The organism is Nonomuraea sp. WAC 01424, from assembly GCF_003947315.1.
Classification (GTDB): Bacteria; Actinomycetota; Actinomycetes; order Streptosporangiales; family Streptosporangiaceae; genus Nonomuraea; species Nonomuraea spiralis.
On sequence record NZ_QHHZ01000002.1, the window covers coordinates 393,875 to 449,806 of the forward strand.

The window sequence follows — 55,932 nt, forward strand, 5'->3', positions numbered from 1 at the left end:
GCGGCCTGAACAGGAGCATCATGCGTACCGCCATCAGCCTGTCCTTCGGCGCGCTCGCCCTCGCGAGCCTGACCGCGTGCGGCGCGGGCACCACCGCCGGAGAGGCCTCCAAGGGGACCGCCGCCGCGCCCGGCAAGATCACCGTGGCCGCGTCGGACACCGAGTGCAAGGTCGCGACCGCCGAGATCGCCGCGGGCACGAGCACGTTCACGATCACCAACGGCGGGTCGAAGGTGACCGAGTTCTACGTGTACGCCCCCGGTGACCGGGTCATGGCCGAGGTCGAGAACATCGTGCCCGGCCTGACCAGGGAGCTGGTCGCCGAGCTGCCGGCCGGCGCGTACGAGGCGGTGTGCAAGCCCGGCATGGTTGGCAAGGGCATCCGTAACGCGCTGAAGGTGACCGGCGAGCACAAGGCGCTCAACTCCGACGCCCAGCTCGCGGACGCGGTCGCCAGCTACAAGCGCTACATCAAGTCGCAGAGCGACACGCTGCTGGTCAAGACCCAGGAGTTCGTGGACGCCGTCAAGGGCGGCCAGATCGACAAGGCCAAGGAGCTGTACCCGGTCTCGCGGACGTACTGGGAGCGCATCGAGCCGGTCGCCGAGATCTTCGGCGACCTCGACCCGGCCATCGACGCCCGCGAGGCCGACCTCGCCGACGGCGAGGAGTGGACCGGTTTCCACCGGATCGAGAAGGATCTGTGGATCAAGAAGGACATCAGCAAGGACGGCCCGGTCGCCGACAAGCTGATCGCCGACGTCAAGACGATCGTCCAGAAGTCCAACGCCGCCGAGCTGACCCCGCTCAACCTGGCCAACGGCGCCAAGGAGCTGCTCGACGAGGTGGCCTCCGGGAAGATCACCGGCGAGGAGGACATCTGGTCGCACACCGACCTGTGGGACTTCGACGCCAACCTCCAGGGTTCCAAGGCCGCCGTGCAGGCCCTGCGCCCGGTGCTGGAGGAGCGCGCTCCCGACCTGGTCAAGACGCTGGACGAGAAGTTCGCCGCGGCCGAGTCCGCGCTGGGCGCGCACCAGAAGGGCGACGGCTGGAAGCTGCACGACGAGCTGTCCAAGGCCGAGCTGAAGGCGCTGTCCGACGCGATCAACGCGCTGGCCGAGCCGATCAGCAAGATCGCACCGGTCATCGCCAAGTAGCGGCCAGATAGCGGGAGGTGGGGGCGATGTCGCAGGCAGGCGGGCGGATGAGCCGCCGCAAGCTGTTCGGGCTCGGGGCCGCGGGGGCGGCGGTGATCGGGGCGGGGGCGGTGACGACCAGGTCGCTGCTTGAGGAGCCGCCGGTCGCGCACGCGGCCTCGACGTCCGACCCGTACCCGTTCTACGGCGGGCATCAGGCGGGCGTCGTCACGCCGGCGCAGGATCGGCTGCACTTCGTGGCCTTCGATGTCATCACCGACAAGAAGGCCGAACTGGTCGACCTGCTCCAGGAGTGGACCGCCGCGGCGGCCCGGCTGACGCAGGGCAAGGAGGCCGGGGCGTTCGGCGCGGTCGGCGGGGCCGCCGAGGCCGCGCCCGACGACACGGGCGAGGCGCTCGTGCTGCCCGCCTCGGGGCTCACGCTGACGATCGGGTTCGGCGCGTCGCTGTTCGACGACCGGTTCGGCCTGGCCGGCAAACGCCCGGCCCCCCTCGCCGACCTGCCGAAGTTCCCGGGCGAGCAGCTGATCCCGGAGATCTCGGGCGGGGACATCTGCGTGCAGGCCTGCGCCCACGACCCCCAGGTCGCCGTGCACGCCATCCGCAACCTGGCCAGGATCGGGTTCGGCAAGGTCTCCGTGCGCTGGTCGCAGCTCGGCTTCGGCCGTACGTCCTCCACGTCCCGCGCCCAGGCCACCCCGCGCAACCTGCTGGGCTTCAAGGACGGCACCAACAACATGAAGCTGGAGGACGCCGACCTGCTGCGCGACCACCTGTGGGCGGCCGTCGCGGACGGCACCGCCTGGATGGCGGGCGGCACGTACATGGTCACCAGGAAGATCCGCATGACGATCGAGACCTGGGACCGCGCCTCGCTCGCCGAGCAGGAGCAGATCTTCGGCAGGGACAAGGGCGAGGGCGCGCCGCTGGGCGGGAAGGCCGAGTTCGACGCGGTGGACTTCGCCGCCAAGGGCCCCGACGGCCAGCCGATGATCAAGGACGACTCGCACGTCAAGCTGGCGCACCCGAGCAACAACGGCAACGCCCACCTGCTGCGCCGCGGCTACAACTTCGTGGACGGCTCCGACGGGCTCGGCCGCCTGGACGCCGGGCTGTTCTTCATCGCCTACCAGCGCGACCCGCGCAAGCAGTTCGTGCCCGTGCAGATGAACCTGGCCAGGCACGACGCGCTCAACGAGTACATCAAGCACGTCTCCAGCGGCCTGTTCGCCTGCCCGCCCGGCGTCCAGGACGCCGGCGACTACTGGGGCCGCACCCTGTTCGCCTGACCCCGCCCTCCGGCGCCCCCGCCGTCAGCGGTGGCGGGCGCGGGAGGCCTGGGCGTGGGCGCGGTTGGCGCAGCGGGTCGAGCAGAACTGGCGTTTGCCCGGCCGGCTCCGGTCGACGAAGGCGTCGGTGCACGGCGTGGCCGCGCACCGGCGCAGCCGTTCCCAGTCACCGGACGCGGCGAGCTCCAGCAGCTCGGTGACGGCCCGTACGGCGAGCCGCCCCGCCGCCGTCGCCCCCTCCGGCGCGACCAGCCGCAGCCGAGGCACGCCGCCGGCCTCCTCCACCGCCGCCCGTACCGGCAATCCGGCCACCCATTCCGCCAGGGCCTGCGCCCGGCCGGCCGGCTCCGCCGCGAGCACGCCCCGCAGCCGCCCCCGCACCTCCCGCACCGCGGGCAGGTCCTCCTCCTCGACGCCGCGCGGGTCCTCGTCCAGCTCCCGGAAGAAGCGGCGGAGCTCCGTCACGTCGGGCAGCCGTTCGGGCTCGTCCAGGTACTCGTCCCACGTGTTGGCCAGATCGACGGCCACGAGACCTGTCTCGGTGAACTGGCGCATCCCTCACCCTCCTGCTACTGTCACGACTATGAGCACTATAACCCCTGACAGAAACCTGACCATCCTCGACGCGCCCTCCAACCTCGGGCTGCGCCCACCGGCTGAGGATGTCATCCCCGGCTGCTACAAGGCACCATGGGCGCTGCGCGACAACGGCCTGGTCGCCCGGCTGGGCGCGGCCGACGCCGGCACGCTCGTCCCGCCCCGCTACGTGGCCACCTGGAAGCCCGGCGACGGCGTGCGCAACGGCCGGGCCATCGCCGACTACACCCGGAAGCTGGCCGCCCGCGTCGCCGGGATCAGGGAGTCCGGCGGCTTCCCCGTCCTGCTCGGCGGCGACTGCTCGATCCTGCTCGGCCCGGCCCTCGCGCTGCGCAGGACGGGCCGCTACGGCGTGGCCTACCTCGACGCCCACGCCGACTTCCGCCACCTGGGCAACTCCCCGCACGTCGGCGCGGCGGCGGGCGAGGACCTGGCCCTCATCACCGGCCGTGGCGAGGACTACCTGACCGACATCGACGGCCTGCGCCCGTACGTGCGGGACGAGGACGTCATCGTGCTCGGCGTGCGCGACGACGAGGACGTACGGGACATCTCCGGCAGCGGCCTGGCCTTCGTCGCCGGGAACGACATCCCGCTGGAGGCCGCCGAGCGGGTGCTCGTACGCGACGACCTCGACGGGTTCTGGATCCACGTGGACGCCGACGTGCTCGACCCGTCCGTGGTGTCGGCCGTCGACTCGCCCTCCCCCGGCGGCCTGACCGGCGACCAGCTCGCCGACCTGGTCCGCGGGCTGGTCGCGCTGCCCGGAGCGGCCGGGATCCAGGTCACGATCCTCGACCCCGACCTCGACGAGGACGGCAGCCAGGCGGCGACCCTGACCGACATCCTCGTCTCAGCCCTGACCTGACCCCGCCCGCAGGATCCGGAAGACGGGGTGGCGGGACGCGATCCGGCCGAACCGCTCCAGGGGCGCCTTCGGCCCGAGTCCGAGATGGGGACGCGCGCCGGGCGCGACGGCGACGTAGCGGCGCAGGATCTCGGCACGGCGCTCGGCCGGGACCTCGTCGAGCACGACCGGAACCTCCCGCCCGCGACGGGAGAGCACGGCCCGGCCGCCCGCGGCGCGCACGTTCCGCACCCAGTTCGCGTCGGGCCCCAGCATGGACACCAGGAACTCGGCCCCATCGCAGCGGGCGATCGCGACGGGCACCGACGTGAGGCTCCCGCTACGACGTCCCACCACCTTGAGCACCGCGCCAGGACGCGGTGACAACCAGCGGGTCCCGTACGTCAGCGCGTCGAGCCGGTTCATCGCCCGCATGAGCGCGTTGGGCCGTCCACCCCGGTACATCAGGCGTTTGAGCGCCGCGAGCCCGCCCAGGACGGCACGCCCGGCGCTCCGGGCCGCCGTCATCCCGCCCTTCTCCACAACAGCACGACCGCCACGAGCCCGGGGATCAGCGGCAGGACCTGGAGCCAGCCGAGCAGCGGCGCGAGGCCGACCTCGCCGTTGGTGTCGCGGACGGTCAGGGCCGCGACCGTGAAGCAGAGCGCGACCGCGAACAGGCCGGCCGCCGCCCAGCGGGCCCACCCCTTGCCGGCGCGGGCCGCCCCGGCGGCGCCGAGCCAGCCGAGGAGCCCAAGCGCTCCCACGGCGCAGAGGATCACCGTGTAGAGGGTGACGCCCTCGTCGATCTTCCCGGGCGCGAGGGCCGGGTAACCGGTGCTGAGGTGCTCGGCCAGGCCGTCCCGGCCGATGAACACGAAGAGGGTGGCGAACACCGTGAGCGCGGCGCCGCCGTACATCAGGGCGAGGGCGCCCCGCGGCTTCCCTGTCATCGTCTGTGTCCTTCCATGATTCTTACAACGTATGTTTGCCTGGCCCCACTATACTTACGAAGTAAGAATCAGGGTTGTGAGAAAGGCCACCATGTCCCCGAAGCGCACCCGCGGCCAGAACGCCGGCCTGACCCGGCAGGGCATCCTGCGGGCGGCTCTGGCGCTGGCCGACCGCGAAGGGCTGAAGGCGCTGTCCATGCGCCGCATCGGCCAGGAGCTCGGCGTCGAGGCCATGTCCCTCTACCAGCACGTCGCCGGCAAGGAAGCCCTGCTGGACGGCCTGGTCGAGGAGCTCGTCACGCAGGCCGCGCCACTGCTGGACGAGGCCGCCTCATGGCAGGACGGCCTGCGCGAGTACGCCCACGCGCTGCTGCGCGCCCTGCTCGCGCACCCGAACCTGCTCCCCCTGGTGGTCGGCCGGCCCGCGATCACGCCGCGCAACCTGCGCCTGATGGAGGACGCGCTCCACGTGCTGCGGGCCGCGGGGGTGCCGCCGGACCACGCGCTGGACATGCTCTACGCCGTGACCGGCTTCGTCGTCGGCCACGCCGCCCTCCTGGCCGGAGGCGGCGGCGACCGGCCCGAGCAGGGCGGCCGGATGCGCGACATCCCCGAGCCCGACCTGCTGGAGACCCCGCTCCTCGCCGAGGCCACCCGGGCCCGGCGCGCCCAGCCCGCCTCCGGGACCGACCCCCGCTTCGACTTCGCGCTCGAAGCCATGTTGCGCGGCTTCGCCACGCCGTGAGCGCTAGCGGAACACGTAGCCGCTCGTGCTGGTGTATCCGGCGGCGTTCGTGGCGGTGACGGAGGTCCAGGGGCCCGGCGGGACGTAGGGGGCCCAGGCCGACTCGGGCCGCCCGGGTCCGTGCCACCGCTGGGCGACGCGCACCTCGCGGCCGCCGGGCGAGGTGAAGCTCAGGGTGCCGCCGCGCAGGTTGTAACCCTCGACGGCGATCCCGGGCCGCCCGTCCACCTCCTTCCGGTACGCGTTCACGATGATCGGCTGCCGCCGGCCGTTCGCGATGTCGTCGGCCAGGGAAGGACCGGCGGGGCTCGGCTGGCAGGTGAAGAAGGGGTCCCAGCCGTAGGAGATGATCTTCACCGCGTGCCCGCCGGTCGCCATGATCTGCTGGTCCAGCCGGGCCTTGCTGGTACGCCCCCGCAACGGCAGCGGCTCGACCCGCCCGCACTCCCCGTCCGCCGGGGCGGGTTCGAAGCCCTCGACGTTCACCCACAGCTCGACCCCGGCGGGCACGTTCCGGGCGGCCGCCTCGATGTAGTCCCTGGTGGGCCCGTAGTACCCGTCGGCGTTGCGCACCCGGCCGACCACCGGCACGAGCCGGGGTGCGACCATGGCCGTCCCCTCCTCGATCCCGTGGACCGGCACCTTCCCCGTGCCCCGCCCGTCCTGCACGGCGACGGCCATGGGCGCGCCGGCCCGCGTGGCGGCGATGTCCGCCAGCCCGCCGGGCACCTGGCCGGGCGGGAACCCGCGGCCCCTGCGGGCGTCGATGTAGGGGCTGACCAGGATCTTCCTGCCGGGCAGCGCGGCGGTGACCACCTCGTGCTGGGCCGCGTACAGGGCGAGGACCGGGTCGCGCGGCCCCCGGTCGCGCATGGCCAGCTCGTACGACTGGTAGACCCCGCCGAAGGCCGCCGACCCGCCGAACCGCTCCCGGTAGCCGGCCAGCACCCGCGCGGTGAAGGCGTTCAGCGCGGCGGCGTGCGCGAGGTCGGGCTCCCACGGCTTGCCACGCCGCTGCGGCGCGGCGGGCAGCCCGGGGAACACCGTCATGCCGTACGCCGCCGCCTCGTCGATCAGGTTGCCCAGCCCGTCGCCGTCGGTCGAGACCAGCACAAGGTCCTGCACGCGCTCGGCGCACGACCGGGCCAGCGACACGCGGTAGAAGATCCGGCCCCCGCTCTCGATCCGCCGGTCGAGGCCGGGACAGCGCAACACCGACGGCCCGAACTCCTCGCTGGTCACGTACGTGTAGACGTGCCGGACCCGCTTGCCCGGCACCCGCGCGCAGGGTTTGCCGTCCACCCGGCAGGCGGCGACGTCGGCCTCCATCGGCCCCGCGTCGAACCGCGGCCCGAACGTGACGAGCGTGTCGCCGCCGAGCGAGTGGATCGCCTCCACCATCCGCCGTGTCACGCACAGGGAGGCACGCGGCATGACCCAGTACCCGCTGATCGCGTACGGCGCCCCCACCCGCGTGTCCCTGGGCGGGCACCCGTCGTCACCGGCGCCGGGACCGGCCGGGACGACGACGCAGACCGCCAGGACGACCACCACGACCAGCCACCGTAATCGGCGCACCCACGCTCCTCCCGACGCACTCACCAGCATCACTCACCTACCCGGAACACGGCCCGATTCGCGCCCCGGCGTGCCCCGGCGTGCCCCGGTACCGATCTCCGGCGGGCGGCCACGAACAATGGAGTCATGGTGAGTATCGATCTCAGCGGGAAGACCGCGCTGGTCACGGGCTCGACCCAGGGCATCGGGGCGGCCATCGCGACCGGTCTGGCACGGGCGGGCGCGCGGGTCGGCGTCAACGGCCGCAGCGAGGGCTCGGTGGCCGCCGCCGTCGAACGCATGGACCACGGCGGGCTGGTCGCCGCGCCCGGCGACGTCTCCACCGAGGACGGGCTCCAGCGGGTCCTGAGCTCGTTGCCGCAGGTGGACATCCTCGTCAACAACCTGGGCATCTTCGAGGCCAGACCGGCGCTGGAGATCACCGACGCCGAGTGGCGGCGGTACTTCGACGTCAACGTCCTGGCCGCGGTCCGGCTGACGCGCGCGTACCTGCCGGGCATGATCGAGCGCGGCTGGGGCCGGATCCAGTACATCGCCAGCGACTCGGCCGTCGCCACGCCGATCGAGATGATCCACTACGGCATGAGCAAGACGGCGCTGCTGGCCGTGTCGCGCGGGTTCGCCAAGGAGGCCGCCGGGAGCGGGGTGACGGTCAACTCGGTGATCGCCGGGCCCACGCACACCGGGGGCGTGGAGGAGTTCGTCTACCAACTCGTGGACAAGGAGCTGCCGTGGGAGGAGGCGCAGCGGGCGTTCATGCTCAAGCACCGTCCGCAGTCGCTGATCCAGCGGCTGATCGAGCCGGAGGAGATCGCCAACATGGTCGTCTACCTCAGCTCGCCGCTCGCCTCGGCGACCACGGGCGGCGCGCTGCGCGTGGACGGCGGCTACGTGGATGCCATCCTGCCCTGACGATCCTCTGCCCTCAGTAGGACTGGAGCTCGATCAGGTTGCCCTCCGGGTCACGCAGGTGGGCCGTACGCAGGCCGGGCGCCCACGCGGGACGGTCCTGCGGCGGCGCGACGACCACGGCCCCGAGCCGTACGAGACGGTCGGTCCCGGCGTCCACGTCGTCGACCTTCATGACCAGCATCGCCGTGTCCTGGGCGGGCGCCGCGGGCAGGCCGGCGGTGCCCACGACATGGGCCATGTTGTCGCGGCCGAAGAGCACGAGACCGGCCTGGCCGTCGATGTCCCAGTTGGCGTAGGCCGCCTCCGTCAGCACCTTCACCGGCTCCACGCCGAGGGCGGCCCGGTAGAAGGCGACGGCGGCGGGGAAGTCGCGCACCAGCAGCCGGGGGTAGAGGGCGTCCATCCAGGACCTCCGAAAATTAGTGGGTAGTCACCAACTATTGGTGACAACCTACACTTCTGCTGACATGGAACTGCCACCCACCCTCCTCGGGACGACCACCTTCGTGCTGCACAAGGTCGGCGTCGCCAACCGGCGCGCGCTGGCCGACCGGCGGACGGGCGAGACCGGGCTGAGCCTGTGGGAGTTCGCCGCGCTCGCCACGCTCGACGACTTCGGGCCCGCGGCACAACGCGAGATCGGCGACCGGCTGGGCCTCGACCCGAGCGACATGGTGCGCCTGATGGACGGCCTGATGGACGGGTCACTCGCCGTACGGGAGCGCGACCCGGCCGACCGACGTCGTTACCGGATCTCGCTCACCACCGCCGGGAGCGACGCCCTGGTACGCGCCCGCACGGTGGTGACAGACGTGGAACGCGAGACCCTCGCCCCGCTGACGGACGACGAACGCCGCCTGCTGCACACCCTGGTCACCAAACTCTTCTCCCATTGACAAATCCCATAACAAGAGTCAATTGATTAACAGCGGTCACCTCAACTTCCCTCTTTGCACGAAGATTCAGATCATGTTAGATGGAGGGCAAGCTCCGGGAGAGAGGACCGGACATTGTGCCGCTGATTCTCGATGGCGTCCGCGTACGGCAGCGCGGGGAGACCTGGCTCGACGACATCCACCTCGAATTTTCGAATGGACTGACCACGCTCGTCGGCCCGATGAACTCGGGAAAGACCACGCTCATGCGGGTCGTCGCCGGGCTGCGGCCACCCGATTCCGGGCGGGTGCTGGTCGACGGAGAAGACGTCACCGCGATTTCCGTGCGAAAGCGTTCGGTCGCCTTCGTCTATCAGCAATTCATCAATTACCCGTCTCTGACGGTTTATGAGAACATCGCCTCGCCGCTGCGGCTCGACCGGTCGTACCGGAAGGACGGCATCGACCGGCGGGTGCGCGAGGTGGCCGCGCTCATGGGGCTCGGCGACCTGCTGGACCGCAGGCCCGCGGAGTTGTCGGGCGGCCAGCAGCAGCGCACCGCCATCGCCCGCGCGCTGGCCAGGCCCGTGGACGTGCTGCTGCTCGACGAGCCGCTGGCCAACCTCGACTTCAAGCTGCGCGAGCAGTTGCGCGAGGACCTCAAGCACATGTTCGCGCGCTCGCCGGGCGTCGTCCTCTACTCCACCGCCGACCCGAACGAGGCCCTGACCTTCGCCGCGCCCGCCGTGGTGCTGGGCGAGGGCAGGGTCCAGCACATCGGCGACCCGGCCACCCTGTACGCCGAGCCGCCCACGCTGGCCGTCGCGGCCACGCTCAGCGACCCGCCGCTGAACCTCCTGCCCGGCACCGTCCGCGACGGCCGGATCGAGGTGCTCGACACGTCCTTCCCCGCGCCGCCCGGCCATCCCCCCGGGGGCGTCGTGCTGGGCATCCGCCCCCACCAGGTCACGATCGCCAGGAACGGCCCCGGCGCGCTGGAACTGCCCGCCGAGATCAGGCTCGCCGAGGTGACCGGCAGCGCGACGTTCCTGCACCTGCTGCTGGAGGGACGGCGGCACCTGGTGGCCCACCTGCCCGGCCCGCGGCTGTTCACCCCGGGCGAGTCCGCCACGGCGTACGTGGACCCCCGGCACATCTTCGTGTTCGACGAGGCCGGGAGCCGATTACCGGCCGCCGCCTCGGCGGCGGAGGCCGGCCCGCATGGCTGAGATCCGCCTGGAAGGAGTCGGCCACAGCTACGACGGCGGCCGGACGTGGGCGCTCAAGCCTATGACCTGGACGTGGCGGAGCGGCCGGGCCTACGCCCTGCTCGGCCCGAGCGGCTGCGGCAAGACCACACTGCTGAACATCATCTCGGGGCTGCTCACGCCCACGGTGGGCCGGATCTGGTTCGACGACCGCGAGGTGACCGGCGTGCCCACAGCGGGCCGCGACATCGCGCAGGTCTTCCAGTTCCCCGTCCTGTACGAGGAGATGACGGTCTACGACAACCTGGCCTTCCCGCTGCGCAACAGGAAGGTGCCCGCGCCGGAGATCCGCCGGCGCGTCCTGCGGGTGTCGGCGATGCTGGGCCTGGACGACGTGCTGCGCCGCCGGTCGCGCCGCCTCGACCCGGGCCGCAAGCAGATCGTCAGCCTGGGCCGCGGCCTCGTACGCGCCCAGGTGGCGGCCGTGTTGCTCGACGAGCCGCTGACCGTGGTCGATCCCGCGCTGAAGTGGACGTTGCGCAGCAAGCTCAAGGAGATCCACCGCGACACCGGCCACACCCTCGTCTACGTCACCCACGACCAGACCGAGGCCCTGACCTTCGCCGACGAGGTGGTCGTGCTCAACGACGGCCGGATCGTGCAGGCCGGACGGCCGGCCGAGCTGTTCCTGTCGCCCGAGCACGAGTTCGTCGGCCACTTCATCGGCTCGCCCGGCATGAACGTGTTGCCCGCCGAGATCGACGGCGGCGTGGTCAGGATCGGCCGCTCCGAGGTGGGCGCGGTGGCCGGCGAGCTGCCGCCGGGGCCGGTGCGGATCGGCGTACGGCCCGAGTTCGTCCAGGTCGGCGGCCCGCCCGGCGGCCCCGGCGTGGCGGCCAGGGTGACCGGCGTCGACCGTATGGGCTCCCACGACCTGGTACGCGCCGAGGTCGGCGGGCATCCCGTGATCGCCAGGACCGAGGCGGGCTCGTCCTGGACGCCGGGCACGGTCGAGTTCCTGGGCTTCCCCGCGGACCGGACGTTCCTGTTCCGCGACGAGGTCCGGTGCGGCTCGCTCGCGCCCCTGGACGGAAGGGGACCGGCGTGACCGGGACGCGCACCGATTCCCGGCCGCGGAACAACCGGGCCTGGCTGCTGGTGTTGCCGGTCGTGGTGTCGGTGGCCTTCACCGCGGTGATCCCGCTGATGACCGTCGTGAACTTCTCCGTCCAGGACGTCTTCAGCCCGGTCGAGCGGGTGTTCGTCGGCCTGGACTGGTTCCGGCAGATCGCGCGCGACCCGGAGGTGCGCGCCGCGCTCGTGCGCACGTTGCTGTTCTCGGCGCAGGTGCTGCTGGTCGAGGTCCCGCTCGGCGTGGCCGTCGCGGTCTGCATGCCGCGCCGCGGGTTCTGGGTGTCGGTGGCGCTGGTGCTGGTGGCGCTGCCGCTGCTCATCCCGTGGAACGTCGTGGGCACGATCTGGCAGATCTTCGCCCGCGGCGACATCGGGCTCGGCGGCCGGCTGATCAACGACGTGCTGCACATCCCGTTCAACTACACGCTCGACCCGGCCGACGCCTGGATCACCGTCCTGGTCATGGACGTGTGGCACTGGACGCCGCTGGTGGCGCTGCTGGCCTACGCGGGGTTGCGCTCGATCCCCGAGCCGTACTTCCAGGCCGCGCAGATCGACGGCGCGTCGGCGTGGGCCACGTTCCGGCACATCCAGCTCCCGAGGTTGCGCGGAGTGCTGACGATCGCGATCCTGCTGCGGTTCATGGACAGCTTCATGATCTACACCGAGCCGTTCGTGGTGACCGGGGGCGGGCCGGGGAACGCGACCTCGTTCCTGAGCATCCTGCTGTCGAAGATCGCCGTCGGCCAGTTCGACCTGGGCCCGGCGGGCGCGTTCTCGTTGTTGTACTTCCTGCTCGTCCAGATCGCCTGCTACGTCTTCTTCACCGTCCTGACCAGGGCGGGGAGGTGAACGCGATGCGCCACCTGCCATGGGCGCGCACGGTCTTCTGGCTGTACGCCGCCACGCTGATGTTGCCGCTGTTGTGGATGTTCGGCATGTCCATCCGCCCGAACGAGGACATCCTGGGCAGCTTCTCGCTGATCCCGCAGCGGGTGACCTTCGACAACTACGCCACGTTCTTCACGGACGCGTCGTGGTATTCGAGCTACCTGAACTCGATCGTCTACACCTCGCTGAACGCGGTCATGTCGCTCGTCGTGGCGCTCCCGGCGGCGTACGCGTTCTCGCGGTTCCGCTTCGCCGGGGACAAACACCTGTTCTTCTGGCTGCTGACGAACCGGATGGCTCCCCCGGCGGTGTTCCTGCTGCCGTTCTTCCAGATCTACCAGGCGGTCGGGCTGTTCGACACGCATCTGGGCGTGGCGATCGCGCACATGTTGTTCAACGTCCCGCTGGCGGTCTGGATCCTCGAAGGGTTCATGTCGGGGATCCCCCGCGAGATCGACGAGACCGCGGCGATCGACGGATACTCGCTGCCGCGTTTCTTCCTCCGCGTCTTCCTGCCGTTGATCAGGTCCGCGATCGGCGTCACCGCGTTCTTCTGCTTCATGTTCAGCTGGGTGGAGCTGCTGATCGCCAGGACGATCACATCGGTGGACGCCAAGCCCATCGCGGCCACCATGACGAGGACGGTGAGCGCGGCGGGCGTGGACTGGGGGCTGCTGGCGGCGGCCGGCGTGCTGACCATCGTCCCTGGCGCGGTCGTCATCTGGTTCGTACGCAACTACATCGCCAAGGGATTCGCCCTGGGGAGGGTCTGACCATGGAGTGGATGGTGTGGACCGTCCCCACGGCCCTGGTGTTCGCCGGGCTGGCCGTGCTGCTGTGCGTGATGGCGGTCTGGGGCCGGCTCTCCCCTCCCGTGGCCAGGCGCGGGTTCCTGCGGATCGAGACCGACCGGGGCGACCGGCTGTACATCGGCCTGATCAGCGCGGCCGTCGTCCTGGCCCTGTGGATGGCAGTCACCGACCTGTCCATGTGGGCGGCGCTCGGCGTCGCGCTGCTGGTCGTGGTCGTGATCGGAAGATGGGGCTGAGAGGAGCCAGGCGATGAGGCATCGCGCGGGCAGGACGGCGGCGGCGATCACGGCCGCGCTGGCCCTGGTGGCGGCCGCGTTCACGGGCGGCGGCGAGGAGAAGCCGAAGAGCGACTTCAAGGAGGCCGACGGCAGGGCCGCGGCGCGACGATGGGTGTCGGAGGAGTTCACGCCGAGCACGCTGTCGAAGGATCGGCAACTGGCGGAGATGGACTGGTTCATCAAGGCGGCGGCGCCGTACCGGGGGATGCAGATCAACGTCGTGTCCGAGACGATCACCACCCACGAGTACGAGTCGCAGAAGCTGGCCAAGGCGTTCGCCGAGATCACCGGGATCAGGATCAAGCACGACCTGATCCAGGAGGGCGACGTCATCGAGAAGCTCCAGACGCAGATCCAGGGCGACCAGAACATCTACGACGCCTACGTCAACGACTCCGACCTCATCGGCACCCACTCACGCGGCACCTACGTGTTCCCGCTGTCGGACTACATGGCCGGAGAGGGCAAGAACGTCACCTCCCCCACCCTCGACCTGAACGACTTCATCGGCATCAGCTTCACCACCGGCCCGGACAGGAAGATCTACCAGCTCCCCGACCAGCAGTTCGCGAACCTCTACTGGTTCCGCTACGACTGGTTCACCGACCCGGCGATCAAGAAGCAGTTCAGGGACGCCTACGGCTACGACCTGGGCGTACCGGTCAACTGGGCGGCCTACGAGGACATCGCCGACTTCTTCACCAACAAGGTCAACGGCGACGGGACCATCGACGGCGAGAAGGTCTACGGCCACATGGACTACGGCCGTAAGGACCCGTCGCTGGGCTGGCGTTTCACCGACGCCTGGTTGTCCATGGCGGGCAACGGCGACCCCGGCATCCCCAACGGCCTGCCGGTGGACGACTGGGGCATCCGCGTGGAGAACTGCCGCCCGGTCGGCTCGTCGGTCACCCGCGGCGGCGACACCAACGGCCCGGCCTCGGTGTACGCGCTCACCAAGTACGTGGACTGGCTGAAGAAGTACGCGCCGCGCGAGGCGGCCGGCATGAACTTCAGCGAGGCGGGCCCCGTCCCGGCGCAGGGCGACATCGCCCAGCAGGTCTTCTGGTACACCACGTTCACGGCCGACATGACCAAGAAGGGCCTGCCGGTCGTCAACGACGACGGCACCCCCAAGTGGCGCATCGCGCCCAGCCCGCACGGCGCCTACTGGAAGGAGGGCAACAAGCTCGGCTACCAGGACGCCGGCTCGTGGACGCTGCTGAACAACACCCCCAAGGACCGCAGGGCCGCCGCCTGGCTGTACGCGCAGTTCGTCACCTCCAAGACGGTGTCGCTGAAGAAGTCGATCACCGGGCTGACCTTCATCCGCGACTCCGACATCAAGAGCGACTACTTCAAGGACAACGCCGCCAAGTACGGCGGCCTGATCGAGTTCTACAACTCCCCCGCCCGCAAGCAGTGGACCCCGACCGGCACGAACGTGCCCGACTACCCCAAACTCGCCCAGCTCTGGTGGCAGAACGTGGCCACCGCCGTCACCGGCGAGACGACCCCGCAGCAGTCCATGGACAACCTGGCCAGGCAGCAGGACGAGATCCTGGCCCGGCTGGAACGCCTGTCCCGGGAACGCCAGGGGTACGGCGGGCAGTGCGCCCCCAAGCTGAACCCCGAGCGTCCGGCCCAGTACTGGATCGACCAGCCGGGCGCGCCCGCGCCGAAGCTGGCCGACGAGCGCGGCAAGCCGGAGACCCTCGACTACGACAAGCTCATAGCCCGCTGGAAGGCAGGCGGCTGACGCGCCCGCACTGCGGCGCCCGCGCTGCGCTCCCCGGCCGCGTCAGGCCAGGCGGGTGCCGGTGTCGGTCAGGTGTACCGGGGTGCCCGAGGCGGCCGAGCGCGTGGCCGCGACGCCCGTCAGGACGCTGCGGATGCCGTCCCGGTAACCCGCCTGCCGGGCCAGCGGGTCGTCGGCCGGGCCGCGGAACACGTCGTCCAGCAGCAGCCGGTCACCGCCGCCGTGCCCGCCCGCGCCCTCCCCGACGGGCACCTCCCGGGGCTCCTCCCAGTGGGGGCGCAGGGTGAGCCGCTCCCACGCCCCGGCGGCGTGCTCCTTGGACGCCGCGCTCGGGTCGATCGCGGCGTGCGGCGGCGTCCAGGCCCGCTCGACCACCTCCAGCTCCAGCCGTCCCGCCGTGCCGTTGAACGCCACCCGATACCCCTCGAAGGGCGCGTGGGCGTTCAGCGAGTACGTCAGCAGTGCCCCGCTGTCGTACCGCACCAGGACCGCCATGTTGTCGTCGATGGTCACGCCGTCGCCGAAGACGTCCTGGTCCCGGATGTAGCCGTCCTCGTGCTCGGCGTCCAGGTAGAGACGCTTGAGCCGGGGATCGGCGGAGATGTCCAGGATGAATGGGTCGCTGCCGAGGCCGGGCGCGCCTTGGCCGCGTCCGGGACGGTCCGCCAGGCCGCGCGCCCGCGCGTTGGCCGAGCCGTAGAAGCGCAGGGACGTCTGCGCGAACACGATCTCCGGCGCCGCCCCGAGCCACCAGTTGACCAGGTCGAAGTGGTGGGTGGACTTGTGCACCAGCAGGCCGCCCGAGCCGGCCCGGTCCCGGTGCCAGCGCCGGAAGTAGTCGGCCCCGTGGATGGTGTCGAGCGTCCACTCGAAGTGCACGGACGTCACCTCGCCGACGGCGCCGTCCATGAGCAGGCGGCGTACGGCCGAGTTGCGTGGCGAGTACCGGTAGTTGAAGGTGACGATCAGCCTGCCGGTGCTGCGCCGGGCCGCTTCGGCGATGGCCGCGCAGCTCTCGGCGTCAACGGTGAGCGGCTTCTCGACGATGACGTCGCGGCCGGCCTCCAGCGCCGCGCACACGTACCGGGCGTGCGCGGCGTCCACGGTGGCGACCACGACCGCGTCGGCGAGTTCGAGCACCTCGCCGAACTCGGTGGGGGCGAAGCACGGCACCGGGTGGCCGATCCGCTCGGCGTAGTAGTCCATGCGGGTCCGGTTGGTGTCGCACAGGGCGACGACCGTGCCGGCGTCACGCCAGTCGCCGAGCAGCGCGTCCACGTAGAGCTGCGCGCGGTGCCCGAGCCCGACGAACGCGTACCTCATGGTCGTCCTCTCAGCCGGCGATGGCGGCGTTGGCCTCGGTCAGGAACTTCTGGGCGGCGACGTCGGGCGTCATCCGGCCGAAGATGACCTCCTCGGTGTACCGCTTGAGGATGTCCTCAAGGGCACTGGCGCCCTTCGGCGGCGCGGCGGGCGGGTCGGCCAGCTCGCCCTTGATGGAGTCGACGAACTCCAACGTCTTCTGGTCGGCGGGCGGCAGCTTGTCCTTGACCGCGGCCAGGACCTTCGAGCTGGCGGGCAGGCCGCGGTCGCTGAGGATGATCCCGCCGACCTCGGCGTCGTTGATCATGAAGTCGACGAACTTCGCGGCCTCGGCGGCGTGCTCGCTCTTCGAGGAGGCGGTGTAGAACATCGCCGGTTGCAGGAACATGCCGCCGGTGGTGGCGCCCTCCTCCTTGGGCAGGCGCAGCAGGCTCATGTCCTTGCCCGACGCCTTGGTGACCGCGCCGAGCTGGTTGCTCCACCACATGCCGGACGCGCCGGTGTTGGTGGCCAGCAGCGACTGGTCCACGCTGGTCGCGCCGACCTCGGCGGTCTTGGCGGCGTCCGGGCTGCCCTTGGCCTTGATCGTGTCCAGCATGACCTGCCACCAGGCCACGATCGTCCCGGGCGTGACGCCGATCTTGTTGCCCTCGTAGAAGGGCTCGCCGCGCTGGGCGGCGAAGATCTGCAGGAAGGCGGGGTTCCAGTTGAGCTGGGTGCCGTAGACCGTGCCGCCGCCCTTGGCGGTGATCTGGGAGCTGAGGTCGACGTAGTCCTTCCAGGTCCACTTGGTGTCGTCGGGCGCCTTCTGCCCGGCCGCCTCCACCAGCGACGGGTTGAGCACCACGGAGAAGACGTTGGCGCCGGTGGGGACGGCGTACTGCTTGCCGTCGATGGCGCCGGTGCCGAGCAGCTTGGGGTCGATGTCGGCGGTCTGGACCTTGCCGGTCAGGTCGGCCAGCGTGCCGCGGTCGGCGTACTCGCGCAGGCCGCGGATCTCCAGGGTGATGACGTCCGGCGCGTCGCTCGCGGCCACCTTCGTGGACAGCGTCTCGTAGTAGCTGGCGAAGTCGGAGAACTCGCCCTCGACGTCGATGTCCGGATTCTTGGCCTCGAACTTCTTGATCGCCTCTTCGGTCATCTTCTGCCGCGCGTCGCTGCCCCAATAGGAGAAGCGCAGCTTGGTCCTGCCGTCGGCGGCCTCGCCACCGCCGCCGCAGGCCGCGGTGACCGCCAGCACGGCGGTGGCGAGCTGGGCCGCCGACCACGTCTTCTTGCCTGAGCTCACGGCTCTACCTCCTGTGGGATGTCGCTGTTTCGGGGGTGGGGGAACTACTTCAGTCCCGTGGTGGCCACACCACGGATCAGGTACTTCTGGCCGGCCAGGAAGAAGCCGAAGATCGGGCCGAGCGCGACGATCGACATGGCGAACATCGGGCCCCACGACGAGTCGCTGCTGGCGTCGAGGAAGGTGCGCAGCGCCACCGGGGCGGTGAAATTGTCCGGGTTGTTGAGGTAGAGGAGCTGGCTGAGGAAGTCGTTCCAGGTCCAGATGAACGTGAAGATCGCGGTCGTGGCCAGCGCCGGGGCGCAGAGCGGGATGATCACCCTGATGAACGTGCGCCAGTAGCCGGCGCCGTCGATCTCGGCGGCCTCGTCCAGCTCCCGGGGGAGGGAACGGATGAACTGCACCATCAGGAAGACGAAGAACGCGTCCGTGGCCAGCACCTTCGGCATGACCAGCGGCCAGATCGTGTTGATCAGTCCGAGCTTGGAGAACATCACGTACTGCGGCACGATCAGTACGTGGTGGGGCAACATGATCGTGCCCAGCATGATCGTGAACCACAACTTCTTGAGCGGGAAGTCCAGCCGGGCGAAGGCGTACGCGGCCAGCGAGCAGGCCACCAGGTTCGCCACCACCGACAGCACGGTGATCACCGCGGAGTTCCACAGGTAGTACCCGAAGGGGTGCTTCAGCGCGGTCCAGCCCTCGGTGTAGTTGTCCAGCGTGACCTCGCTCGGCCACAGGCCGGGCTGCCGGAAGATCAGCTCTTCGGGCTTGAGCGAGCTGGAGATCATCCACAGCAGCGGATAGAGCATGACCAGGCCGAACCCGATCAGCAGGACGTGCTTGACCACCCGGCCGCCCTTGACCGGGCGGAACAGCACGGGCAGCGGCCTACTTGGTGTCGCCATAGAAGACCCAATACTTGGACGCGAGGAAGTTCACCCCGGTGAGGCCGGCGATGATGAGCAGCAGGACCCAGGCCATGGCGGCCGCGTAGCCCATGTCGAAGTTCTTGAAGCCCGTGAGGTAGAGGTAGAGCGTGTTGAACATCGTGGAGTCGGCCGGCCCGCCCGAGCCGCCGCTCACGATGAACGACTGCGTGAACGACTGGAACGACTTGATGATCTCCAGCACCAGGTTGAAGAAGATGATCGGGGTCAGCAGCGGCAGCGTGATCGAGCGGAACTGGCGGAACACGCCGGCGCCGTCCACCGCGGCGGCCTCGTAGTAGCTGGCGGGGATCTGGCGCAGCCCGGCCAGGAAGATGATCATCGGGGCGCCGAACGTCCAGACGTGCAGAATGATCAGCGTGCCGAGGGCGGTGTCGGGGTCGCTGACCCAGCCGGGCCCCTGGATGCCGAAGACCGACAGCACGGCGTTGACCAGGCCCTCCGCCCCGAAGACCTTGCGCCACAGGATCGCGATCGCGACGCTGCCGCCCAGCAGCGAGGGCAGGTAGAAGATCGACCGGTAGAGCGACAGGCCGCGTAACCCGCGGTCGAGCACCAGGGCGAGCGCGAGCGCGAAGGCCAGTTGCAGCGGCACGGAGACGATCACGTAGATCGTCGTCACCTTCAGCGAGTTCAGGTAACGGGCATCCTCGGTGAACATCTTGACGTAGTTGTCGAACCCGACCCACTTGGCCTCCTCCAGGAGGTTGTAGTCGGTGAACGACAGGTAGAGCGAGGCGACGATGGGGCCGATCGTGATGACGAGCAGACCGGCGAACCAGGGCGCCAGGAACAGGTAGGCGGCCCGCGCCTCGCGGCGGGAACGTCTGGACATGCGACGATCCCACCTCAGCGAGTCAGTCATGACGGAACTCATTCGTCATCACGGACCTTCCGGCGAGATGTGAATGGATAGCGCTTTCCTATAGCTGCCGGGAAAGTTCCGTCAACCCTTTGCAGGCGTTACATGGCCGTTATCGATATATCGATGCCATATTTCCGCAGGTGACAAGCGCTTACCCAGGAGAAGTCTGATGAATATTGCTGCGATTTAGTACAACCGTTTGCAGGTCATCGGGGCGGTGCCGTCGACTCCCGCACCACCAGGCGGGTCTCCAGCGAGGTCGTCGCGCTCACCTCCTGGATGAGCAGGTCGACCGCCAGCCGTCCGGCCGCCGCGGTGGGCATGGCGACCGTGGTGAGCTTGGGCCGGTTCAGCCGCCCGGGGACGATGTCGTCGATGCCCACCACGCTGACGTCCTCCGGCACGCTCAGCCCGAGGTCGCCGAGGCCCTCGACGAGCCCGATCGCCATGAGGTCGTTGTAGGCGAGCACCCCGGTCACCCCGGCCTCGCACACCGCGGCCGCGGCGGCCAGGCCGCCCCGCTCGGTGGGCGCGTTGGGCCCGATCACGACCAGCTCGACCCCCGCCACCCGCTCGGCCGCCGACCGGATCTCCCCGCTCGTCCACGAGCCGGCCGGGCCCGACAGCAGCGCCACGCGCCGGTGCCCGAGCGCGGCCAGGTGCTCGACCGCGAGCCGGGCGCCGTGCCCGACGTCCATCAGGACCGTGGCGGCGCCGCGCAGCCTGCGGTTGATCACCACGAGCGGCACCCGCTCGGCCAGCCGCTCCAGCACCCTGTTCGACGAGCGCGGACTGCACAACACCACGCCGTCCACCTGCTTGGAGAACGCCTGGATCAGCTCCTCCTCGGCCGCCGCCTCCTCGTCGGTGTCGGCCACGAACAGGTGGTAGTCGCGCTGTCGGACCGCGGCGTGGGCGGCCTTGATCAGCGGCGGGAAGAACGGGTTGGCGATGTCGGCCACGATCAGGCCCAGGTTGTGGGTACGCCCGGTCGTGAGCGCCCTGGCCGCCCTGTTGGGCCGGTACCCCAGCTCCTCGGCCACCGCCAGCACCCTGGTACGGGTGGCCGCGTTCACCATGTGCGGCGCGGAGAACGTCCGCGACACGGTCGATACGTGCACACCGGAAGCGCGGGCCACATCGCGAATCGTCACTGTCACAGTCGCCCACCCTAACGCAACCGCTTGCAGACACCAGGGCAACGATGAAAGCGCTTGCCGATCGGCCGGCCCCCCAGCATGCACCTGTTCACCCAGCTAGACGGCATGGTCAGAAATCGGCTCTTGACGCCTCGCCCACCGTGACCCATAGGTTTAGTGCAACTGTTTGCAGTCTTGAAGGAGTCCCCCACGGTGAGCAGAGTGCTCGTCACCGGCAGCGCCGGACGCCTCGGCCGCAGCGTCGTCACCGCGCTCGCGGCCGCCGGGCACGAGGTGATCGGCGTGGACCAGGCCCCCGGCACGCCGGACGAGGCCGCCGCGACGTTACCGGCCGACCTTACGGACACCGGCCAGGCGTTCGAGGCCATCGCCCGGTTCCGGCCGGAGTCGGTGATCCATCTGGCGGCCATCGCGACGCCGTTCAGCCGGCCGGAATCAGTGATCTTCGAGGTGAACACGCGGCTCGCGTTCAACGTCTGCGAGGCGTCGGTGGAGCTGGGCGTGTCCGGCGTGGTGGTGGCCAGCAGCCCCACGGTGATCGGCTACGGCGCGCCCGGCGGGTGGGTCCCGTCGTACCTGCCGATCGACGAGGAGCACCCGGCGCTGCCCTGGAACGGCTACAACCTGTCCAAGCTGGTGGCCGAGCAGACCATGAAGGCGTTCGCGCGGGCGGGCCGGACGAGGATGGCGGCGGTCCGGCCGTGTTTCGTGATCCCGCCCGAGGAGTGGGCGGGCGCGCCCACGCAGTCGGGGCACACCGTCAAGGAGCGGCTCGACCAGCCGCGGATCGGCGGCGTCTCGCTGTTCAACTACGTCGACGCGCGCGACGCGGCCGAGCTGTTCACCGTGCTGATCGCGGCGCTGCCCGAGCTGCCGGGCGGCGAGGTCTTCTTCGCCGGGGCGGCCGACGCCCTGGCCAGGGAACCGCTGGCCGACCTGCTCCCCCAGGCCGTGCCGGGCACCGAGGAGCTGGCCGCCGGGCTCAGCGGCACCGCTCCCGCCTTCTCCACGGCCAAGGCGCGACGCCTGCTCGGCTGGGAGCCCAAGCGAAGCTGGCGAACCGAACTCAAGGAATCCGAATGAACCTCAGCGGTGTGCTGTTCTTCCCCGTCACCCCCTTCGACGCCGCCGGCGCGCTCGCCGAGCAGGTGCTGGCCGAGCACATCGGGCAGGGCATGGCGCACGGCCCCGGCGGCGTGTTCGCGGCCTGCGGCACCGGCGAGTTCTCCGCCCTGTCGGAGTCTGAGCACGCGCGGGCCGTCCGGGTGGCGGCCGAGGTCGTGGGCGGGCGGGTGCCGGTGTTCGCCGGGGCGGGCGGCCCGATCGGCACGGCGCTGAACCAGGCGCGGGCGGCCCGCGCGGCGGGCGCCGACGGCCTGCTGCTCATGCCTCCCTACCTGACGCAGGGCCCGGCGAGCGGGTACGCCGCGTACGTGGCCGCCGTCGCCGCCGAGCTGCCGGTGATCGTCTACCAGCGCGGCCCGGTCGTGCTCGACCCGGACACCGTGGTCGAGCTGGCCGGCGTCCCCGAGGTGATCGGGCTCAAGGACGGGCTCGGCGACATCGACCGGATGCAGCGGACCGTCCTCGCGGTACGCGGGAAGCACCCGGAGTTCCTGTTCTTCAACGGCCTGCCGACGGCCGAGCTGACCATGCCCGCCTACCGGGGCATCGGCGTGGACCTGTACTCCAGCGCGGTCTTCGCCTTCGCCCCCGAGATCGCCGTGGCGTACCTGAACGGCGACGAGCGGCTGCTGACCGAGTTCTACGCCCCGCTCGTCCGCCTGCGCGACAAGGTGCCCAGCTACCCGGTGTCGCTGGTCAAGGCCGGCGTACGGCTGCGCGGCCTCGACGTCGGCCCGGTGCGCCCGCCGCTGGTCGAGGTGGCCGTGGACCACCTCGCCGAGCTGGACGCGCTGATCAGGACCGGGCTCGCCCTGGCGGCGTCGTGATCGCCGGGCTGCGGACCGAGCTGCGGACCGTCCCGCTGCCCCGGCCGTGGGGCCCGGACGTGCCCGCCAACCATGTGATCGTCTGCCACGTGACGCTGGAGGACGGGCGCACCGGCACGGGGTTCTCCTGGACGCCGCAGATCGGCGCGCACGCCGTACGGGCCCTGCTGGACCACGACCTGCGCGAGGCGCTGATCGGGCTGCCCGCGCACCCCGAGCTGGTGTGGGACCGGCTGTGGCGGCACCTGCGCGAGGCCGGGCCCGGCGGGATCACCACGATCGCGCTGGCCGGCATCGACCTGGCGTTGTGGGACCTGCGCTGCGGCGACGTGGGCCTGGCCGACGTGCTGGGCCGGCGGCGCGAGCAGGTCCCGGCGTACGGCAGCGGCGTCAACCTGCACTACTCCCTGGACGAGCTGACCGAGCAGGCCCGGCGCTGGGTCGCGGCCGGGTACGCCGGCGTCAAGATCAAGGTGGGCCGTCCGGACCTGGCCGAGGACGTGGCCCGGGTGGCCGCCGTACGCGAGGTGATCGGGCCCGACCGGCTGCTGATGATCGACGCGAACCAGCGGTGGGACCTCCACCGGGCCAGGCGTGCCCTGGCGGCGCTGCGGGAGTTCGGCCTCCACTGGATCGAGGAGCCGCTGCCCGCCGACGACCTGGCCGCACACGTCGAGCTGCGCCGCTCGACCGACGTCCCGGTCGCGGTGGGCGAGAACGTCTACACCGTCTACGGCTTCCGCGACCTGCTCACGGCGGGGGCCTGCGACATCGTCCAGCCGAACGTGGTGCGCGTCGGCGGCGTCACGCCGTTCCTGCGGATCGTGGAGCTGGCCAGGGCGTTCGACGTGCCGGTCCATCCGCACCTGCTGAGCGAGGTGTCCGGGCAGCTCGCCCTGGCGCTGCCGCTGCCGCCGCTGGCCGAGGACGTCGAGGACGCCTCGTTCGGCGGGCTGGGGCTGCTGGCGGAGCCGTACCCGGTGGAGGTCCGCGAGGGTGTGCTGCGCGTGGGCGGGCACGCGGGACTGGGGTTGCGATGGACGTGAGGACAGGCGTGCCGCGGACCGGCCCGATCAGGGTCGTACTGGCGGGAGCGCACGGGCACGGACGGCACCACCTGGACGACCTGCGCAGGCTCGCGGCCACCGGCCTGGTCGAGCTGGCCGGGATCTGCGACGTGCGCCCGGTGGAGGTGGCAGGCGGGCCGCTGCCGCAGTCGCCGGACCTGGGCGAGCTGATCGCCGGGACCGGCGCCGAGGTCACGATCGTCTGCACGCCGATCCACACGCACGCCGACCTCGCGGTCACGGCGCTGCGCGCCGGGTCGCACGTGCTGCTGGAGAAGCCGCCCGCGGCCGGTCCGCGGGCGCACGCCCGGATCGCCGCGGCGGTGGCCGAGACCGGGCTGGCCTGCCAGGTCGGCTTCCAGAGCCTCGGCTCGGCGGCCGTGCCCGCGCTGCGCGCGCTGATCGCGGGCGGCGCGCTCGGCCGGATCCGCGGCATCGGCGGCGCGGGCGCGTGGGAGCGGCCCTCGTCGTACTTCACGCGCTCGTCCTGGGCGGGACGGCGCAGGCTGGACGGCGCGGACGTGGTGGACGGCGCGCTCACCAACCCCTTCGCCCACGCCGTGGCGACCGCGCTGGCCCTGGTGGACGGCCCTGTCGAGGCGATCGAGACCGAGTTGTACCACGCCCATCCGATCGAGGCCGACGACACCTCCTGCCTGCGGCTCCGGATCGCGGGCGGGCCGGTGATCACGATCGCGGTGTCGTTGTGCGCGACCGGGCGGAGTGAGCCGTACCTGGTGGTGCACGGGGAGGCGGGGCGGGCGACGCTCACGTACACGCTGGACGAGCTGCGGGTCGAGTGGGCCGACGGCTCGGTCGAGACGACCGTGCACGAGCGGACCGGGCTGCTGGAGAACCTGATCGCGCACATCCGTACCGGAGCCGGCCTGCTCGTCCCGCTCTCCAGGACCGAGACGTTCACCCAGGTGCTCGACGCGGTGCGGCTGGCCCCCGAGCCGCTGCCCATCGCCGAACGGCACCAGGTCGTGGAACGCGACGAGGCGGGCGAGGTCACCCACCGGTTCCTGCCCGGCATCGCCGAGCTGACCGCGCGCAGCGCGCGGGAGCTGGCGCTCTACTCCGAGCTCGGCGCGCCGTGGACGAACGTGGAGCTGCGGGTGGCCGGGACGCCGGTCGCGGCCTACGAGTGGCGGCCCGACCTGCCCGTCACCGACTCGCCGCGGCCGTACCTGCATCCGGTGCGTACGCTCGGCGGCCTCACCGTCACCCAGGTCCGCCCCGGCGACCACGTGCACCACCTCGGCGCGGGCGTGGCGATCTCCGACCTCGGCGGCGCGAACTTCTGGGGCGGCCGCACCCACGTCAGGGACCGCGGACCGGTCTGGCTGGCCGACCACGGCAGGCAGCGGCACGTCGCGTTCACCCGGCTGGCCGACGACGGTTTCACCGAGGAGCTGGAGTGGATCGGCCCCGGCGAGCGGCTGATCGCGCGCGAGCGGCGTACGGTCGCCGCCCGGCCGGTCGGCGACGTGTGGGCGCTCGACCTGACGTTCGCGCTCACCAACCTCACCGGCTCCCCGCTGGAGGTCAACAGCTCGGCCACCAAGGGCAGGCTGGGCGCGGGCTACGGCGGCTTCTTCTGGCGCGCGCCGGGCACCTCGACCGGCCGGGTGACCTTCCCCGGGGACGAGGAGAGCGTGCACGGCAGCCGGGGCCCCTGGGTGGCCATGTCCGGGACCGAGCCGGACGGACGGGACTGGACGCTGGTGTTCGTGCAGGCCGGCGACGACCCCTGGTTCGTCCGGATGGCGGAGTACCCCGGGGTCGGGCAGGCGCTGGCTTGGGATCGTCCGCTGGTCGTCGAGGGCACGCTGACCAGGCGGATCGTCACGGTCGTGGCCGACGGCCGGCTTGGGGGCTCGTCGGCGGCGGCTCTGGCCGCTACGGTGGAGGAAATAATCGTAAAATAATAGGAGTTGCGGTGATCGTGTACGGCGGCGACTGGAATCCCGAGCAGTGGCCGGAGGAGACCTGGGCCGAGGACGTCCGGCTGATGCGGGAGGCCGGTGTCACCCATGTCAGCCTCGGCATCTTCTCATGGTCACTTCTGGAGCCCGTCGAGGGGAAGTACGACTTCGGCTGGCTCGATCGGGTCATGGACCTGCTGGCCGAGGGCGGCGTCAAGGTCTACCTGTCCACCCCCACCGCCTCGCCGCCGCCGTGGTTCGGGCACGCCCACCCGCAGGCGCTGCCCGTGGGCGCCGACGGCCGCGTGTTGTCGCACGGCAGCAGGCAGGCGTTCTGTCCCAGCTCGCCGATCTACCTGGAGCGCGCCCTGGCCGTCACCGAGCAGCTCGGCCGCCGGTACCACGACCACCCGGCCCTGGCCATGTGGCACGTGCACAACGAGTACGGCAACCACAACGCCCATTGCTACTGCGACGTCTCCGCCCAGGCGTTCCGCGACTGGCTGATCGACCGGTACGCCACCCTCGACGCGCTCAACGACGCCTGGGGCACGGCGTTCTGGTCGCAGCGCTACAGCGACTGGGCGCAGATCCTGCCGCCGAGAGCGACGCCCGCCTACACCAACCCGGCCCAGCAGCTCGACTTCCGCAGGTTCAGCTCCGACGCGCTGCTGCGCCTCTACCGCGCCGAACGCGACCTGCTGGCCGGGATCGACCCGGACGTGCCCGCCACCACGAACTTCATGGGCAGCTACCACTGGGCCACCGACTACTGGGCGTGGGCCGAGGAGGTGGACGTGATCTCCACCGACCAGTACCTGCTGGGCGAGGACCCCCACCTGGACCTCGCCTTCGCCGCCGACCTGACCCGCTCGTTCAAGGGCGGGCAGCCGTGGCTGCTCATGGAGCACTCGACCAGCGCGGTCAACTGGCAGGGCCACAACCGCGCCAAGCGGCCCGGCGAGATGCACCGCAACTCCCTGGCCCACCTGGCCAGGGGCGCGGACGCGATCCTGTTCTTCCAGTGGCGGGCCTCCCGCGCGGGCGCCGAGAAGTGGCACTCGGCGATGTTGCCCCACGCGGGCACCGACACCAAGATCTGGCGGGAGGTCGTCGCGCTCGGGGACGTCCTGAAGAGCGTGGCCGACGTCGCGGGCAGCCGGGTCGAGTCCGACGTGGCGATCCTGCTCGACTACCAGAGCATCTGGGCCCAGGACCATCCGGCGCAGCCGACGACGGAGCTCAAGCCGGTCGAGGTGATCAGGCAGTGGCACTCCGCCCTCTGGAAGCTCGGCGTCACCTGCGACCTGGCCCACCCCGAGGGCGACCTGTCCGGTTACCGACTGGTCGTGGCCCCCTCGCTCTACCTCGTCTCCGACGCGGGGGCGCGCAACCTCGAACGGTTCGTCGCCGGGGGCGGGACCGCGCTGGTGGGGCCGTACAGCGGGGTGGTGGACGAGCAGGACAGGGTCCGGCTCGGCGGCTACCCGGGCGCGTGGCGGGACCTGCTGGGCGTACGGGTCGAGGAGTTCTTCCCGCTGGCGGCGGGCGAGACGGTCACGCTGGCGGGCGGCGGCACCTGCGCGGTCTGGAGCGAGGTCGCCCACGCCACGACCGCCGAGGTCCTGGACTCGTACACCACCGGTGAGCCCGCCTGGACGCGCAACGTCTGGGGCGAGGGCGCCGCCCACTACGTGACCACGCTGCCCGCCGACCCGGCCCGCCTGCTCGCCGCGGTGTGCGCCGAGTCGGGCGTCCCGACCGCCGACCGTCGGGGCGTCGAGGTGGTACGCCGCTCCCACCCCGACGGCCGTGGCTACCTGTTCGCCATCAACCACACCGGCGAGGACGCCGTCGTCGAGGCGACCGGCACCCTCCCGGACGGCACCCCCGTGGACGGACGGCTCACCGTACCGGCGGGCGCGGTCACGATCGTCGCCACCCCGGCCCCTCAGTAGGACCGCGTCCCCGGTTTCCCGGCGGTTCGGCGGGCCGCGGCTAGGGTGCGGAGTCTGTGAACGCACCCCTCATCGCCAGGCCCGGTTGTCCACGCCGGTGTGGCAGCAGCTCAAGTGGCCGCTCGCGGTCGCGGTCGTGCTCTCCCTGCTGACCGGGCTCGACCGGTTGCCCGGCGAGCTGGCCATGAACCGTACGTTCGCGCTGCTGCCGTTCTACGTGCTGGGCCTGATGTTGCGGCCCGAGCACTTCGCGTGGTTGCGACGGCCCCACATGCGGCTGGCCGGGTTCTGCGTACTGGGGCTCGGGCTCGCGGCCGCGCTGCTGACCCACGATCGGGTGCCGACCGAGTGGATCAGGTGGCGGCACTCCAACGCGTCCATCGGCGTGGACGACCTCACCGGCACCGCGATCCGGCTGGGCCTGCTGGCGGCGGGGGCGGTGCTGGTGGCGGCGTTCCTGGCGGTGACCCCGGCCCGGCGCACCTGGTTCAGCGGGCTGGGGTCGGCCACCATGTACGCGTACCTGCTGCACGGCTTCGTGGTGAAGGGCGCCGAGCGGCTCGGCCTGGGCCTGCCGCTGTCACTCCTGTTGGGCCTCCTCACCGCCGCCCTGTTGTGCACCCCCTGGGTGCGCACGCTCTTCCGCTGGGCCGTCGAACCCCGCATGACCTGGGCCTTCACCCCGCTGCGGCGTCCCGCCTGAGTCGTGCCTGAGCAGGCGCAGCGCGCCTCTGGACAGCGCCACCAGCACGTCGGCGCACTCCTCCAGGTCGGGGTAGCGGCCCTCCAGGTGGCCCATGGCCAGGGCGTTCGTGGCCGCGTCGATGCCCTCGGCGATCATCTCCAGGCGGCGGCGGTCCCGTTCGTCGTCGGCCGTGTAGCCGAGCGCGGCCAGGTCGGCCGCGTGGTGCTCGCGGTAGATCGCGGCCGTACGGGCGGCGAAGTCGCGCAGCGAGGACGACGGGTCGTGCCGCGCGCGCAGCTGGATGCGCAGCAGCTCCGGATGGCGGCAGATCGCCTCCAGCGGGATGCGGAAGGCGTCGCGGTGGCGTTCGAGGTCGTCGGGCGCCTCGCGGGCCCTGCGCCGCGCCTCCCGCATCGCCCCGCGCAGCCGGTCGCCGCCCTCCTCGCCGAGCACCCGCAGCAGCTCTGGCATGTCCTTGAAGTGCACGTAGAAGCTCGACTGGGCGATGCCGGCGGCCTTGGCGACCTTGCCCGTGGTCAGGCCGGCCTCGCCCTCCTCGTCGAGGATCGACAGGGCCGCCCTGATCAGCCTGCGCCGGGTCAGGTCCTTCGCCTCGCTCCTGCTGAGCGGTGTGCTGGTCACGATTGCCTCACGGGACTTGTGCGCGTTTTCGCCGATAGTACTATCGGTGAAATTGCCGAAGGAGAGTCATGGCCATCGATTTCACTCTCGCCCCCGAGCACGAGGAGATCCGCGGGCGGGTCAGGTCCTTCATCCAGGAGACCGTGATCCCGGCGATGTCCGGCGTGGAGGAGGGCGACCGGGACGCCTACCTGCGGACGATCTTCGAGCTGCGCGGCCGGGCGAAGGCCGAGGGGCTGTGGCTGCCGCACATGCCGAAGGAGTGGGGCGGCATGGGCCTCGGCCACGTCGAGCTGGCCATGGTGCAGTCGGAGGCGGCCAAGACCCGCATCGGCCCGTGGGTGCTCAACTGCCAGGCCCCCGACGAGGGCAACATGCACACGCTGCTCCACTGGGCGGACGCGGAGCAGAAGGAGAAGTACCTGCGCCCGCTGCTGGACGGCACGAAGATGTCGTGCTTCGCGATGACCGAGCCCGAGGTGGCCGGCTCCGACCCCACCCTGATCCGCACCGAGGCGGTCAAGGACGGCGACGAGTGGGTGATCAACGGGCACAAGTGGTTCATCTCCAACGCCCGCCGAGCGAGTTTCGCCATCCTCATCGCGCGTACCGAGAAGGACGTGCCCGAGGGCTCGCGCGGCGCGAACACGGCCTTCCTCGTGGACCTGCCCAACCCGGGCTGGAAGGACGTGCGCGAGGTCGAGACCATGCACGGCTCGACCGGCCACAGCGAGATCGTGATCGAGGACCTCCGGCTGCCCGACAGCGCGGTCCTGGGCGGGCGGGGCAACGGCCACCGGCTGGGCCAGTACCGGCTGGGCCCGGCGCGGCTGGCCCACTGCATGCGGTGGATCTCGCAGGCCGAGACGGCGCTGGACATGATGGTGGACCGGGCGCTCAACCGCTACAGCCACGGGTCACTGCTGGCCGAGAAGCAGGGTGTGCAGTGGCTGATCGCCGACTCGGCCATGGAGCTGTACCAGTGCAAGCTGATGGTGCTGCACGCCGCCTCGAAGATCGACAAGGGCGAGGACTTCCGTACGGAGGTGTCGATGGCCAAACACTTCGTGGCGGGCAGCCTCAACCGGATCGTGGACCGGGCGATCCAGGTGCACGGGGCCCTCGGCTACTCCACGGACACGCCGCTGGCGAGCATGTTCCAGCACGCCCGTTGGGCCCGCTTCGCCGACGGCGCCGACGAGATCCACCAGATGCGCATCGCCGAGCGCACGATCGCGGCGTACCAGGCGACGGGGTCGACGAGCGCGGCGACGGGCGGCCTCCCGCTATAGCCGGAAATATCCACGCATGACGGGCTGCCAGCGGTTGGCCGGGACACCCCGGAGCACGGCCACCGCCACGCAGTACTTGCTCACGCTGACCGGCCGCACCCCCAGCCCGCGCAGCACCCGGTCCACCACCGCCCGCCCGTCGGCCGACTTCGACTCCAGCAGCACCCGGTCGCGGCGGGCGGGCACACCCCGCTCGCCGTCGTGGCAGAACAGGCCGGTGTCGCAGGTGAGCCGGGCATTCCCGGCCCGGTCGATGAGCGTGACCCGCCGGTAGTCGGTGGACAACACGGGCCCCAGCGTCTCGGGCGCGGCCATGCCCAGCTCGTTGACCAGCGTCTCGCCGACGAACCGCATGGCCTCCGCAGTCAGCTCGCCGGCCGGGGCGGCGTCGTACGGGATGCGGTGTTTGTCGGTGCTGCCGCGTGTGCCGTTGAGCTTCAGCTCCAGCCATCGCCCGCCCCCGTCCAGGTACGTACGGGTGCGCACCTTGAACCTGCGCCGCCGTTCCTGCCGATGCTGGCGGAAGGTCAGCAGGTCGGGCGTGTCGAAGTAGGTCGAGGTGTAGCGGAACTGGCGCAACGTCCCGATGCGCAACACCGAGAACCGGTCGCCCAGCTCGGCCGCGAGCCTGGCCATGGTCGTGACGCCGACCACGTACTTGTGGTCCATCCGGCTCATCAGCTCGGGCACGTCGTCCAGCCCGAGCGGCGGCAACCCGGCCGCGACCCCGGCCATCAGCACGTCCGCGTCGCTCACCGGGCCACCTCGGCGATCTGGAAGCGCACGTCCACGACGGTCACGTCCCGCACGTAGTCCACCTGGGTGACGACGCAGTGCAGGACGCGGGCCCGCAGCCGGCTCTCCAGGTCGGCCCTGAGCAGCTCGGGGTCGCTGTGCACGACGTCCAGCGTCACGACCTGCTGCCTGGTACGGCCGAGCAGGCGCGGATGGTCGGCGACGTACACGATGGCCAGCAGCACGCCGTCCAGGAACAGCGCGGTCAGCGGGAGCTCGGAGGCGATGCCGTTCACCAGCCCGAGGACGATCGCGACGAAGTAGTACGCGATCTCCTGCTGGGTGATCTCGCTGGACCGCAGCCGGATGATCGACAACACCCCGAACAGCCCGAACCCGACCGCCAGGTCCACCCGCTGGACCAGCAGCAGGGAGACGACCGCGAAGATGCCCACGTTCAGCGCCACGTAGGCGAACAGCAGGTCGCGCCGGTGATGCCGCCGGTAGTACAGGCCGTAGGCGAGGACGCCGATCGCCGTCAGGTCCATCGCCAGTCCGGCCGTCACGGTTCGTCATCCCTTGTTCTCATGTCCACCAGCCTGCGGTTCCCCGGTGAGGGAGCCGTTAGCCTCGGGTGAGGCGGCTCTCATCCGGTAGCCCGTGCCGCGTACGGTCTCGATGCGGTCGGGGCCGATCTTCCTGCGCAGGTAGCGGACGTAGACGTCCACGACGTTCGAGCCGGGGTCGAAGTCGAAGCCCCAGACGTGGCTGAGGAGCTGCTCGCGGGTCAGCACCTGGTCAGGATGCCGGCAGAAGATCTCCGCCAGCGCGAACTCCCTGGTGGACAGGTCCACCACCCGGTCCCCCGCGTGCGCCCGCCGCGTCCGCAGGTCGAGCGACAGGTCCCCGACGTGCAGGACGGTGGCCTCGGGCGCGCGGTCGGCCCGCAGCCGCAGCCTGACCCGAGCCAGCAGCTCCTCGAAGGCGAAAGGCTTGGCGATGTAGTCGTCGGCGCCCCCTTCGAGGCCCGCGACCGTGTCGGTCACCCCGCCCCGGGCGGTCAGGATGATCACCGGGATGGCGACCTTCGACTCCCGCAGCCGCCGCAGCACGGTGAACCCGTCACTGAGCGGCAACCCGATGTCCAGCAATAACAGGTCGAACCCGCCCGAACTGGCCAGGTCGTAGGCCGCGACGCCGTCCGTCACCACGGCCGTCACGAAGCCGTTGCCGCGCAGGCCCTTCTCCAGGAACGCCGCGATCCTGCTCTCGTCCTCGGCGATCAGGATCCGGTTCATGTCCTGGCCAAGGGCAACGTCATCACGAAACAAGCGCCCCCCGCCGGGACGTCCGCCACTCTCACACCGCCTCCGTGCGCTTCGGCGATCGACCGTACGATCGCCAGCCCCAGCCCTGCCCCGTCATGCGCGCCCGTACGTCCCGAGCCCCTCACGAACCGCCGGAAGATGCGCTCCCGGTCGGCGGGCGCGACGCCCGGCCCGCTGTCGCGCACCCACAACTCGGCCCGGCCGTCCCGCAGGGCCGACCCGACCGCGATGAGGTCGTCGTCCATGGTGTGCCGCACGGCGTTCACGACGAGCTGCATGAGCGCCTGTGTGAGCCGCTGCCGGTCGGCCTGGACGCGCGCCTCGGCCACCTGGTCGACCCGCCACCGCCGGTCGCCCAGCGGCCGCGCCTTGGCGACCACGCTCACGGTGAGGTCGGCCAGCTCGACCTCCTCGACCGCGAGGAATCCGGGCTGCTCGGCCTTGGCCAGGGTGAGCAGGTCGTCCACGATCCGGTTCATGCGGTCCAGCTCGTCGGTGACCAGGGCCAGCGTCTCGGCCCGCTCGTCCGGATCGTCCCCCATCAGCTCAAGGTGCCCCCGGATGACCGTGATGGGGGTACGCAGCTCGTGCCCCGCGTCGTCCACGAACGTGCGCTGCACGGCGAAGGAACGTTCCAGACGGTCGAGCATGTGGTTGAACGTGGCGGCCAGCGCGGCCACGTCGTCGTCGCCGGTCACCTTGAGCCGGCGGGTCAGGTCGGCCGAGTCGCTGATCTGCTCGGCCGTCTGGCTCACCAGCCGCACCGGGGCCAGCACCCGCCCCGCCACGAACCATCCCGCCGCCCCCGCCAGCCCCAGCGCGGCCAGCGCCGACAACCCGAGCACGCGGACCGCGTCCACGATCTCCCCTCGGTGCCGGTCGTAGAAGACCGCCGCGACGAAGTGGCCCGTACGCGGGTCGGCCGCCACCCTGACCGGGATGACCGCGTACCTGACCGTGCCCTCCACGCTCTCGGTGTCGCCGTAGGCGGGCTCGGTGGCCGCGGCCAGGACCTTGATCAGGTCCCCGTCCGTGTCGAGCCGGGCCGGGGGCGTGACGGCGGTGATCCGGTCGGCCCGGCCGTCCACCATGCTGAAGAAGGTCTCCCAGCGGTCGGGGGAGTTGATCGCCAGGTAGCCGGTGAGCAGTTCCCGCACGTCGGAGACCGGCCGTCCGGTATGGGGATCGTGGGCGGTGGCGGCGTAGCGGCGCAGCTTCTCCGCCTCGTTGGTGAACTCCAGGTTCATCCGGACGTCGAGGCGGGCGAGCAGGACCGTCCAGGTCGCGAAGATCGAGACCGCGAGGGCCAGGCCGACCACGGCGAGCATCCAGCCCACGATCCGGGCACGGGCGCTCACCCGCATCCGGCCCCCCGCTCAGTCGTCATCGTCGCCGCCGTCATCGTCGCCGCCGTCGTCGTCGCCGTAGTCGTCGTCTTGGTGGCCGTCGTGGCCGTCGTCGTCATCGTCGTCGTCTCCGCCGGGCAGGCGGCGATGCTGGTCGTGGTCGCCATCATCATCGCCGCCTCCGGGCTTCGGCGAGGGTGGCTTCACGGGTTCCGCCTTGGTTCCCGGCGTCGTGAACGGCCGTACGCCGCCGGGCGACGTCCCCGGCGTGGGCGAGACCAGGACGGACTCCCCCAGATCGGGCCCGCCGTCGGCCGCCCGTACCCAGCCGACCGAGAGGAACCCCGCCGCCGTCATCCCTACGAGAAGGAGCACCACACGTTTCATGAGTACGAGCGTGCGCCCGCCCGAGGAGACCACCCTGAAGCCGAAATGAGGACCCTCTCATCCGCGCTTCCCCCTTCCCAGACCCCTCTTCTCCTAGAATGATGTTCTGATACCGGCTGGTCGGTCAGGAGGGCTCATGAGGGTACGGGACAAGGTCATCGTCGTCACGGGCGCGGCCGGCGGCATCGGACGGGCGATGGCGCTGCGCTTCGCCGCCGAGGGCGCCGCCGGGATCGTGCTGGCCGACCTCGACGAGGCCGGCGCGCGGGCCGTGGCCGCCGAGATCGGCGAACGGGCCGTGGCCGTACGCGCGGACGTGTCCGTCGAGTCCGACGTGACCGCGCTGGCCGAGCCCACCCCCTTCGGCCCCGTGGACGTGTTCTGCTCCAACGCCGGCATCATCGGCGGCCCCGGCCTCGACGCCCCCCTCCAGGAATGGACCTCCCTGTACGCGGTCAACGTCCTGGCCCACGTGCACGCCGCCCGTGCCGTCATCCCCGGCATGCTCGAACGCGGCGGCGGCTACCTGCTGAACACCTGCTCCGCGGCCGGCCTGGTGAGCTGCCCCGGCGACGCCCCGTACGCCGTCACCAAGTCGGCCGCCATCGCCTTCGCCGAATGGGTGGCCATCCACTACGCCACGCAGGGGATCAAGGTCAGCGTCCTGTGCCCACAGGGTGTGCGTACCGGGATGCTCGAACGCGGCGTCGAGGAGGACCACCTGACCGCGCGGGCCGTGGGGGCGTCGGGCGCGATCCTCGACCCCGCCGACGTGGCGACCGCCGTGATCGACGGCCTGGCCGCCGAACGTTTCCACATCCTCCCCCACCCCGAGGTGGCCGAGTTCGTCCGCCGCAAGGCCGAGTCCCCGGACAGATGGCTGGCCGGCATGGCCGCCTTCGTCACCTCCCTGACCCCCACCCCATAGCCCCCCACCACGTACAGACCCCGTGAAAGGCCCGTCCGACCATGGACCAGCACCTCATCCGGGCCGCCCGTCAGGCCTGGCGCCGCCTCGAACCCGTCCACGGAATGATCTACTTCGTCCCCGAGGCCACCACCCGCTACGCGACCCTGGGCCTCACCGGCATGTCCGGATATTTCACATCACGCTCCGCCGCCCTCGGCGCCGCCCCCGCCGACCTCGTCATCGCCACGTTCTACAACTTCAACCCCGACCTCGTACGCCGCTCCCTCCCCTGGGACAAGGTCACCCCCGCCCAGGTCCTGCAAGCCCGCCTCGAAGCCGCCGCCGAAGCCCTCCGCCGGGCCGCCGTGCACGAACTCCCGGACCTCCTCCCCGTACTCGCCCTGGCCCGCCGCGCCGCCGAGGCCGCCCGCGACCACCCCCAGGGCCGCCCCCTGTTCGCCGCCCACGCCGCCCTCCCCTGGCCGGACGACCCCGTCCTCCAGCTCTGGCACGCCCAGACCCTCCTGCGCGAGTTCCGCGGCGACGGTCACGTGGCGACCCTCCTCTCGGAAGGCATCACCGGCCTGGAGGCCCTGGTCCTGCACGCGGCGAGCGGCGAGGTCGCGAAGCCGTTCCTCACCATGAGCCGCGCCTGGCCACCCGACCAGTGGGCCCGCACCGAGACGACCCTGCGCACCCGCGGTCTCCTGAACGACGACAACGACCTGACCTCCGAAGGCCGCTCCCTACGCCACCACCTCGAAACCCGTACAGACACCTTGGCCATGCCCGCGTACGGCGCCTTGGGCGAGTCCGGCTGCGACCGCCTGGCCGAACTGTCCCGTCCCTTCGGCCGCAGAGTCGTGGACGCGGGCCTGCTCAAACTCACCTGATCACCGCTTGTTCGCACGCGACAAAGGCAGCCATGAAACGCCAGAGGGACCATTGCAAGCCCTAGAATGCGAGGACGTCACGCGCCTCGCCACCATGGTCTAGCCATTAGAAGCGTCGAGAGAAGGCACTCATGGCCAGGATAAAAGAGTTCTTTGAAACCCATCAGAACGCCCAGCCGCATCCGACGGAGGTGGAGTGTGGCTACCAGGGAGTAGACACGCCCCATGGCAGACTTCTACAGCTGAGTACGTACGGCTCCGACGATCGACAATCCCACAAGAAGGTCAGTCAAACGCTCCAATTGAGCCGTGAGCAAGCCGCCACTCTTCTCAAGATTATCAAAGAAACCTTTCCTGACTTGAGATAGACGACATCCACAAACCAGATACACGCCTCTCGTCCTTGCGACGTCGCGCCGCAAGGACGAGAGGCTTCCCCTCACCGGCACGCTCACATTGTGTGGCTGTGCCGGCGTTTGACGCTAACTATCCGACGCGGTTAGCGGCTGTTCGTCCCTTGTTCCAGCTTTCGATGACCATCTGATAGCACTGGCTCTCTCGGGATCCAGTGCCGCTGTTGTTGTAACCGCCGTTTGAGGCTCGGGTCAGCGCCTCCGAGCGCCAGCGCGCCGCCAGGCCCCGCTTGAGTATCTTCTTCGCCAGCTCGCTGTCATCGACGCCGGAGCCGTGACGATGAAGGAACATCGCCACACCGCCCAGAATCACCCCGTCCCAGGACTCTTTGTCCCTGCCCCATGCCGCCTCGACCACCTTCAGGGTGCGGTCCAGGACCTCCGCCCCGTATTGCCGGGTGATGCGCAGCACGGCCGACACCGCGCCCACGCTGTTCGTCGAACTCGACCCCAGACCAAGGGCATGCCTCTTAAGCACGTTGTCAACGCTCACACACAGAGCATCGCCCGCAGTTAAGCCGACCTTGTACTCGTCAAGAGTGCTGACCTTCGCGGACTCTCGATTCTTGATAAGAAAGAGAGTCGCCTCCTGCTGCTGGTTAAGACCGTAGTGAATTTCCGCCTTGAGCGTCCGAAGGCCTCGAATCCTGCAAGCTTCGGTGCGGTGCATGCCGTCGACGACGTACCGGTTGCCATCAGCGCGCTCAGATACGACGATGGAACCAAGGGCATCGACGATCAGGCCGTCAGCAATACTCTTGGCCCGCTTCACATTGAGCCCACGCTGCGCGTCTTCATCGAACTTCAGCGTATCGATATCAACCTCAACGCCGTACTCAACGTGATGATCTGGAAGAACGTACTGGAAGCGAGACTTGGCCATTAGGCGAGACCTCCGTATCTAGGGTTGGCTAGAGCCGCGATGTGAGTCAGGGCAACTACAGCGGCGGGGGAACCCGCTTAAGGAACTCGGTCGCGACCTTCTCGCTCGTCGTCGACACCGTCCTACGGGCATCTCCGTTCCGCTCTTCCCAGCACAAGACCGGTGGCTTCCGCTGTTCTCGGGAGCCAGTCGCCCCGAGCTTCCCACTCTGCTCGGCCATTGAGTCAAGCCACACCGCTAGTACGACCAGGACCAGCACAGCAGCCCATACCAGCAGGTTGTACTTCCATTCGGTGGCGAAGTTAACGGCGACACCGATGCCAGCTGTAGCAAGAGCGCCCCAGAGCTTCCAGGACTTGAGGTTCATATCCGATGACCTCTCAGGACGGATTCCCAGTTGAAAGGCCGTCCCGTGCTCGGCTCACACCTCAGGCCTACGCCTGGCACTCTAGCGACGATTGAGACTTGGGCACAAATAGAACACTAGACATGTTTCACCCCAGAACTTCTACAGAGGCGGACATTCGGACATGTCTGCCCACGTCACACAACCCCCAAGGCCGAGATGCTAGTTCGATAACAAAGAGGTAACGAGCGAGTGATGCTCGACAGACGTCGAGCACAGGCCGGATGGACGTGCGGCGACTCAGACGAAACACACTGGCGTAGTCTCTCCCGCCCTCATGGCCGAGGCACTCTCTGGGACAGCTCAGCGCGAAGGCAGCGAAGCAGCGCCACCGCTAAGAACACGACAAGCGACATAACTCGTGTCCGGATGAGGTCACCGCTCTGCCCGCGGAGGGGCGAGGGGAGGAGCATCGAGCTGAACGGTGACGCGGGAAGGGCGGCGATGAAGCGGAAACGCACCAAGAGCCAGATCGGTACGAAGTCGTCGGGACGGAGCAAGACGGCCCCCCGTAAGAAGACCAAGGGCGATCCCGAGGACGAGACCACCCCCGTCGTCCACCTGCAGAAGCGCAAGAGCGCGCCGGTCCTGACGCTGGGCAGGCACCAGAGCATGGAGATGGATTCGGACACGGCCCCCCGTCCCACCACCATCACCGTCTCCAAGCCGCACACCGACATCTGGGGCACGGTCAAGTTCCAGGCCCGGAAGCACGACCTTCCGGCGGGCGGGGTCGTGCATCTGCGCCCGCTGGTGGACCTGCGGGGCGGCACCGGGCCGAAGAAGATCGCCGGGATCCTCATCAGCAGGCTCCAGCGCACCCCCTCCCCCTTCGGCAACCGCATGGGCGACCACACGACCTCGTGGCAGGGGGTCGTGGACTCGGTACGCGCCTCGCTGTACGGCAAGACCGTCAAGGAGGCGGCCACGGCGCTGCTGGCGATGCAGGCCACGGCGCAGGCGCAGGTGAGCGACCCCGACGGCGCGGCACGCGACCTGCTCATGCGCCTGGAGACGGTCGACGCCACCGACGCGGCCGGCCGGATCGAGCCGCTGGAGAACTCGGCCCGCCTGGTCGCCGAGCAGTGTGCCATAGCCCTGAGCGAGAAGAACGAGAGCAAGGCGGCCCAGGCGCTGGCCACCGCGGTCGCCCAGCATCTCAACTTCCTGAACCACCTGCCGGTCAGCACCGTCCCGGCCGCCTCGGCCAGGGGCTCGACGGGGTCGGGAGAGGGCACCTACCGGGGCGCCCTGCTGGCGTACGAGGCCAAGGCGGCGAAGCTGGCCGCCGACAAGGGCACGGCCGCCCCCAAACCCCGCACGTACGAGCAGAACGACATGAGAACGGCCCTGTGGAAGATGTTCGCGTTCGACGCGGCGATGCGCGAGTCGTACGTCGAGTACGCGCTCAACCCGCAGTCCTACGGCGACGTGGCCGAGCAGTACTCCGAGCTCCAGAAGGTCAACGACGAGCTGGACAAGGCGCTGACGGCCGTGGCGACGAACAAGGGCCGGGTCGAGGCGCTGAAGGACATCCCCGGGCTGCTCGGGCGGATCGACGACGTGCAGAAGACGGCCGGGATCTACCAGGGCATGCACCGGGCGGCCGGTGCGCTCAAGGCCAAGGCGGAGGACGCGCGCACCCGGCTCCAGCAGCCGCACACCGCGCGCCGGGCGGAGACCGCCAGGAAGGTGATCGCCTCGGCGAAGAACGCCCACATCCTCGCCGAGGCCGGCCAGGTCGCCGCGGACCTGAAGAAGATCGGCGACGGCGCGCCGGAGTACGCGGTCGTCGTCCTGTCCAACCTGCTGTACAAGCACCTGCGCGTCATGGCCGCCGCCTACCCGCACGCGGTGACCGCCGCCGGGCTGCCCGATCCGGTGAGCGGCAAGCTCGGCCGGCCCGCCGCCGAGATGATGGTCAAGCAGCTCGAAGGGGCGCTGCGCAGGGAGTACATGGACCTCTTCCCGAAGCGGACCGAGCCGGAGCAGTACGCGCCGCTGATCGAGAGCATCACGCGGACGCTCGCCGGCCTACCGCCGATCACCGTCGAGCCGAGGACGACGTCCTGGGCGTCGGAGGCCGCCGACACGAACCTGGTCGTGGACTTCGACCCGGCGCTGAAGGAGTCGCTGGTCATCAACGGACGCGCGCCGGCCCCGCCGGGCGTCGCCGGGATGGGCTGCCACACCACCGCCTGGGCGATCGAGACGCAGCACGCCAACCACCTGGTCTCGGACGCCTCCTCCGGCCCCCAGGCGGTCAAGGCGCTGAAGGAGGCCGTACGCAAGGACCTCCAGTCGCGGGTCATGGAGCTGGCCGCGCTGCTGCCCGCCGAGCAGATCGAGGGACGCCAGCTCGCCGGCCTGTTCGACGAGGCCGCCTCGGTGCTGAACGCCCCCGACGCCTCCACGGCCGCCATGGCGTACCTGTCGTTCCGCAACCTGATGCCGTTCGCGACGGTCAACGAGGGCGACCGCGGCGGCCACGCGGAGAAGAAGGACGGCGGGCTGGACATCACGTTCGACAAGACGGCGATGAAGCTGGCCGCCGACCACAAGCGGGACGAGCTGACCACGGATCCCAAGTCCCTCGCCGGCAAGCTGCTGGCCGAACGGGACCTGCTCGCCACGGAGCTGGAACGCTGGGAGGACGACGACACGCTGGCCACCGCCGTCGAGACCGTCCGCGCCCGGCTCAAGGAGCAGGCCGACTTCCTCAAACGCGCCAAGCGCGACGAACTGGCCGAGTACGCCGAGGAGGCCGGCAAGAAGGTCTACGACACCCGGCTGGTCGAGCACAAACGGGTCTGGAAGGAGGTGCAGACCTTCCGCAAGGACTGATCGGCGCAACCCTCCGCCCCGGAAGGGCGCGTACGCAAAGTGGGCAGAACGTGACGTTATCCATACCGCGCCCGGGGAAGATCGCCGGACATGCCGGAAACGCCACCGCCGCAGAACCAGCCGTACCCGGGCCGCACGGGCGAGATGTCGCCGGAGCCGCGCGACGAGATGCGCGGTTACGAGGGCCGTGACCTGCTGGCCGGCAAACGGGCGCTGATCACCGGCGGCGACTCGGGCATCGGCCGGGCGGTGGCGGTCGCGTTCGCCAAGGAGGGGGCGGACGTGGCCGTCGCCTACCTCGACGAGCACGACGACGCCAACCACACCCGCGGCCTGGTCGAGCGCGAGGGCCGGCGCTGCGTGCTGCTGCCCGGCGACCTGGGTGACCGCGACCACTGCGCGGCGGTCGTGGAGCAGGCGGTGTCCGAGCTGGGCGGCCTGGACGTCCTGGTCAACAACGTGGCCTATCAGGCGCCGGTGGACTCGCTGGAGGAGTTGTCCGACGAGCAGTGGGAGCACACGTTCGCGGTCAACATCCACAGCTACTACCGCGTCACCAGGGCCGCGCTGCCGCACCTGCGGGAGGGCGGCGCGATCGTGAACACCTCCTCGATCAACGGCCTGCGCGGCAACAGGACCCTCATCGACTACGCCGCCACGAAGGGCGCGATCAACGCCTTCACCTACTCCATGGCCCAGAACCTGGTGGATCGCGGCATCCGGATCAACGCCGTCGCGCCCGGCCCGGTCTGGACGCCGCTGATCCCGGCCACGATGCCTCCGGAGAAGGTGGAGAAGTTCGGCGCGCAGGTGCCCATGAAGCGGGCCGCCGACCCCGACGAGATCGCCCCTTCGTAAGTGTTCTTCGCCGCCGACCGGCTGTCCTCCTACTACACGGGTGAGGTGCTGGCCCCGATCGGCGGCGAGACGCTTCCCGGCTGACTCCCCGGCTGGCTCCCCGGCCGGCCGGCTACAGGTAGATCGAGCCGCCCTGCCGGGTGAACTCGGCCGCCTTCTCGGCCATGCCCGCCCGTACCTCGTGGCTGAGCTTCATCGAGCAGAACTTCGGGCCGCACATCGAGCAGAAGTGCGCGGTCTTCGCGGGCGCGGCGGGCAGGGTCTCGTCGTGGAAGGCGCGCGCGGTGTCCGGGTCGAGCGACAGGTCGAACTGGTCCTCCCAGCGGAACTCGAACCGGGCGTCGGACAGCGCGTCGTCCCACGCCTGGGCCTGCGGGTGCCCCTTGGCCAGGTCCGCCGCGTGCGCCGCGATCTTGTACGTGATCACGCCGGTCTTGACGTCGTCCCGGTTGGGCAGGCCCAGGTGTTCCTTGGGGGTGACGTAGCAGAGCATGGCGGTGCCGTACCAGGCGATCATGGCGGCGCCGATGCCTGAGGTGATGTGGTCGTAGCCGGGGGCGATGTCGGTGACGAGCGGGCCGAGGGTGTAGAAGGGCACGTCGTCGCAGAGCTCGCGTTGCAGGTCGACGTTCTCCTTGATCTTGTGCATCGGCACGTGGCCGGGCCCCTCGATCATGACCTGCACGTCGTACGCGTGCGCGACCTTGGTCAGCTCGCCCAGCGTGCGCAGCTCGGCGAACTGGGCCTCGTCATTGGCGTCGGAGATCGACCCCGGGCGCAGCCCGTCGCCCAGCGAGAACGTCACGTCGTAGCGGGCCAGCAGGGCGCACATCTCGTCGAAGTGCTCGTACAGGAAGCTCTCGCGGTGGTGGGCCAGGCACCAGGCGGCCATGATCGAGCCGCCGCGCGAGACGATCCCGGTCCTGCGCCGGGCGGTCAGCGGCACATAGGCCAGGCGCACGCCCGCGTGCACCGTCACGTAGTCGACGCCCTGCTCGCACTGCTCGATCAGGGTGTCGCGGTACACCTCCCACGACAGCGCCTCGGGACGCCCGCCCACCTTCTCCAGCGCCTGGTAGATGGGCACGGTTCCGACGGGCACGGGCGAGTTGCGGATGATCTGTTCGCGGGTGTCGTGGATGTTCGGCCCGGTGGACAGGTCCATGACGGTGTCGGCGCCCCAGCGGGTGGCCCAGGTCATCTTCTCGACCTCCTCCTCGACGGAGGAGGTGACGGCGGAGTTGCCGATGTTGGCGTTGATCTTGACGAGGAAGTTCCTGCCGATGGCCATCGGCTCGGACTCGGGGTGGTTGACGTTGGCCGGGATCACCGCCCGGCCGGCCGCGACCTCCTGCCGTACGAACTCGGGGGTCATTCCCTCCCGTACGGCCACGAACTCCATCTCCTTGGTGATCACCCCGCGCCGCGCGGCGCCGAGCTGGGTGACCGGCGACCCCCATGCCGACCGGTCGGTACGGGACGGCCCGGAGGTGTCGTAGAGCCGCACGGACGTGCCGTTCGTGAGCCTGACCTCCCGCATGGGCACCTGAAGGTCACCGATGTGGATCTTGGAAAAGCGCGCGTCGCTCATCGCGCAAACTCCCTTCGCCGGCATTATCCGGAGCAGGTTCTGGCGGTCGGCGGCTGTCAGCCGTCCTCTCAGCCCGGTCCGCACCGGGCTCCCGCGTTGGTCAACCGCGATAATAACTCCGTGCGTGGCAGGATCAAGGGGATGTCTGATCCCATAGCGCACACGACCGCCACCTACGACCGCATCGCGAGCTACTACGACGAGCGGTTCACCGACCCCCCTCCCGCGTTCGCGGCCTTCCGTGAGCGCTTCGCCTCCGCCCTGCCCGCCGGGGCGAGGATCGCGGACCTCGGGTGCGGACCCGGGCGCGAGGCGGCCTGGTTCAAGGAACGCGGACTGGCCCCCGTCGGCGTGGACCTGTCGATCGGCATGGCCAAACTGGCCGCCGGCCGAGGCGTTCCCACCGTTCTGGGCGATCTGCGGTACCCGCCGCTGCCGCCCGCGTCCGTGGACGGCATCTGGTCCGCCGCCGCCCTCCTGCACGTGCCGTCCGAGCAGACCGAGCCGACGTTGCGCGCCTGGCACGCGGTGCTGCGGCCCGGCGGGGTGCTCGGGCTGATCACCGCCCTGGGGGAGAGCGAGGGGTGGGAGCCGGTGCCGTACCGGACCGAGTACGAGCGCTGGTTCGTGCACCGCGACCCAGGCACCCTGCTCGCGGCGCTGGACGCGTGCGGTTTCGAGGTCTCCTGGCACGAGTCGAACGCCACCCACCGCACCTGGTTCAACGTGCTGGCGACGGCTCGCGGCTGACCCCGCCACCTCCGGGGACGCTCGCCCGATATGTGGCGAATTATTCCCCGATGACCGCCATGCCGCTGCACGCGGGCGCCGAGCGTCCCGCGACCGGCATGGCGGCCGGCATGGCGGCCGGCCCCAGGTTTGGCGATCGCCCCTGGCGGTACGGACCCCTTCAGGGGAACTATGATGAAGATCGCCGCTGTGGCCGCGATCGTGGCTCTGACCACGATCGGACCGGCTGCCGCCTCTGGAGACGGCATCGAGCAGCAGGAAGTGAGCAAGCAGCAATACCAGACGCTGACCGCCCAGTGCCGCTACGCCGACACTCAGAGCCTGCGCGCCAAGTGCAGGCAGGCGGTCAGGGAGAACTACCGTATCGGCAAGCGCAACCGTTCACTCGACTGCCGGACCTACTCCGGCGTGACGGTCTGCGGCGAACTGCTCCTCAGCAAGACCGAGCGCGCGTGCATCGAAGAGTCCACCAGACAGGGCCTGGCGTATCGCCGGGCCGAAGTGGAATGTTACGTGGCCTGACCATGATCGTCGTAGGTGTGGACGGCTCGCCGACCGGACTGCTGTCGGTCGACTGGGCCGCCAAGGAGGCAGTGCTGCGCGGGGTTCCGCTGACCGTGGCCCACGTGGTGCCCGACTGGGTCTGCCACCCGCTCCCCGGCCGGTACGCCGAGGTGGGCAAGTGGATGCGCGACGGCGCCCGGGAAATACTCGCGGACGCCGAGCGGCAGGCCCGCGAGCAGGGCGCCGAGGTGACCACGGAGCTCGTGCCCGGCGATCCCCGCGCCGCGCTCATCAAGACCGCCGAGGAGGCCGAACTGCTGGTCGTCGGCAGTCGCGGCCTGGGCGGCGTACGGGGGCTGCTGCTCGGCTCGGTCGCCCACGGGGTGGCCGCGCACGCCCCTACTGACGTCGTCCTGGTCCGCGACCCGCCGGCCGTCCCGCGCGGGGAGATCGTGGCCGGCGTGGACGGCTCCGAAGGAGGCCGCCGCGCGCTGGAGTTCGCCTTCGCCGAGGCCGAACTGCGCGGCGCCAGGCTGCGCGCGGTGCAGGCGTGGGCCTGGCCGCGACCTTCGGGCTTCGAGCCGGCCGACCCCGAGGCCGAACGCGAGGCCCGCGAGGCCCTGCGCCTGCACCTGCTCGTACCCCGGCAAGGTCACCCGAGCGTGGAGGTGATCGAGGACGTCGTGCACGGCCATCCCGTCGAGGTGCTGCGCGAGGCGGCGTCCGGCGCCGACCTGCTGGTGGTCGGCACGCGCGGCCACGGCACGCTGAAGGGCATGATCATGGGCTCGGTCAGCCAGGCCATGCTGCACCACGCGCCCTGTCCGATGGCGATCGTGAAAGTTACATCCTCGTAGCAGGCGTTCCCGCAGGTCACCCCCCTGGGCCGGGACGCCTGCCTTTCCCGTTCCCCCGCCCGCTCCTACCATCTGCGCAGACCACGGGACGGGAGCGGACACATGCGCAGGATCAGCGCCTTACTCACGGCGATGCTGGCACTGGCCGGAACGGTGCTCTTCCTCACCACCGGCCCGGCCGGCGCGGCGGCCGTCCGGATCATGCCGCTGGGCGACTCGATCACCGGATCCCCCGGCTGCTGGCGGGCCCTGCTGTGGAACAAGCTCCAGAGCACCGGCTACACCGGCGTCGACTTCGTCGGCACCCTGCCCCCGCAGGGCTGCGGCGTCGCCCACGACGGCGACAACGAGGGCCACGGCGGCTACCTGGCCACCAACATCGCGAACCAGGGCCTGCTGCCCGGCTGGCCCGCCGCCACCAGGCCCGACATCGTCGTCATGCACCTCGGCACCAACGACGTGTGGAGCAACATCGCCCCGGCGACGATCCTGGGCGCGTTCACCACGCTGGTGAACCAGATGCGGGCGAGCAACCCCGCCATGAGGATCCTCGTCGCCAAGATCATCCCGATGAACCCGCCCACCTGCTCCGAATGTGCCCAGCGGGTCGTGGCCTTCGACAACGCCATCCCCGCCTGGGCCGCCGCCACGACCACCCAGCAGTCCCCCGTCACGGTCGTGGACCAGTGGACGGGCTTCAGCACGAGCACGGACACCTACGACGGCGTGCACCCGAACGCCTCCGGCGACCAGAAGATGTCCGACGCCTGGTATCCGGCCCTGACCGCCGCCATGTCCGTCACCACGCCCAGCCCCACGCCCTCCGGAGGTGCTGGTTGCACGGCGGTCGTCAAGACCGTCGGCCAGTGGCAGGGCGGCTTCCAGGGCGAGGTCACCGTCAAGAACACCGACGCCTCCCCCACGACCGGCTGGAACGTCGGCTGGACGTTCGCGGACGGTCAGCGGATCACCCAGCTCTGGGGCGGCCTGCTCACCCAGACGGGCTCGTCGGTGTCGGTGCGGAACGAGACCTGGAACGGCGCCCTCGCCCCCGGCGCGACGACCACCTTCGGCTTCCTGTCCTCCTGGACCACCGCCAACACCCCACCGACGCCGACCTGCACCTGAGTGCTTCTGGATGTCGACGCCCGCCCTCGCGCCTACCCGGCGCTCGGCACGGTCGCCGGGGCCGCGATCCCGGCCACGCGCGGCGCGGCGAGCCGTACGTAGTCGTCGGTGGCCAACGCCAGCGAACGGTCGAGCCGCGCGGCGTTGAAGTAGATCTCCGGCAGCTCCAGCAGCGAAGGATCGACCACGAGCTCAAGGCGGGGATCGTAGCTGAACGGCAACACCGTCCCGCTGACGCTCCCCGCCAGCTCCTCGGCCCTGTCCTTGTCGGCGAAGGCCACGTACGTGCCCTCCAGCAGCCCCTTGACCGCCTGCAGATCCAGCCGGGCGTCACCCGGTACGACGGCCAGCACGTGCCGGGTCGTCTTCTTGCCGATCTTGACCATCACGATCAGGCACTTGGCCGCCTGCTCGACCCCGTGCCCCCGCAGGGCGCTCACCAACTCCGTACGCCCCTCGGCCGGATGGTCGATCACCCGGTACCGCGCGCCGCCTGCGTCGAGATCGGCGATCAGACGTCCGTAGGCGTCGACCGAGTCACCAGTCACTGCTCAACATCTCCTTGACCTTGGCGATCCGGTCCTCGTCGCGCTGGTAGAACACCCATTGCCTGATCTTCCTGCCCCGGATCAGCCCCGCCTTGGCCAGCACCTTGAGGTGCTCTCCGCAGGTGGGCTGGCTCACGCCCAGCTTCTCGGCGATGAACAGCGAACAGACGCCGTCACGTACGAGATCGCCGTCGCGCTGCGGGCGGAAGTGCCGCTCGGGGTCGCGCAGCCACTCAAGGATGAGCAGCCGCTTGTCGCTGGCCAGCGCCTTGACCAGATCCACGTCCACCAGGGCATTATGGCAATTAGCTAATTACCTGTCTACGCCTCGCCGCACGCCCGGCGCCCTCACGACGCCTGCACGACCGGCGTTCTCATGACGCCTGCACCACCGGCGCGCCTTCGCTCGCCTGCACCAGTACGAACCCCTGCCCCCGGAACGCCAACTGCATGGCCTCGCCACTGCCCCGCCCGATCAGGGCCCCCACTTTCATCGTGCGATTGACCCCGACCTGCAGCCCGGTGCTCCAGCACACCGCCGCCTGCCCGTCCACGAACGTCGGCATCCTCGCCACGTCCAGCAACACCGGCGTGCCGTGCGTGGTCACCGCCACCCATCCGGTGCCGGTCACCGTGGTGTTGAACAGCCCGCCCGCCGCGACCCCGGCCCCCTGAACCCGCTGGATGTCCCACCTGAGCTCCGGCCCGAACGCCAGCAGGTTCCGTCCGTTGACCGTGAGCCCCTCGTTCTCCAGGTAGAACAGGTGGATGTCGTCGGCGTTGTCGGCCAGGTAGAGCAGCCCCTGTCCCCGTACGCGCATGAGGGAGGTGCCCTCCCCCGTCACGGCCTTCTTGAACAGCTTCCCGAGCCCCCCGGCCCCTTCGTAGTCGAACTCCATCTGCCCCTGGAACGCGACCATGGACCCCTGCTTGGCCAGCACCTCATGAGGCAACTGCACCCGGAGCATCTTGTGGTTCTCCAGGGCGAAGCCGGCGGGAAGCGGCTGGGCGTCCAGGTTGCCGAAAATCGAACTGCGCACGTCGTACCTCTCACACGTCGATGGTCGTCGCCGCCGACGTGCACCCGAGCCCGGCCGGGACGGCGCTCCCCTCGCCGCTCCCACCAATCCCGGCGCCTCGCCCCCAGCGCCTACAAACCCATCAACTCTGAGCCCCGAAAGCGAGTTCCCGCACCACCTGAATGAGCTCGGCCGGATCGAACGGCTTCGTCAGATAAGCGTCGACCCCGATCCCCAGCCCCCGCCTCCGGTCATCGTCCTGCGCCCGCGCCGTGATCAGGACGACCTTGATATGACTGGTCGCCTCCTCCGTACGCAACTTCTCCGCCGTCGCCCACCCGTCGAGGCACGGCATCATCACGTCCAGCGTGATCACATCCGGCATGACGTCCATCACGCGATCCAGACAGTCCTGCCCATCGGTGGCGGTCGACACCTCGAACCCCTCCAGGTTCAGGTTGACCGCGATGAGCTGCCGGATGACCTCGTCGTCATCCACGACCAGTACTTTGCCAAGAACGTCGCTCACGGGCGCAAAGCTAGCCCGTAGCGGGGCGGTCACGCGGGGTTTTCGCAGGATGCGTTCGAGGAGCGTTATCTGGTGCCGAGTGGTCCCCGGATGCTGATAGCCTTATCACTCGTCGCCCCCTTAGCTCAGGGGATAGAGCACCGGCCTCCGGAGCCGGGTGCGTAGGTTCGAATCCTACAGGGGGCACACAATCTTGATCAGCGGTTCAAGCCGCTGACCAGGGCAGACATCACAAGTACGGGCGGGCCTCCAGTCTCACGGAGTCCCGTCCGTTCTCGTTGGCGCTCGCCGACTGTAGACCATGATCGAGGGGCCGCCAGTCGGTCTTCCTGTGGCGGCTGGCGGGCGACTGTCCGGCCTGCTGCGCTCTCAACGCGTTGGTGGGGCGAATCAACCGGTGAAGTGGGGCACAACAGTGGCGAATCGGTAGAGCTCGCCGGCGAGAAAAGGGAACGAGACGGCAACCGCTATCTTGCTCCGCCAGAAGAAGGCCATGGTCAACGCAAAAAAGAAGACGGCGAAACCGGATGCGCCTGTCGCGATCAGCACTAAGTCTGGGTCGCTGTAATCAGGCATTCCGGGGTCCCAATTATGGTTGGTAGGCGTCTGGCTTACCAGGGACGTGAGCATCCCGAGCGATCCCGTGAACACGCCCATGGCGAGGCGGGCCACTCTGGAGATCGCGTGTGCTGCCGCCAGGCGGCGCTGCTCTTCTCGCATCCGTTGGACGGCCGGATCGGACAGGCCGCCAAATGACTCCACGTCGACTCCTCATACGCATCGACATCCAACGTTGAGTGATTGTATTCGCTGACGACTTCGACGTAGGTCGCACGAGCAGTGGGGGCGAAAAGGGGCCTTGTGAAATGGCAGGGCCGGGGAATGGGGGCAGGGTTCGTCTCGGTGGGTGTCGGTTGCCAGGGGTGGGGGCCGTGACCAGGGGCGGAGATGCGGGGTTGGTGGGGATTGGGGGAAGAGGGGACACATCTGTGTCGACAGCTTCATAATTCCGTCATGAACCGTGAGTACCGGTACGGCGACGCGGTGCGTCTGCTGGGTGGCACGGATCCGGCGATCAAGAAGCTGGACACGCTGCTCGGTCTGGGCACGCTCGGTCTCTGGGACCTCGTCGACGCCAAGAACGAGCTCATCAGGCTGGGCAACGACCTGCTCGGACGATGGCGCGAGTGGCGGTCCGGCGACGACTGGCGCAGCCGTACCGAACGGATCGAGGCCGCTCACGAGATCCTCGTGATCACGTCGCTCTTCGAGGCCGTGGACGGCCTGAGGCTCCCGTTCACCGACGACGACCTGCGGCTCGTCAAGCGGACGGCGGGCGCGCTCACCCCGAAGCGGCGCGGCAAGCTCCAGGACAACGTGCGCATCGTCCTGGACGGCCTTGAGGTGCCGCCGTGCCCGTCGCCGCAGCGCCCGTACGAAGACGTCAGGGCCGACATCGTCACGTTCTACGAAAGGCTCGCGCACAACATGCTCAGCGTCCTCAAGGGCGTCGCCGGCTGGGACGAGCTGACCTCTCACGGAGAGGAGCAGATCATCATGGAGGTCGGCATGGCGCTGCCGGGGCTCGCGCTGGCCCGGTACGAGGACGGCTACCGGCGGCTGGCGGGCGACGTGCCGGAGTTCGCGTTGTGGGCCCAGATGACCGAGCACCAGGCCACCCGGGCCAGCCTCGCGGGGCTGGAACGGGTGCTGGCGGGGATGACCGCCGGCAAGGTCCTCCCCGTGGAGCTTGAGGCGTTGAGGAGAACGCAGCAGAACGCACTCGCGTGTTCGGTGGCGGAGACCGGCGACGTGCCCGTCGGGATGCGATTACCGACGTTGGAGGAGGCGTACCTGCCGCAGCGGTTCCGCGCGGGTGAGGTGTTGTCGGGACGGGACAACCCGAGCATGGAGTCCTGGTGGAAGGACAAGCCGGTACGCGAGGACCTGCCGAGCTTCCTCGCCGCCTGCCTGACGCGCTCGGCGGCGGGACGTACGCCGGTGATCGTGCTGGGCCAGCCGGGTGCGGGCAAGTCGGTGCTCACCAAGATCCTCGGCGCGCGCCTGCCGACGGCGTTCTTCCCCGTCCTGGTGCCGTTGCGCGAGGTGTCGGCGAACGCCGACGTCCAGGAGCAGATCGAGGACGCGATCTATCACGCGACCGGGGAGAAACTGCGCTGGCCCGCTCTCGCCCGATCGGCGGGGAACGCGTTGCCGGTGCTGATTCTCGACGGCTTCGACGAGCTGCTGCAGGCGACCGGCGTCAGGCAGTCCGACTACCTGGGAAAGGTCGAACGTTTTCAGGAGCGGGAGGCGGCGGCGGGGCGTACCGTCGCGGTCATCGTCACGTCGCGCACCGCCGTGTTCCATTGTGCGCAGCCCTCGACGAGCACGATTGTCACGCGGCTCGAACCGTTCGACGAGGATCAGATAGGCCGTTGGCTGCGCGTCTGGAACAAGACCAATTCCTCGTACTTCAACAGGCTCGACGTGAAGCCTTTCACGCTCGCCCTGGCATTGGCCCATCGCGATCTCGCCGAACAGCCGCTGCTCCTGCTCATGCTCGCGCTGTACGACGCCGACGACAACGCGCTGGGAAAGGCCGCACCCGGCCTGGGACAGGGTGAGTTGTACGAGCAATTGATCATCAGCTTCGTCAAGAGGGAGCTGAAGAAGGGCCGGTGCCCGACCTACGAGCTGGACGACCGCGCCGAGCTGGAGCTGCAACGGCTGGGTTTCGTGGCCTTCTCCATGCTCAACCGGCGCAGCCAGTGGGCCACGTCGGTGCAGGTGAGCGACGATCTGGGCGCTCTTCGACAGGATCTGCGTGAGCCCAGTTTCTCCACTCCGGCGAGCCTCGGGGAGCAGACCTTCGGCCGGTTCTTCTTCATTTACGAGGCGAAGGCGGCCCGGGACGCGGACGTGGTCCGCGCGTACGAATTCCTGCACGCGACGTTCGGCGAATTCCTCATCGCGCGGCTCGTCAAATCGTTGCTGACCGAGATGGTCTCCATGCCCCGGCGTATTCTCACGGAGACCCTGGACGATTCCCTGTTGCGTTCGCTGCTGTCGTGGGCGACCCTGTCGTCGCGCGCCCCGGCGGTCGTGTTCCTGGCGGAGCTGGCCAAGATGGGCCAGGACGCCGATCGCTGGCACGCCCTGGTACGGCGGCTTTTCAAGCGGCTGAATGCGCAGACCGATGTCGACCTGCCCAATTACCGGCCCAGGATCGCCAGTCCCGCGGAGCGGTACGCGTACTATTCGGCGAATCTCCTGGTGCTCGCCGTGACGACCGCGGAACAGGTGCTGGCCTCCGATCTGCTTCCGGGTCTGGAAGATCTGCCGACCGAGTGGAAACGGTACTTCTATCTGTGGCAGTCGCAGTTCGTGGGCGAGGAGTGGGCGGCCCAGCTGCGCGTGGTAACCAGTACGCCGAAGGTGAGCTCGGACGACCTCGTCCTGCGGATGAACCCGGCGATCAGCGGCGAGGAGGCGGCCGGTGAACTGCCGACCGGCGGGATCGGCCCGCTGACGGTGTTCACGCGGACCTACGTCGACCTCACGTCGCCGGGCGACGAATCCGCGTGAAGCTCACGTGCGGGTCTCGTGGAAGGCCCTGCGGTACTCGGTCGGGGTGACGCCGACGGCGCGGGTGAAGTGGTGCCGGAGGTTGCCCGCCGAGCCCAGCCCGCACTCCTCGCCGACCCGGTCCACGGGCAGGTCGGTGGACTCCAGGAGCTGCCTGGCCCGGGACAGCCGTTGCGCGTGCAGCCAGCGCAGGGGCGTGGTGCCGGTGGCGTCGTGGAAACGCCGGGCCAGGGTACGGGAGCTCAGCCCGGCCTGCCTGGCCAGCTGGGCGACGGTGAGCGGGCGGTGCAGGCGCTCGGTCGCCCACTGCAACACCGGCGCGAGGCCGTCGCCCTCGGTGCGGGGCATCGGGGCCTGGATGTACTGGGCCTGGCCGCCCGGCCGGTGGGCCTGGACGACGAGGCGGCGGGCCACCTGGTTGGCGACCTCCGAGCCGAGGTCCTGGCGGATGACGTGCAGGCACAGGTCGAGCCCGGCGCTGCGGCCCGCGCTGGTCAGGATGTCGCCGTCGTCCACGTACAGGACGGACGCGTCCACGCGGACGCGCGGATGGCGGGCGCGCAGCAGGTCGGCGCGCATCCAGTGGGTGGTGGCGGTACGGCCGTCGAGCAGGCCCGCGGCGGCCAGCGCGAACGCGCCCGTGCAGAACGAGACCAGGCGCGCGCCGCGGTCGTGCGCGGCTCTGAGCGCGTCCAGCAGGTCGGCGTCCAGCCGGGCGTCGCCGTCCACGTAGACGCCCGGGAGCGCCGGTACGACCACCGTGTCGGCGCTCACCAGCGCGTCGAGCCCGTACGGCGGCGTCAGCGCGAACCCGTTGCGGGTGCGGACCGGGCCGGAGGCGGCCAGGCGCAGCTCGTACCAGGGGTCGGCGAGGTCGAGCCGCTCCAGGCCGAACGTCTCGCAGGCGATGGACAGTTCGAACATCGGCATGCCGTCGATCACGGCCACCGCGACCACTCCAGGAGCCTTCACGTGTCCCAGACTAGCGGCAGGATTTTGACGAAGGTGGGCAGTCCTGCCACTCGTGGCGGCAGAACGACTTCGCCAGGGTGAGGTGAGTGAACGACATCACCATCAAGGCCGGGGTCATCGGTCTCTGCCTGGCCGCGTCGGCCACGCCGTCCCCGCTCTACAAGCTCTACGCGTCCGCCTGGGAGATCCCGACGTCCACGCTGACGCTGGTCTACGCCGCGTACTGTCTCGGTGTGCTCGCGGCGCTGCTGCTGTTCGGGCGGATCTCCGACTCGTGGGGACGGCGTCCGGCCATTCTGGCCGGACTCGCCGGGCTGCTCGTCTCGCTCGGGCTGTTCCTGGCGGCGTCGGGGGTGGGCTGGCTGTTCGTCGCGCGCGGCCTTCAGGGCCTGGCCACCGGCGTCGCGATCAGCGCCGCCGGCGCGGCCCTGCTCGACCTGCGTCCCGCCGCCGCCGGGCTGCTCAACACGCTGGCCAGCGGGCTCGGGGTGGGGGTCGGCGGGCTGCTCGGCGCGGTATTGGTCGAGTACGCGCCCGCCCCGCTCCTGACGCCCTTCGCCGTGCTCGCGGCGGTGGACCTGCTCCTGCTCGCCGGGGTCCGGGCGCGGCCGGAGACGGTGGGCGCGCGGGCCGGGTTCAGGATGGCGGCCCCGGGCGTGCCGAAGGAGATCCTGGGGCCGTTCGTGTTGTCGGGGCTCGGGGTGACGTCGTCCTGGTCGATCGTCGGGTTGTACCTGGCCCTGGTGCCCGCGCTGGCGCCCGCCCTCATGGGCTCGGCGGGGAACCTGCCCGGCGGTATGGCCATCTTCGTCATGGGCACGGCCGCCGCCCTGGCCCCCGTGCTCGCCCGCCGTCTCCCCTCCTCCGCCGGGCGCGGCCTGCCGGTTTCCGGCCAGCTCTCGTCCGGCATGCTCGTCCTGGCCGCCGGCGTCGCGCTGCTCACGCTGTCGATCTCGGCCGAGAGCGCCGCCGGGTTCGTCGTGTCCAGCGTGGTGATCGGCCTCGGCGGCGGTCTCGGGCTCGGCGGGTCCCTGGGGCTGCTGGGCGCGGCGGCGCCGCCCGAGCACCGGGCCCGGGTGATGTCCGCGTTCTACGTCGTCGCGTACGCCGCCATCTCCCTGCCCGCCATCGGCGCCGGGTTCGCGGTGCGGGCTCTGGGGCCGGTGGCCACGTTCCGCGTCTTCGGCTTGGGCATCGTCGTCGTGGCCCTGGTCACGTTCCTGCTCGCCAGGGCCCGTCGCGGCTACCGGATCTCGGCCAGGTCGATCAGGTAGAGGTCGTTTCCGACGGTGTAGCTGAGGAGTCTGCCGGTCGGGTCCGCGGACGGCAGTCGTATGGAGTCGCCCTCCCCGGGGATGCCCAGGTCGCCTGACTCGCCGGTGTCCAGGTCGTACAGTCCCGCGCCGGCGATCTTCCTGTCGCCGTACGTGGAGACGTAGAAACGGTCCTGGGTCGGCGGGTCTCCCTGGGCCACGATGCCGGGCACGTCCTTCTGCGACGAGCCGTCCCGGTTACGGAAGAACGTGGAGCCGTCGCGGGTCCCGCCCAGGCAGAGTGTCACGCCGCACAGGAGCAGTTCCTCGCCGGGACGGATGACGGCCGTCCTGACCTCGCCGGTCTCGACGTTCCTGATCCGTTCGAACACCGTGCCGTGGGGCTCTCCGCCCTGCCCCGGCGTACCGATCCACGGCCAGGACAGCAGGTGCATCCCGGCGCCCACGTCGATCGGCGTCACGGCGCCGCCCGTCAGGGGGACGGTGAAGACGCCGCCGACGTACAGAGAGAAGACGATCTTGCCGTCCACCACGGTGAGGTTGTCGATCCCGCTGCCGTCGCCCTCCTTGATGCTCTGGCCGGCGACGATCCTGGGCGTGCCGCCGCCGACCGGGACCGCCCACAGGCGCGCGACGCGGTCCTTCGTCGCGGTCCACCAGACCACCTGGCCGCCGCCCACCGCGAACCTCGCGATCAGCCCCCCGTCGGTCTCCGGCACGGCGGCGATCCTGCGTTGAGCGCCGCTGTCGAGGTCGTAGGCGTAGAGAGCGGTCGTCCGCCCGGAGCCCACCCACGTGGCCATGAGCAGCGTACGGTCGTCGACGAACGCCACCGGTTGCCGCACCGCCCCGTCGGGCCCCTTCTCCGGGATCTTCCGCACCGCCTTCGGCCAGACCTTCTCCACGGGCCGGGACGGCTTCGCGGCACGCACCCCGGAGGCGGCCTCGTGCTGCGACACCGTCGTGGTCCCGCCGCCGCCGCCCGTCACGGCCAGCGTCCCGCCCGCGACCAGGACGACCGCCGCGGCGGCCAGCGCCGTCCTGGTACGGCGCCGTCTGCGCAGGTGCATGCCTTCGAGCCGCGCGGGCAACCCGACCGGCAGCCGGGGCGCCTGCCCAGCCGCCTGCCCGAGCGTCCTGCTGAGAGTCTCCTCGACCTCGTTCACAGCGTCCTTCCCCTGGTCATCGAGTTGCTCGGGACTGCGGCGCGGAGCTTGTCCAGCGCGCGGGCCGCCTGGCTGCGGACCGTGCCGCGGGAGATCCCGAGCACCGCGGCGATCTCGGCGTCGTCGAGCTGCTCGTAGTAGCGCAGCACCAGCACCGCGCGCTGCTTGCGCGGCAGCCCGGCCAGCGCCTGCCACATCCTGCGTTCGTCGCCGCTGGGCAGCGGGTCGTGGTGCTCGCCCTCCGGCAGGTCCCAGGCCAGCAGTTCGCGTCTGCGCACCCGCCAGGCCGCGATGTGCAACCTGGCCATCGTGGTACGCGCGTAACCCTCCGGGCTCTCCTTCGAGCGCAGTCGAGGCCAGGCGCCGCGCAGCTTCAGCAGCGCCTCCTGAACCAGGTCGGCCGCATCGTGCGGATTGCCGGCCAGCACGTAGCCGTAGCGCAGCAGCGCGTCGCCGCGTTCGGCGACGAACTCCGCGAAACGGGGATCGCCTTCCAACAGTTCTCGCCCTTCGTCGTTCCCTCATCCCCAAGAGGAACCACGTGCGGAAACTGTTGCACGCCGGGGAACAGCCCGAGGTCGCCGGTACGGACTTTCCCGTACGTTCACTTTGAACGGTCTTGCGGTGAAGGCCCGGGGTGTGGATTCTTTGGACGATGACCGACGGCGTAGACGCGGAGTGCGATCACTCGTACCGGAGTTCCTGGATCCACCGCACGGTCAGGCCGAGCCCGGTGGTCACCGTCTCCACCGACCCGATCCCGCGCAAGGACCGCCTGGAGTGGTGGGCCCACCTGGCCGCGCACGAGATCGCGCCCACGTCGTTGTCCAGCGACCACGCCGACGACTTCTA

At 70.2% G+C, this 55,932-nt stretch carries 56 protein-coding genes, 1 tRNA gene, 1 pseudogene and 1 riboswitch (2 of these 59 only partly in view); of the genes and pseudogenes, 31 read left to right on the top strand and 27 right to left on the bottom strand.

Annotated features, from left to right (window positions below; all coding sequences use genetic code 11):
• The 3 genes in view from efeU to efeB are tightly spaced (at most 26 nt apart) and all read left to right on the top strand, a layout consistent with a single transcriptional unit that may run on beyond the window.
• Nucleotides 1-9, top strand: the final stretch of a protein-coding gene (gene efeU / locus DMB42_RS07190; protein ID WP_125631883.1) for an iron uptake transporter permease EfeU. 825 nt of this gene lie to the left of the window's left edge; 9 of the gene's 834 nt are visible here — the last part of the coding sequence; the start codon falls outside the window, past its left edge; its stop codon occupies nt 7-9.
• A gap of 11 nt (nt 10-20) precedes the next feature.
• Entirely contained in the window at nt 21-1,160 is a 1,140-nt protein-coding gene (efeO, locus tag DMB42_RS07195) for an iron uptake system protein EfeO (protein WP_125631885.1), read from the top strand.
• A 26-nt stretch (nt 1,161-1,186) separates the two neighbouring features.
• Nucleotides 1,187-2,449: an iron uptake transporter deferrochelatase/peroxidase subunit gene (gene efeB, locus DMB42_RS07200; RefSeq protein ID WP_125631887.1), complete on the top strand. Its 1,263-nt coding sequence runs from the start codon at nt 1,187-1,189 to the stop codon at nt 2,447-2,449.
• A gap of 24 nt (nt 2,450-2,473) precedes the next feature.
• On the opposite strand, the gene DMB42_RS07205 is transcribed toward efeB, so the two are convergent.
• Nucleotides 2,474-3,004, bottom strand: coding sequence for a CGNR zinc finger domain-containing protein (locus DMB42_RS07205; RefSeq protein ID WP_125631889.1), 531 nt, complete (start codon nt 3,002-3,004; stop codon nt 2,474-2,476).
• Between the two features lie 28 nt (nt 3,005-3,032).
• Here DMB42_RS07205 and DMB42_RS07210 point away from each other — a divergent pair, with 28 nt between their 5' ends.
• Complete coding sequence (locus DMB42_RS07210; RefSeq protein WP_125631891.1) at nt 3,033-3,914, top strand: arginase family protein; 882 nt, start codon at nt 3,033-3,035, stop codon at nt 3,912-3,914.
• On the opposite strand, the gene DMB42_RS07215 is transcribed toward DMB42_RS07210, so the two are convergent.
• Entirely contained in the window at nt 3,900-4,421 is a 522-nt protein-coding gene (locus tag DMB42_RS07215) for a nitroreductase/quinone reductase family protein (RefSeq protein WP_221762038.1), read from the bottom strand. The two genes, DMB42_RS07210 and DMB42_RS07215, sit on opposite strands and share 15 nt — an antisense overlap.
• Nucleotides 4,418-4,846, bottom strand: coding sequence for a hypothetical protein (locus tag DMB42_RS07220; protein WP_125631893.1), 429 nt, complete (start codon nt 4,844-4,846; stop codon nt 4,418-4,420). Before DMB42_RS07220 ends, DMB42_RS07215 begins: the two co-directional genes overlap by 4 nt.
• Nucleotides 4,847-4,922: 76 nt before the next feature.
• On the opposite strand from DMB42_RS07220, the gene DMB42_RS07225 reads away from it, so the two are divergent.
• On the top strand, nt 4,923-5,591 hold the full coding sequence (locus tag DMB42_RS07225) for a TetR/AcrR family transcriptional regulator C-terminal domain-containing protein (protein ID WP_260477543.1): 669 nt from the start codon (nt 4,923-4,925) through the stop codon (nt 5,589-5,591).
• Between the two features lie 3 nt (nt 5,592-5,594).
• Here DMB42_RS07225 and DMB42_RS07230 read toward each other — a convergent pair whose 3' ends face one another.
• Nucleotides 5,595-7,169: a DUF4434 domain-containing protein gene (locus DMB42_RS07230; protein ID WP_125631894.1), complete on the bottom strand. Its 1,575-nt coding sequence runs from the start codon at nt 7,167-7,169 to the stop codon at nt 5,595-5,597.
• 129 nt (nt 7,170-7,298) lie between these two features.
• On the opposite strand from DMB42_RS07230, the gene DMB42_RS07235 reads away from it, so the two are divergent.
• Nucleotides 7,299-8,081: an SDR family NAD(P)-dependent oxidoreductase gene (locus DMB42_RS07235; protein ID WP_125632675.1), complete on the top strand. Its 783-nt coding sequence runs from the start codon at nt 7,299-7,301 to the stop codon at nt 8,079-8,081.
• Between the two features lie 13 nt (nt 8,082-8,094).
• Here DMB42_RS07235 and DMB42_RS07240 read toward each other — a convergent pair whose 3' ends face one another.
• A complete protein-coding gene (locus DMB42_RS07240; protein ID WP_125631896.1) occupies nt 8,095-8,484 on the bottom strand; it encodes a VOC family protein in 390 nt (129 codons plus the stop codon).
• Between the two features lie 64 nt (nt 8,485-8,548).
• Here DMB42_RS07240 and DMB42_RS07245 point away from each other — a divergent pair, with 64 nt between their 5' ends.
• The 7 genes from DMB42_RS07245 to DMB42_RS07275 all read left to right on the top strand — a co-directional run bounded on the left by DMB42_RS07245 (nt 8,549) and on the right by DMB42_RS07275 (nt 15,038).
• Nucleotides 8,549-8,977, top strand: coding sequence for a MarR family winged helix-turn-helix transcriptional regulator (locus DMB42_RS07245; protein WP_125631898.1), 429 nt, complete (start codon nt 8,549-8,551; stop codon nt 8,975-8,977).
• A gap of 116 nt (nt 8,978-9,093) precedes the next feature.
• Nucleotides 9,094-10,185: an ABC transporter ATP-binding protein gene (locus DMB42_RS07250; protein ID WP_221762039.1), complete on the top strand. Its 1,092-nt coding sequence runs from the start codon at nt 9,094-9,096 to the stop codon at nt 10,183-10,185.
• On the top strand, nt 10,178-11,272 hold the full coding sequence (locus DMB42_RS07255; protein ID WP_125631902.1) for an ABC transporter ATP-binding protein: 1,095 nt from the start codon (nt 10,178-10,180) through the stop codon (nt 11,270-11,272). The genes DMB42_RS07250 and DMB42_RS07255 overlap by 8 nt, the downstream gene beginning before the upstream one ends.
• A complete protein-coding gene (locus DMB42_RS07260; RefSeq protein WP_221762040.1) occupies nt 11,269-12,150 on the top strand; it encodes a carbohydrate ABC transporter permease in 882 nt (293 codons plus the stop codon). Before DMB42_RS07255 ends, DMB42_RS07260 begins: the two co-directional genes overlap by 4 nt.
• A 59-nt stretch (nt 12,151-12,209) precedes the next feature.
• A complete protein-coding gene (locus DMB42_RS07265) occupies nt 12,210-12,962 on the top strand; it encodes a carbohydrate ABC transporter permease (RefSeq protein ID WP_379478614.1) in 753 nt (250 codons plus the stop codon).
• Between the two features lie 2 nt (nt 12,963-12,964).
• Nucleotides 12,965-13,237, top strand: a complete 273-nt coding sequence (locus DMB42_RS07270; RefSeq protein ID WP_125631905.1) for a DUF2160 domain-containing protein — start codon at nt 12,965-12,967, stop codon at nt 13,235-13,237.
• A 13-nt stretch (nt 13,238-13,250) separates the two neighbouring features.
• Nucleotides 13,251-15,038 carry an ABC transporter substrate-binding protein gene (locus DMB42_RS07275; RefSeq protein ID WP_125631907.1) on the top strand — a complete coding sequence of 596 codons (1,788 nt, stop codon included), beginning with the start codon at nt 13,251-13,253 and terminating at the stop codon, nt 15,036-15,038.
• Between the two features lie 42 nt (nt 15,039-15,080).
• On the opposite strand, the gene DMB42_RS07280 is transcribed toward DMB42_RS07275, so the two are convergent.
• From DMB42_RS07280 to DMB42_RS07300, 5 genes are all read right to left on the bottom strand, one after another.
• A complete protein-coding gene (locus tag DMB42_RS07280) occupies nt 15,081-16,361 on the bottom strand; it encodes a Gfo/Idh/MocA family protein (protein WP_125631909.1) in 1,281 nt (426 codons plus the stop codon).
• A 10-nt stretch (nt 16,362-16,371) separates the two neighbouring features.
• A complete protein-coding gene (locus DMB42_RS07285; protein WP_125631911.1) occupies nt 16,372-17,649 on the bottom strand; it encodes an ABC transporter substrate-binding protein in 1,278 nt (425 codons plus the stop codon).
• A 44-nt stretch (nt 17,650-17,693) separates the two neighbouring features.
• Nucleotides 17,694-18,560 (bottom strand): carbohydrate ABC transporter permease, encoded by an 867-nt coding sequence (locus DMB42_RS07290; RefSeq protein WP_125631913.1) that lies wholly within the window; start codon nt 18,558-18,560, stop codon nt 17,694-17,696.
• Nucleotides 18,544-19,467 (bottom strand): carbohydrate ABC transporter permease, encoded by a 924-nt coding sequence (locus tag DMB42_RS07295; protein ID WP_379478611.1) that lies wholly within the window; start codon nt 19,465-19,467, stop codon nt 18,544-18,546. The genes DMB42_RS07290 and DMB42_RS07295 overlap by 17 nt, the downstream gene beginning before the upstream one ends.
• Nucleotides 19,468-19,673: 206 nt before the next feature.
• Nucleotides 19,674-20,627 (bottom strand): LacI family DNA-binding transcriptional regulator, encoded by a 954-nt coding sequence (locus DMB42_RS07300; RefSeq protein WP_125631917.1) that lies wholly within the window; start codon nt 20,625-20,627, stop codon nt 19,674-19,676.
• 192 nt (nt 20,628-20,819) lie between these two features.
• On the opposite strand from DMB42_RS07300, the gene DMB42_RS07305 reads away from it, so the two are divergent.
• The 5 genes from DMB42_RS07305 to DMB42_RS07325 are packed head-to-tail and all read left to right on the top strand — an operon-like array spanning nt 20,820 to nt 27,532.
• On the top strand, nt 20,820-21,710 hold the full coding sequence (locus tag DMB42_RS07305; RefSeq protein WP_125631919.1) for an NAD(P)-dependent oxidoreductase: 891 nt from the start codon (nt 20,820-20,822) through the stop codon (nt 21,708-21,710).
• Nucleotides 21,707-22,579, top strand: coding sequence for a 5-dehydro-4-deoxyglucarate dehydratase (locus tag DMB42_RS07310; protein WP_125631921.1), 873 nt, complete (start codon nt 21,707-21,709; stop codon nt 22,577-22,579). Before DMB42_RS07305 ends, DMB42_RS07310 begins: the two co-directional genes overlap by 4 nt.
• On the top strand, nt 22,576-23,625 hold the full coding sequence (locus tag DMB42_RS07315; RefSeq protein ID WP_125631923.1) for a mandelate racemase/muconate lactonizing enzyme family protein: 1,050 nt from the start codon (nt 22,576-22,578) through the stop codon (nt 23,623-23,625). The genes DMB42_RS07310 and DMB42_RS07315 overlap by 4 nt, the downstream gene beginning before the upstream one ends.
• Nucleotides 23,616-25,577 carry a DUF6807 family protein gene (locus DMB42_RS07320; protein ID WP_125631925.1) on the top strand — a complete coding sequence of 654 codons (1,962 nt, stop codon included), beginning with the start codon at nt 23,616-23,618 and terminating at the stop codon, nt 25,575-25,577. The genes DMB42_RS07315 and DMB42_RS07320 overlap by 10 nt, the downstream gene beginning before the upstream one ends.
• A gap of 11 nt (nt 25,578-25,588) precedes the next feature.
• Entirely contained in the window at nt 25,589-27,532 is a 1,944-nt protein-coding gene (locus tag DMB42_RS07325) for a beta-galactosidase (RefSeq protein ID WP_260477544.1), read from the top strand.
• Between the two features lie 580 nt (nt 27,533-28,112).
• Here DMB42_RS07325 and DMB42_RS07335 read toward each other — a convergent pair.
• Nucleotides 28,113-28,859, bottom strand: coding sequence for a TetR family transcriptional regulator (locus DMB42_RS07335; RefSeq protein WP_125631927.1), 747 nt, complete (start codon nt 28,857-28,859; stop codon nt 28,113-28,115).
• A 68-nt stretch (nt 28,860-28,927) separates the two neighbouring features.
• Between DMB42_RS07335 and DMB42_RS07340 the strand changes: the two genes are divergently transcribed.
• Nucleotides 28,928-30,151 (top strand): acyl-CoA dehydrogenase family protein, encoded by a 1,224-nt coding sequence (locus tag DMB42_RS07340; protein WP_125631929.1) that lies wholly within the window; start codon nt 28,928-28,930, stop codon nt 30,149-30,151.
• Here the strand turns inward: DMB42_RS07340 and DMB42_RS07345 are convergent.
• Genes DMB42_RS07345 through DMB42_RS52995 form a run of 5 tightly spaced genes read right to left on the bottom strand, consistent with a single transcriptional unit; the run spans nt 30,146 to nt 33,947 of the window.
• Entirely contained in the window at nt 30,146-30,907 is a 762-nt protein-coding gene (locus DMB42_RS07345; protein WP_260477545.1) for a polyphosphate polymerase domain-containing protein, read from the bottom strand. The genes DMB42_RS07340 and DMB42_RS07345 overlap by 6 nt on opposite strands.
• The gene (locus DMB42_RS07350; protein ID WP_125632679.1) at nt 30,904-31,434 is read right to left on the bottom strand and encodes a DUF4956 domain-containing protein; all 531 of its coding nucleotides are present in this window, start codon (nt 31,432-31,434) and stop codon (nt 30,904-30,906) included. The genes DMB42_RS07345 and DMB42_RS07350 overlap by 4 nt, the downstream gene beginning before the upstream one ends.
• Before the next feature lie 24 nt (nt 31,435-31,458).
• Complete coding sequence (locus DMB42_RS07355) at nt 31,459-32,184, bottom strand: response regulator transcription factor (RefSeq protein WP_125631930.1); 726 nt, start codon at nt 32,182-32,184, stop codon at nt 31,459-31,461.
• Complete coding sequence (locus DMB42_RS07360; protein WP_125631932.1) at nt 32,181-33,572, bottom strand: HAMP domain-containing sensor histidine kinase; 1,392 nt, start codon at nt 33,570-33,572, stop codon at nt 32,181-32,183. Before DMB42_RS07360 ends, DMB42_RS07355 begins: the two co-directional genes overlap by 4 nt.
• Nucleotides 33,573-33,590: 18 nt before the next feature.
• The gene (locus DMB42_RS52995; protein ID WP_185844499.1) at nt 33,591-33,947 is read right to left on the bottom strand and encodes a hypothetical protein; all 357 of its coding nucleotides are present in this window, start codon (nt 33,945-33,947) and stop codon (nt 33,591-33,593) included.
• A 136-nt stretch (nt 33,948-34,083) separates the two neighbouring features.
• Here DMB42_RS52995 and DMB42_RS07370 point away from each other — a divergent pair, with 136 nt between their 5' ends.
• A complete protein-coding gene (locus DMB42_RS07370; protein WP_125631934.1) occupies nt 34,084-34,875 on the top strand; it encodes an SDR family oxidoreductase in 792 nt (263 codons plus the stop codon).
• A 41-nt stretch (nt 34,876-34,916) separates the two neighbouring features.
• A complete protein-coding gene (locus tag DMB42_RS07375) occupies nt 34,917-35,750 on the top strand; it encodes an SCO6745 family protein (RefSeq protein WP_125631935.1) in 834 nt (277 codons plus the stop codon).
• 486 nt (nt 35,751-36,236) lie between these two features.
• Here the strand turns inward: DMB42_RS07375 and DMB42_RS07385 are convergent, their stop codons facing one another.
• Together DMB42_RS07385 and DMB42_RS07390 are read right to left on the bottom strand one after the other, a co-directional pair.
• The gene (locus DMB42_RS07385; RefSeq protein WP_125631937.1) at nt 36,237-37,046 is read right to left on the bottom strand and encodes a DUF6551 family protein; all 810 of its coding nucleotides are present in this window, start codon (nt 37,044-37,046) and stop codon (nt 36,237-36,239) included.
• Between the two features lie 55 nt (nt 37,047-37,101).
• Nucleotides 37,102-37,413 (bottom strand): hypothetical protein, encoded by a 312-nt coding sequence (locus DMB42_RS07390; RefSeq protein ID WP_125631938.1) that lies wholly within the window; start codon nt 37,411-37,413, stop codon nt 37,102-37,104.
• A 483-nt stretch (nt 37,414-37,896) separates the two neighbouring features.
• Here DMB42_RS07390 and DMB42_RS07395 point away from each other — a divergent pair, with 483 nt between their 5' ends.
• On the top strand, nt 37,897-40,296 hold the full coding sequence (locus DMB42_RS07395) for a hypothetical protein (RefSeq protein ID WP_125631939.1): 2,400 nt from the start codon (nt 37,897-37,899) through the stop codon (nt 40,294-40,296).
• 90 nt (nt 40,297-40,386) lie between these two features.
• Nucleotides 40,387-41,238, top strand: a pseudogene (locus tag DMB42_RS07400) (SDR family oxidoreductase).
• Nucleotides 41,239-41,266: 28 nt separating this feature from the next.
• On the opposite strand, the gene thiC reads toward DMB42_RS07400, so the two are convergent.
• Nucleotides 41,267-42,745, bottom strand: coding sequence for a phosphomethylpyrimidine synthase ThiC (thiC, locus tag DMB42_RS07405; RefSeq protein WP_125631940.1), 1,479 nt, complete (start codon nt 42,743-42,745; stop codon nt 41,267-41,269).
• Nucleotides 42,738-42,850, bottom strand: a riboswitch (TPP riboswitch). (Overlaps the previous gene by 8 nt.)
• A 36-nt stretch (nt 42,851-42,886) precedes the next feature.
• On the opposite strand from thiC, the gene DMB42_RS07410 reads away from it, so the two are divergent.
• From DMB42_RS07410 to DMB42_RS07425, 4 genes are all read left to right on the top strand, one after another.
• Nucleotides 42,887-43,495, top strand: a complete 609-nt coding sequence (locus DMB42_RS07410) for a class I SAM-dependent methyltransferase (protein ID WP_125631941.1) — start codon at nt 42,887-42,889, stop codon at nt 43,493-43,495.
• Nucleotides 43,496-43,666: 171 nt separating this feature from the next.
• Nucleotides 43,667-44,017, top strand: coding sequence for a hypothetical protein (locus DMB42_RS07415; RefSeq protein WP_260477546.1), 351 nt, complete (start codon nt 43,667-43,669; stop codon nt 44,015-44,017).
• Nucleotides 44,018-44,019: 2 nt separating this feature from the next.
• Nucleotides 44,020-44,856, top strand: a complete 837-nt coding sequence (locus DMB42_RS07420) for a universal stress protein (RefSeq protein ID WP_125631942.1) — start codon at nt 44,020-44,022, stop codon at nt 44,854-44,856.
• A gap of 102 nt (nt 44,857-44,958) precedes the next feature.
• Nucleotides 44,959-45,984 (top strand): cellulose binding domain-containing protein, encoded by a 1,026-nt coding sequence (locus DMB42_RS07425; RefSeq protein WP_125631943.1) that lies wholly within the window; start codon nt 44,959-44,961, stop codon nt 45,982-45,984.
• 32 nt (nt 45,985-46,016) lie between these two features.
• Here the strand turns inward: DMB42_RS07425 and DMB42_RS07430 are convergent, their stop codons facing one another.
• From DMB42_RS07430 to DMB42_RS07445, 4 genes are all read right to left on the bottom strand, one after another.
• Nucleotides 46,017-46,532, bottom strand: a complete 516-nt coding sequence (locus DMB42_RS07430; protein WP_221762041.1) for a YbaK/prolyl-tRNA synthetase associated domain-containing protein — start codon at nt 46,530-46,532, stop codon at nt 46,017-46,019.
• Nucleotides 46,522-46,821, bottom strand: coding sequence for a helix-turn-helix transcriptional regulator (locus DMB42_RS07435; protein ID WP_229824239.1), 300 nt, complete (start codon nt 46,819-46,821; stop codon nt 46,522-46,524). Before DMB42_RS07435 ends, DMB42_RS07430 begins: the two co-directional genes overlap by 11 nt.
• Nucleotides 46,822-46,906: 85 nt before the next feature.
• Nucleotides 46,907-47,572, bottom strand: a complete 666-nt coding sequence (locus DMB42_RS07440; RefSeq protein ID WP_185844501.1) for an AIM24 family protein — start codon at nt 47,570-47,572, stop codon at nt 46,907-46,909.
• Between the two features lie 121 nt (nt 47,573-47,693).
• Nucleotides 47,694-48,080 carry a response regulator transcription factor gene (locus tag DMB42_RS07445; protein WP_125631944.1) on the bottom strand — a complete coding sequence of 129 codons (387 nt, stop codon included), beginning with the start codon at nt 48,078-48,080 and terminating at the stop codon, nt 47,694-47,696.
• Nucleotides 48,081-48,194: 114 nt separating this feature from the next.
• Here DMB42_RS07445 and DMB42_RS07450 point away from each other — a divergent pair.
• Nucleotides 48,195-48,266, top strand: a tRNA-Arg gene (locus tag DMB42_RS07450).
• Nucleotides 48,267-48,470: 204 nt separating this feature from the next.
• On the opposite strand, the gene DMB42_RS07455 is transcribed toward DMB42_RS07450, so the two are convergent.
• Complete coding sequence (locus tag DMB42_RS07455) at nt 48,471-48,842, bottom strand: hypothetical protein (RefSeq protein ID WP_125631945.1); 372 nt, start codon at nt 48,840-48,842, stop codon at nt 48,471-48,473.
• Nucleotides 48,843-49,094: 252 nt separating this feature from the next.
• Between DMB42_RS07455 and DMB42_RS07465 the strand changes: the two genes are divergently transcribed.
• On the top strand, nt 49,095-51,668 hold the full coding sequence (locus tag DMB42_RS07465; protein ID WP_125631949.1) for an NACHT domain-containing NTPase: 2,574 nt from the start codon (nt 49,095-49,097) through the stop codon (nt 51,666-51,668).
• A gap of 3 nt (nt 51,669-51,671) precedes the next feature.
• Here the strand turns inward: DMB42_RS07465 and DMB42_RS07470 are convergent, their stop codons facing one another.
• Nucleotides 51,672-52,640, bottom strand: coding sequence for a helix-turn-helix domain-containing protein (locus DMB42_RS07470; RefSeq protein WP_221762042.1), 969 nt, complete (start codon nt 52,638-52,640; stop codon nt 51,672-51,674).
• An 86-nt stretch (nt 52,641-52,726) separates the two neighbouring features.
• Here DMB42_RS07470 and DMB42_RS07475 point away from each other — a divergent pair, with 86 nt between their 5' ends.
• Nucleotides 52,727-53,914, top strand: a complete 1,188-nt coding sequence (locus DMB42_RS07475; RefSeq protein ID WP_125631951.1) for an MFS transporter — start codon at nt 52,727-52,729, stop codon at nt 53,912-53,914.
• Here the strand turns inward: DMB42_RS07475 and DMB42_RS07480 are convergent.
• On the bottom strand, nt 53,884-55,080 hold the full coding sequence (locus DMB42_RS07480; protein WP_125631953.1) for a hypothetical protein: 1,197 nt from the start codon (nt 55,078-55,080) through the stop codon (nt 53,884-53,886). The genes DMB42_RS07475 and DMB42_RS07480 overlap by 31 nt on opposite strands.
• Nucleotides 55,077-55,577 carry a SigE family RNA polymerase sigma factor gene (locus tag DMB42_RS07485; protein ID WP_125631954.1) on the bottom strand — a complete coding sequence of 167 codons (501 nt, stop codon included), beginning with the start codon at nt 55,575-55,577 and terminating at the stop codon, nt 55,077-55,079. The genes DMB42_RS07480 and DMB42_RS07485 overlap by 4 nt, the downstream gene beginning before the upstream one ends.
• A gap of 158 nt (nt 55,578-55,735) precedes the next feature.
• Between DMB42_RS07485 and DMB42_RS07490 the strand changes: the two genes are divergently transcribed.
• A protein-coding gene (locus DMB42_RS07490; RefSeq protein WP_185844502.1) for a helix-turn-helix domain-containing protein crosses the window boundary here: on the top strand, nt 55,736-55,932 show its start. It continues 892 nt past the right edge of the window; the window shows 197 of its 1,089 coding nt (coding positions 1-197); the start codon lies at nt 55,736-55,738; the stop codon falls past the right edge of the window.

Bases quoted from the DNA above. Each gene is read 5' to 3' on its own strand.
- DMB42_RS07410 (WP_125631941.1), top strand. From the start codon at position 42,887: ATGTCTGATCCCATAGCGCACACGACCGCCACCTACGACCGCATCGCG.
- DMB42_RS07290 (WP_125631913.1), bottom strand. From the start codon at position 18,560: ATGGCGACACCAAGTAGGCCGCTGCCCGTGCTGTTCCGCCCGGTCAAG.
- DMB42_RS07275 (WP_125631907.1), top strand. From the start codon at position 13,251: ATGAGGCATCGCGCGGGCAGGACGGCGGCGGCGATCACGGCCGCGCTG.
- DMB42_RS07390 (WP_125631938.1), bottom strand. From the start codon at position 37,413: ATGAACCTCAAGTCCTGGAAGCTCTGGGGCGCTCTTGCTACAGCTGGC.
- DMB42_RS07280 (WP_125631909.1), bottom strand. From the start codon at position 16,361: ATGAGGTACGCGTTCGTCGGGCTCGGGCACCGCGCGCAGCTCTACGTG.
- DMB42_RS07255 (WP_125631902.1), top strand. From the start codon at position 10,178: ATGGCTGAGATCCGCCTGGAAGGAGTCGGCCACAGCTACGACGGCGGC.
- DMB42_RS07245 (WP_125631898.1), top strand. From the start codon at position 8,549: ATGGAACTGCCACCCACCCTCCTCGGGACGACCACCTTCGTGCTGCAC.
- DMB42_RS07395 (WP_125631939.1), top strand. From the start codon at position 37,897: ATGAAGCGGAAACGCACCAAGAGCCAGATCGGTACGAAGTCGTCGGGA.
- DMB42_RS07385 (WP_125631937.1), bottom strand. From the start codon at position 37,046: ATGGCCAAGTCTCGCTTCCAGTACGTTCTTCCAGATCATCACGTTGAG.
- DMB42_RS07310 (WP_125631921.1), top strand. From the start codon at position 21,707: ATGAACCTCAGCGGTGTGCTGTTCTTCCCCGTCACCCCCTTCGACGCC.
- DMB42_RS07205 (WP_125631889.1), bottom strand. From the start codon at position 3,004: ATGCGCCAGTTCACCGAGACAGGTCTCGTGGCCGTCGATCTGGCCAAC.
- DMB42_RS07265 (WP_379478614.1), top strand. From the start codon at position 12,210: ATGTTGCCGCTGTTGTGGATGTTCGGCATGTCCATCCGCCCGAACGAG.
- DMB42_RS07350 (WP_125632679.1), bottom strand. From the start codon at position 31,434: ATGGACCTGACGGCGATCGGCGTCCTCGCCTACGGCCTGTACTACCGG.
- efeB (WP_125631887.1), top strand. From the start codon at position 1,187: ATGTCGCAGGCAGGCGGGCGGATGAGCCGCCGCAAGCTGTTCGGGCTC.
- thiC (WP_125631940.1), bottom strand. From the start codon at position 42,745: ATGAGCGACGCGCGCTTTTCCAAGATCCACATCGGTGACCTTCAGGTG.
- DMB42_RS07355 (WP_125631930.1), bottom strand. From the start codon at position 32,184: ATGAACCGGATCCTGATCGCCGAGGACGAGAGCAGGATCGCGGCGTTC.
- DMB42_RS07210 (WP_125631891.1), top strand. From the start codon at position 3,033: ATGAGCACTATAACCCCTGACAGAAACCTGACCATCCTCGACGCGCCC.
- efeO (WP_125631885.1), top strand. From the start codon at position 21: ATGCGTACCGCCATCAGCCTGTCCTTCGGCGCGCTCGCCCTCGCGAGC.
- DMB42_RS07320 (WP_125631925.1), top strand. From the start codon at position 23,616: ATGGACGTGAGGACAGGCGTGCCGCGGACCGGCCCGATCAGGGTCGTA.
- DMB42_RS07270 (WP_125631905.1), top strand. From the start codon at position 12,965: ATGGAGTGGATGGTGTGGACCGTCCCCACGGCCCTGGTGTTCGCCGGG.
- DMB42_RS07295 (WP_379478611.1), bottom strand. From the start codon at position 19,467: ATGACTGACTCGCTGAGGTGGGATCGTCGCATGTCCAGACGTTCCCGC.
- DMB42_RS52995 (WP_185844499.1), bottom strand. From the start codon at position 33,947: ATGAAACGTGTGGTGCTCCTTCTCGTAGGGATGACGGCGGCGGGGTTC.
- DMB42_RS07375 (WP_125631935.1), top strand. From the start codon at position 34,917: ATGGACCAGCACCTCATCCGGGCCGCCCGTCAGGCCTGGCGCCGCCTC.
- DMB42_RS07465 (WP_125631949.1), top strand. From the start codon at position 49,095: ATGAACCGTGAGTACCGGTACGGCGACGCGGTGCGTCTGCTGGGTGGC.
- DMB42_RS07340 (WP_125631929.1), top strand. From the start codon at position 28,928: ATGGCCATCGATTTCACTCTCGCCCCCGAGCACGAGGAGATCCGCGGG.
- DMB42_RS07425 (WP_125631943.1), top strand. From the start codon at position 44,959: ATGCGCAGGATCAGCGCCTTACTCACGGCGATGCTGGCACTGGCCGGA.
- DMB42_RS07215 (WP_221762038.1), bottom strand. From the start codon at position 4,421: ATGACGGCGGCCCGGAGCGCCGGGCGTGCCGTCCTGGGCGGGCTCGCG.
- DMB42_RS07370 (WP_125631934.1), top strand. From the start codon at position 34,084: ATGAGGGTACGGGACAAGGTCATCGTCGTCACGGGCGCGGCCGGCGGC.
- DMB42_RS07240 (WP_125631896.1), bottom strand. From the start codon at position 8,484: ATGGACGCCCTCTACCCCCGGCTGCTGGTGCGCGACTTCCCCGCCGCC.
- DMB42_RS07420 (WP_125631942.1), top strand. From the start codon at position 44,020: ATGATCGTCGTAGGTGTGGACGGCTCGCCGACCGGACTGCTGTCGGTC.
- DMB42_RS07415 (WP_260477546.1), top strand. From the start codon at position 43,667: ATGATGAAGATCGCCGCTGTGGCCGCGATCGTGGCTCTGACCACGATC.
- DMB42_RS07220 (WP_125631893.1), bottom strand. From the start codon at position 4,846: ATGACAGGGAAGCCGCGGGGCGCCCTCGCCCTGATGTACGGCGGCGCC.